Below are 57,671 nucleotides of genomic sequence, written 5' to 3'. Positions count from 1 at the left end.
GCACCAGGGTGAGCAGCAGCTGCACCTTGGTGTCCGTCAGCGCGTCGCCGACGGACCGGACGATCTCCGAGAAGAACGGCTCACCGAACTGCCGCCAGTCCGGCTCCGTCATGACCAGCGCGACGGCGTCGGCACGCCGGCCCGCCAGCGAACGGGCCGCCAGATTGGGGACGTACCCCAGCTCGGCGATGGCGCGCTGCACGGCGCGGCGCGTCGAATCCTTCACGCCCGCCGCGTCGTTGATGACGCGGGAGACGGTGCCCCGCCCCACACCGGCGAGCGCGGCCACCTCCTCCAGCGTCGGTGTGCCGGGACGCTGCCTGCCCATGACCACCCCCCACGAGATCACTAGATCCTACGGCCACCGGGTGCCGGAACGGCCGTTCTCGGCACACGCTTCGTACCTGGACGGCCCGACCGGCGCCGGACAGCGGCAGCTGCCTCCCGACCGCCGGGGAAGAGGAGCAGGCGCCACCGGGTCCGGTGTTCCCGGTGCCGCTCCGTCCTCCCTACGGCGCGGGTGGAGGGGAGAGTCGTTCGCGGACCCGTGCGGGATCCGGGTCGACGTGCGGCCGGCCCCCGACGACGACCGTCGGCACGGTCTCGTTCCCGTCGTCGGCCGCCCTCACCACTGCCGCTCCGTCCGGGTCACGCCGGATGCCGGCCCAGGGCGACCGCCCGACGGGCCGCCCACCCGCAGGAGCGGCCAGTCCGCGAGGTCCCGCAGGAGCTGGCGGTCGTGGGTCGCGACGACGACGCCGGCGCCGGTGCCGCGGAGCGCCCCGGTCAGCTCGTCGACCAGCGGCGCCGACAGGTGGTTGGTCGGTTCGTCGAGCAGGATCAGCGTGGGCCGCCCGGACAGCGCCAGCGCCAGGTCGAGACGCCGCTGCTGCCCGAGGGACATCCGCCCGACCGGCGTCCCCGTCGTACCGGAGTCCAGCAGCCCGAGGGACCCCAGCGCGACGGCGTCGCCGTCCCGGAGCACCCCGCCGGCCACCAGCCGTCCGACGTGCCGGTCGTACACCTCGCGGGCGGTGAGCCGGGGGTCCTGTCCGGCGGTCTCCTGGGTGACCCGGACCACCCGTGCCCCGCTCGCCGTCCACACGTGCCCGTCGGTGGGCCGGAGGGCGCCGGCCAGCACCGCGAGCAGCGTGGACTTCCCGGCGCCGTTGGGCCCGGTGACGAGCAGCCGTTCGCCGCCGTCGAGGGCGAGGTCGACCGGACCGGCCAGCCGCCCGTCGACGGCGACACCGTGCGCCCGCAGCTGCGGAGCGCCCGGCCGGACACCCAGCCGGGGCCACCGCAGGGCGGACGGCGGCTCCGGCAGGTCGATCCGGTGCGCGTCCAGTGCCTCCTGCTGCCGGTTCAGGGCCTGTACGACGCCCGGCGCGCGGGACTGGCGCCGGTGCTTGCCGGTGCCCTTCTCCGGCCGCCAGCCGGTGGAGAGCCGGTCGCGGGCCCGCGACACCGCGTCCTGCAGCCGCCGGTGCTCGGTCTGCTGCTGCTCGTAGTCCTGCTCCCAGCGTTCACGCTCACGGCGCCGGGCCTCCTCCCACGCGTCGTAGCCGCCGGCGTACAGGCGCGGCTTCCCGTCGCGGGCCGGGTCGAGGTCGAGGAACCGGTCCGCGACGTCCCGCAGCAGCGCCCGGTCGTGGCTGACGACGGCGAGTCCGCCGTCGTGTTCGCGGAGCCTGCGGGTCAGGAAGTCCAGGCCGTCGGCGTCGAGGTGGTTGGTCGGCTCGTCGAGCAGCAGGACGTCGTGCCGCGCACCGAGCAGGCACGCCAGCCGGACGCGGTAGCGCTGCCCGACCGACAGGGCCGACAGCGGCCGCTCCCGGTCGGTGCAGGCACCGAGGGCCTCCAGGGCGACGTCGACGCGGCGCTCGGCGTCCCAGGCGTCGAGACGGGTGGCGGCGTCGAGCGCGGCGGCGTAGCGGTCGTCGGCGGCGGACTCGCCCCCGGCCATGGCGAGGGCCGCCTCGTCCAGCGCGGCGAGGGCCGCCAGGGACGGGGCCAGCGCCGCGGACGTGAGGGTGCCGACGGTCTCACCGTCACGCGCGGACAGCTCCTGGCGGGCCAGACCGAGCGTGCCCGTCCGGTGCACGGTGCCCTCGTCGGGTGCGACCAGTCCGGCGAGGACGTGCAGCAGGGTCGTCTTGCCACGGCCGTTCTCGCCGACGACGGCGATCCGCGACCGGGCGGAGACGGTGACCGAGACGTCGTACAGGACGCGCCGGGACCCACGGGTGACGGTGACACCGTCGGCGCGGACGTGGGCGCCGGCGCCCGCCTCGGCGGGCAGGGACATGGCTTCGGGGGTCGGGGTGGGGTTCAACGGATGCTCCGCAGCTCGCAGTGGAGCCGGGCAGCACGAAACAGCCGCCCGGCGGGGACCGGAACGGCGTGCGCTGATTCAGGGAGAAGGCGCCGCCGTCAGCGGGCGGATCGAACCTTCTGCGACCAGATACCTCGTGCCATACCCAGCAGCCTAACAAGGGCGGCGCCCCTGGTTCCTCCGGTTTTCGACGAGCGGGGCCGGGCCGTGCCCGGACCGAGGCTGAGGGATCATGACGACCATGGCACTCTTCCTCAGAACCCGCCCCGGCGGTGACACGGCACGGACCCGTGCCGCGGCAGCCGTGGCCGCGCTGGTGACCGTCGGCGCCGGACTGGGCCTCAGGGCCGTGGCGACGGGGGACGTGGCCAAGTACGGTGGGGACGCCCTCTACACCCTCCTGATCTTCGCCCTGGTGGTCCTGGCGGTGCCGCGGGTGACACCGCCGAGGGCCGCCGCGGTCGCGCTCGCCGTCAGCTGGGGAGTCGAGTTCCTGCAGCTCACCGGGGTGCCGGCGGAACTCTCCCGGCACAGCACCGTGGCCCGTCTGGTCCTCGGGTCCACCTTCAACGCGCCGGACCTGTTCTGGTACGCGATCGGCGCGATCGCGGGCCTGCTCGTCGCACGGGGGCGTGCGGTGCCGGCCGGAGAGCCGTAGCACGCGGTACCGGTTTCACCGGGCGGCACGGTGATACCCGGCCCTCCGACCTGTTCCCACGTGTGCGGGAGGACTCATGGCGACCGGCGAGACGGGCTTCAGCGATGTCGTGTACGACCTGATCTCCGTGCAGTACCACTCGCTGAAGGCGGGCCACGACTACGGCCAGTACGTCCGCGACGCGGAGAACGCGGGCGAGAAGGAGATCGCCGACTTCTTCAGGGAGGTCATGGCACAGGACGCGGAACGCGCGGCCCGCTGCCACCGGCACCTCGCCCGGCTGTCCGGCACCGAGAAGGCCGGCCCCGCCGTCGACTGACCGCACAGGCGCGTCGCGGCTCCGCCCGGCCGGTACCCGGGTGTCCGGCCGGACGCCCGGCATGCGGGCGGACGCCGCGCACCGCACGCTGGTGCCATGGCGAACGACCGGCCCATCGTGATCTACCCGCCCGGCGAGGACGGCGGCCGGCGCGTCCGCGGCGGCGCGCGGTTCCTCGGGATGGCGTACGGGCTGCTGGACGTGGTGGAGTTCCTGCGCCTCGCGGGGCTGGAGAGCGTCGACGACGACTGGCTGCGCCGGTCCGCGACGGTGGAGTGGCGCGGCGGCGGCCCGGACGTGTGGGGTGCTCACAACTGATCGGTACGCTGGGGAGGTCGCAGCGGAACGGGAGGGACGGGGGCAGGATGACGGTCGACGATGCTTGGGTGGGGCTCGCCGAGGCCGTGCGCGCGGTGCGCAGGGAACTCGCCGAGGCCGTCGCCGACGGGGACGGGACCGACGTGCGCTTCGACGTCGGCCCGGTCGAGCTGGAGTTCACCGTGGACGTCCGCAAGGAACAGGGCGCGGACGGCGGGGTGCGGGTCTGGGTGCTCTCGGCGGGCGGAAAGGGCACGAAGACCTCCGGTACGACCCACCGGATGCTCGTGTCCCTCACCCCGGTCACCGGAGACGGGCAGCCCTTGCGCATCACCTCACAGGAGGCGGCCGTCACTCCACGCGGTGAGTGAGAGGTGGCCCCGGACGCGCGTGTGGTGGAGGTCTGGGCCCGCGGACCGGACGGCGGCTGGTCGTTCGGATCCGGATACCGGGTGGGCCCCGCTCTCGTACTGACCGCGGCCCATGTGATCCGGCCGGAAACCGGCACGCCCGGCACGGAGTTGTTCGTCCGCCGGCTCACCGGGGACCGCCGGTGGCAGGTGCGGACCGTCTGGTGCCGGCTGGACCGGCGGATGGACGCCGCGCTGCTGGAGATCAGCGACCCGGAGTGGGAACCCCCGCCCGGTGAGCCCGGGGTGCGGTGGGGCGTGCTCAGCGGCTCCGCACCCGGAGTGCCGTGCGCGGCGTCCGGGTTCCCGATGTCCCAGCGGCAGGACAACGGCCTGCGCGACACCGACCAGCTCTCCGGCAGCATCAATCCGGGCACGGGCGTACTGCGGCACCGCTACGAGGTGGAGGTGCACGGCACGGTCCGGGCGCGGCACGTCGCCCCCTCACCCTGGTCGGGCATGTCGGGTGCCGTCGTCCTGTCGGGCGGGCTGGTGACGGGCCTGATCGTCGAGGACCCACGAGCCTTCCGCAGTGCCCGCGTCGATGCCGTGAGGGCCGTCGACCTGCTGGCCGTCGACGCCTTCCGCCAGGCGGTGGAAGCGGACACCGGGCGGCCGCCCGTCCTGGAATCCGTCGAACTCGCTCACCTGTCGGCTCCCGCCGACCACCCCACCGAGGTGCGGTCGCCTTCGTTCCTGCTGCGGGCCGACTCCGAGGTCGTGCCCTTCCACGGACGCGAGAGGGAACGCGCCGCACTCGACGCCTGGTGCCGCGAACCCGGGTTCGGGGTGCGGATCCTCACCGGTCCGGCGGGGCAGGGCAAGACCCGCCTGGCCCGCGAGATCGTGGCCGGGCTCCACCGGGAGCGGCGGCTGGCCGCATGGGTCACGTACGACGGTCCGTCCGCCACCGCACCCGACCACACCGTGCTGCACACGCTGTCCACGCCGGCGGTGCTCGTCGTCGACTACGCGGAGACGCGCGGCGACCAGGTGCGCTCCCTGATCGAACACGCGCTGGCCAATCGTCACGGCACCGCCGTCCGCCTGCTGTTGCTGGCACGGACGTGCGGCGACTGGTGGTCCCGGATCGCCAAGGGCACCTCGGCCCTGCTGGAGGACGCCCTGCGCGACGTGCGGACCGACGAACTCGGACCGCTGGAGACGACAGCGAAGGGCCGGTCGGCGGCGTACCGCCGGGCGCTCGACGCCTACGCCACCGCCCTGAGCCGCATCCCTCCCCACGACGGCACCCCCTGGCACCGCCACGTCACCCGGCTCGTGCGGACCGGGCCCGGAGCCACCGGACCGGACGGCACGACGGAGGCGGTGCTCGCCCTGCACACCCGGGCCCTGACCGACCTCCTCCAGGCCGGACCCGCGCCGGTTCCGCGCCGGCCGGGCGACTCCCCGGAGGACGTACTCCTGCACCACGAATGGCGCTACTGGTCACGCCACGCCGAAGCGTGCGGGCTGCGCCTGCCCGACCGAGTGCTGGACCGGGCCGTCGCCGCGGCCGCGCTCTGCGCGGTGGACACCGACGCGAAGGCCGAACAGGTCCTGCGCACCGTGCTTCCGACGGCCTTCGCCGGGCAGGCCGCCACCGTGACGGCGGCCGGCCGCTGGCTGCGCGCCCTCTACCCTCCGGCAGGCGGAACCGTCTGGGGCTCCCTGCAGCCCGACCGGATCGCCGAGCACCTCGTCGGCCGGCAGATCACCGGCGCCGACGACCCGTTGTTCGATCTTCTCCCCGCACTGGGCGAGACCTCCCTGGAGGCCGCCCTGACCGTGCTGACCCGGGCCATGGCCCACCAGCCGCGCCTCGCCACGGTGCTGCCGGCCCTGGTGCTCACCCGCGCCGAACAGTACGCGCCGGGCGCCCTGTCCGTGGCCGGCCGGACCGACCCGCCGGAGCCGCTGCGCAGGGCACTCACCGCCGTACTCGAGAACGGCCGCATCCCGACCGCACTCGCCCTCACCCTCTTCGACCGGCTCCCCCTGACGCCAGGGCCCTTCCGCCGGGCGTCGGACCTCCTGAGCGCCCGGCTGACCCGGTCCCTGGTACGGGTCGAACAGCAGCACGGACACGCGCCGCTCGCCGCCACCGCCCGGACCATCGACGCCGTCGCCACCCGCGCGGCACTCGCCGGTGACTACGAGAAGGCCGTCAGCACCGGGGACACGGCCCTGGAGTACTGGCGGGCCGTCGTCGCCGCGGAGGACGGCCGGCGCTACGTGCCCGAACTGGCCGACGCCTGCGCCAACCAGGCCGTTCACCTGGGCCAGGTCCTCCTCCACCCGGACGCCCTCCGCCTCGCCGAGGAGGCCGTGGACCTGTGGCACACGGCCGTGGACAGCGGACAGGCGACCCCGCCGGAGACGACCCCCGCCCTTCTCACCCTCGCCGACGCGCAGTCCCGCGCCGGCAGGTTGAGCGACGCGATCGAGTCCGTCGAACGGGCCGTCCGCATCCGGCGGGACGCCGCCGGGAACGGCTCCGCCCAGGACCGCCACGCGCTCGCCGTCGCCCTGGCCGCGCTCGCCGCCACCCTGCTCGAAGCGGGTGACCCCGAGCGGGCCGTCGACACCGTCGACGAGGCGCTGCTCACCTGGGAGACGATGCCCGGCGCCCCCGCGGACCGGTACGCCGCCGCGCTGCTGACCCGTGCCGGGGCACTCACCGACCTGGCACGGCACGCCGAGGCACTGCGGACGGCCGAGCGGGCGGTCGCGCTCTTCGCCGACGACGCGACGGATCCCGCCGACCGGTCCCGACGGGAGACCCTCGCCAAGGTCTGGAACGCGCTGTCCGTCTGCCTCAGCGAACTGGGCCGCGACGACGAGGCCGTCGCGGCCGGCCGCACGAGCGTCGCGCACCTCTACGAGCTGGTGCGGCGCAACCCCCGCGCGCATCTCGTGAACACCGTGAGCGTCATGGCCAACCTCTCCCACGCGCTCAGCGAGGCGGGGGACGCCCAGGAGGCCCTGGACATGGCCGAGAAGGCGCTCCGCCTCTACGACGAGCACCTCCACTCCGGGGCGGGGCACACGGCGGAGATCTCCGCCCGGCTGCTCGACACCCTCGCCCTGAGGCTCAACAGCGCCGGACGCCACGAGGAGGCCCTGGAGAGATCAGCGCAGGCGGTCGAGCACGGGCGCGGGCTCCTGGAGGCGGATCCCGGCCGCCACCGCCCCCAGCTGTCGCGGCTGCTGACGAACCAGGCCCTGATCCTCGTCGAACTGGGCCGCCTCGACGACGCGGTGCGAGCCACCCTCGAATCCGTCGCCCTCGCCCGTACGGCCGCCTTGCACCAGGACGACGACGCCACCCTGGCGGATCTGGCGCTGTGCGTCTACAACGCGGCCATCGACCTGGGCGAGTTCGGTCGCCTCGACGAAGCCGCGGCGCTGGCGGAAGAGGCCGTCGGACACCACCGGGCGCTCGCCGGACGCCACCCCGAGGCTTTCGCGGCGGACCTGGGCGACAGTCTCGTGGTGTGGGGCCGACTGCTGCGCGATCTGGGCAGGGTGGAGGCGGGACGGGTCCGCCTGCGTGAGGCGCTCGAGCTCTTCGAGTCCGGAGCCCGTCCCGAGAGCGTCGGGGAAACCCGCGCTCTCCTCGACTCCCTCACCGGGCACGGGGATCCCGCCTGAGACGGAGAGGGTCCGTCACCCTTCGGGAAGACCGCGCACCGGCGTCGTGGTGTGCCGGTGGGTCCGTGAGCGGAAGGTGCGGCGGTAGGTGTCGGGAGGCACGCCGACGGTGCGGTTGAAGTGCCGGCGCAGCGTCGTGGCGGTGCCCATGCCGGTGGCCGCCGCGATGCTGTCGATGCCGTCGTCAGTGGTCTCCAGCAACTCCTGTGCGTGCCGGATCCGTTGGGTCAGCAGCCATTGCAGCGGCGTGGTGCCGGTGACCGACCGGAAGTGGCGGCCCAGGTTGCGCGAGCTCATGCGCGCCTCGCGGGCCAGATCCTGGACGGTGAGGGGCTGGTCCAGCCTTTCGAGCACCCAGGGCAGCAACGCGGCGAGGGGGTGGTTGCCCGGGGCCGGCACCGGGGTCGCGACGAACTGCGCCTGGCCGCCGTGGCGGTGCGGCGGCACGACCAGGCGGCGCGCGAGGGTGTTGGTGACCGACGCGCCGTGGTCGAGGCGTACGAGGTGCAGGCACAGGTCCAGCGCGGCGGCTTTCCCGGCGGAGGTCAGCACGCTGCCGTTGTCCACGTACAGGACGTCCGGGTCCACCGTCACCCGGGGATGGCGCTCGGCCAGGACCCGGGTGTGCGCCCAGTGCGTGGTCGCGCGCCGTCCGTCGAGCAGGCCCGCGGCGGCCAGCACGAACGCGCCCGTGCAGAGGGAGGCCACGCGGGCACCGGCCTCGTGGGCGGCGCGCACCGCGTCGAGCAGATCGGCGGGCGGTTCCTCGTCGACGTCGGCCCATCCGGGGACGATCACGGTGTCGGCGTGCGGGAGCCGGTCGAGGCCGTGGTCGGGCTCCAGCAGGAACCGTCCGGCCCGCACGGCGCCCGGCCCGCAGACGACGAGGTCGTACCAGGGGCCCGGCACCCCCGCCGGGGCGGTGCCGAAGACCTCGTGGGCGACGGACAGTTCGAAGTGCAGCATTCCGTCGGTGACGGCCAGCGCGACAGTGGTCACGTCCGGAATTGTACGGGCCGTGGCGTTCCGGACACTCGCGCGGGAGTGCCCGCCCTCGACAGGATGTCCACGACGGATCACGACAGGTCGTTCGAGGACGGGGAAGAGTTCATGGAGTCGCAGCGCACGGTAGTGGTGTTCGGCGCGTACGGGCACACCGGGCGGTTCGTGGTGGCGCGGTTGCAAGGCCGCGGGTTCGTCCCGGTCCTCTCCGGCCGCGACGCCGGGAAACTGGAGGCGCTGGCCGCGTCCCACCCCGGCATGGAGGTCCGTCCGGCGTCGGTCGACGACCCGGTCTCGCTCGACCGCGCACTGGCCGGCGCGGCGGCCGTGGTCAACTGCGCCGGGCCCTTCGCCACGACGGCGGCACCGGTGATCGAGGCGGCGCTGCGCGCCGGAATCCCGTACGTGGACGTGGCGGCCGAGATCGAGGCCAACGCCGACACGTTCGCGTACTTCGGCGACCGCGCCCGCGCGGCGGGAGCGGTGATCGTCCCCGCGATGGCCTTCTACGGCGGTCTCGGCGATCTGCTGGTCACCGCGGCCATGGGCGACTGGACGGCGGCCGACGAGGCGCACATCGCCTACGGACTCAGCGACTGGCACCCCACCGCCGGAACACGTGCGGCGGGCGCGGTGTCCCGGCAGCGGCGGGACGGCCGACGCGTCCGGTACACCAACGGGCGGCTGGAGTACCACCGTGACGACGCGTCGACGCTGGAGTGGCCCTTCCCCCACCCGATGGGCCCCCGGACCGTCATCGGGGAGTTCACGATGGCGGACGCCGTCACCGTGCCCAGCCACCTGTCCGTCCCGGAGGTGCGCACCTACATGACGGTCGAGGCGGCCAGGGACCTGTCGGATCCGGACACCCCGGCACCGGCCGCGGCCGACGAACTCGGGCGGTCCGCGCAGACCTTCCTCGTCGACGTCGTCGTGCGCTCCGGCGGCGGCGAACGGCGCGCCGTGGCCCGGGGCCGGGACATCTACGCCGTCACCGCGCCCCTCGTGGTGGAAGCGGTGGACCGCATCCTCACGGGGCGGACCAGGACGGCCGGTGTCGCATCCGCCGGCGCGATCTTCGACGCGCCCGACTTCCTCGGTGCCCTGTCCTCGCACCTGTCCCTGGAACTGCGTCCGTGAGACGCCGGGTGACGCGCCGGAGCCCTGTCGGGGCCTTGCGGCCCCGATAGGGCGAAGCGGTCCGCCGGGAGGCGCGGGTCAGCGGGTGAAGGTGACCCGGTGCTCCTTCAGGGCACCGCAGTTGGAGCCGTACACCTGTACGTACACGTTGTTGATGCCGCCGCCCCAGTCCACGCAGTGGCCCTTGCCGTAGACGTAGGTCGGCCCCGCGTACGACGTGAACCGTCCGTCGTCCTGGTCACCCTCCTCGGTGTCGGGGACGTAGATCCACGCGGACATGTCCAGGGCGGTGCCGGGGTTGTTGCGGATGGTCGCGACGCAGTTTTGGCCGTTGGCCGAGTTGTACGTCAGGTAGACGGTGCCCAGTGAGCCGACGGCTGCCGAGTTCACGGTCTTGTAGCCGCTTCCGCAGACCTTCTGCGGTGTGGTGTTGGGTGCGGCCGAGGCCGGTGACGCCAGGGCGGTCGTGGCTCCCACCGACAGGGCGGCCAGCGCGGAGGCGGCCAGGACGGAACGGGTGAATCTCATATTTCCCCCTTGCGGCTCTTGGAGCGGTTGCTCCTGTCTGGTGTGACCCGCGGGCCGGGCGAAGGGTTGTGCCGTGTTCGACGGCGGATGCCGGCGCCCGGTCCCCGGGCTCGCGGCGGGAGATCCGTCAGCGGCGCCGCAGCGACGCGTCGAGCAGCGCGGGCGGGGTGTCGTACTTCTCGTGTGCGGCCAGATCGGTGCCCGGGGCGACGACGGAGTCGATCGCGTCGAGTACGTCGGCGGGGAGCACGGTGTCGGCGGCGGCGAGCTGGGAGTGGAGGTGGTCCAGGGTGCGTGGTCCGACGAGGGCACTGGTCACGGCCGGATGCGCGGTGGCGAAACCGAGCGCGAGCTGGATCATCGTCAGGCCGGCCGCGTCGGCGATCCCGGCCAGCCGCTCGACGGCGTCGAGCCGGGCCCGGTTGGCGGGGAGGGCGGTGTCGAAGCGTTCCGGCATGAACGCCGAGCGGTGGGTGGTGACGTCCCGGCCCCTGCGGACGGCGCCGGACAGCCAGCCCGAGGCCAGCGGGCTCCACACCAGCACTCCCATCCCGTACTCCTCCGTCACGGGCAGGACGTCGGATTCGATCCCGCGCTGCAGTACGGAGTAGCTGGGCTGTTCGGTGACGTAGCGGCCCAGGCGGTGTTCGCGGGCGGCCCACTGCGCCTGCACGATGCGGTACGCGGGGAACGTCGAGGAGCCGAAGTAGCGGATCTTCCCCGCGCGCTGCAGATCGGTCAGGGCGGACAGGGTCTCCTCGTCGCTGGTGGCCGGGTCCCACCGGTGGATCTGGTAGAGATCCACATGGTCGACGCCGAGCCGGCGCAGGCTGTCGTCCAGTGCGGTGACCAGCCAGCGGCGCGAGCTCCCCCGGTGGTTCCGCTCGTCGCCCATGGGCATGACGGCCTTGGTGGCCAGCACGATGTCGTCGCGGCGGCCGGCGACGGCCTTGCCGACCATCTCCTCCGACTCGCCGTCGCCGTACATGTCGGCGGTGTCGATGAGATTGACGCCGGCCTCCAGGGCGGCGTCGACGATGGCGGTGGCCTCCTCCTGGGTGGTGCGTCCGATCCTGCCGAAATTCATCGCGCCGAGCGCGAGGGTGCTGACCTGGACACCGGTGCGGCCCAAGGTGCGGTACTGCATGTTCGTGTCTCCTCGGTGCGGGAAATGCGTGAGGGCATGGCGGGGGCACGGCTTGGTGGCCGGGCGTCCGCTCTGGCATCATGAGTAAACGGAACGACGTTCCGGAACGATACGGAACGCCGTTCCGTTTTGGCAAGCGGTGGTGGACGGAAGGAGCGGCGCGGTGAGCGACAGTGACGAGGGCGCCGGACGTGCGGCTCCGTCCCGGCGCAAGGACGCCCGGCGCAACAAGGAGGCCCTGCTCGACGCCGCCGCCGCGGTCTTCGTCGCGTCGGGCGTGGACGCGCCGGTCCGCGACATCGCGGCCAGGGCCGGAGTCGGGCTGGGCACGATCTACCGTCACTTCCCGACGCGGGCGGACCTCATCATCGCCGTCTACCGGCACCAGGTCGACGCCTGTGCCGAGGCCGGCCCGGCCCTGCTGGCCACCCGTGCGACTCCGCACGCGGCACTGGGGGAGTGGATCGGCCTCTTCGTCGACTTCCTGGTCACCAAGCACGGTCTCGCCGCCGTGCTGCACTCCGACGAGGCCGGTTTCGACGCCCTGCACGCCTACTTCCTCGACCGTCTCGTGCCGGTCTGCACCCAGTTGCTCGAGGCCGCCGCGGCGGCCGGGGAGATCCGCTCCGACATCGACGCCTACGCACTCATGCGCGGCGTCGGGAACCTGTGCATCGGCGCGGAGAGCGACCCCCGCTACGACGCGCGCCGGCTGGTCGAGCTCCTCGTCGCGGGACTGCGGTCACCTCGGCCCGCCTTCCCTGCCGGTGAATGACACGGGGCACACCATGTCACACCTTTGACCGGTCTCCTGTCCTACCGGTGGGAAGGCGGCGCACGGTGACTGCCGAAGTGAACCGGCCCTCGTCAGAACGGCAGCCGCCCGCGGGCACGCCGCCCCGCGGAACCGCTGCGGCCGACCGCGCGGGAGCTCGAACGGAAGGGCTTGCCGAGGAGCCGCCCGAGCCGGCCCGGAGCCTTGGCCCCGGCCCGGGAGCCGACGCCGAGGGCGCGTTGTGCTCCGTTCTGCGGGTGCCGGGAGAGACGTGGGACGAGGAAGGCGAGGACAGCGATCACCACGCAGACGGCAACGATGCCAACGACCATCATGGAGGCCTCCGGAGTCGGGAACGTGGACGCCGGACCGGTTGGTCCGCGAGGACCGCGTGCCCCGTTCCCGCGTGAACACGCCCCGGAACCGGTACGGTCCGCCGTCGTGACGTCCGAGCGGGGGGAGGCGTCCCGGCACCGAGCCGCCGCTGAGGTCCGACGGTGAGGCGGAGCGCGGTGCCACCGGATCCGCGAGCGCGCCGGTCCGTGGCCTTACCGTCGACGCATGAGCGAAGACTCCACGCGTTCCGTCGTCGTCGAACGGACCGGCACGGGCCACTTCGTGGCCACCAACACCCGTGGCGGCACGATCCGGTTCGGCACCGCCTCCGAGGACGGCCGGAACACCGATTTCACCCCGGTCGAGCTGCTGCTCGCCGCGATCGGGGGCTGCACGGCCGCGGACGTCGACGTCGCCACCGGCCGCCACGCCGAGCCCGACGCGTTCTCGGTCACGGTGACGGGAGACAAGATCAGCGACGAGCTGGGCAACCGCATGACCGACCTCGTGGTCACCTTCCGGGTCGCCTTCCCGGACGGCGAGGGCGCCGATCGCGCCCGCGCGATCCTTCCCCGCGCGGTCAGAACGTCACACGACCGTCTCTGCACGGTCAGCCGCACCATCGAGACCGGCACGCCCGTCACCGTCACCGTCGAGGACGCCTGACGGGGCTTTGCCTTCTCTTTACAACCTGTGCCGCCGCTGTCCCGTCTCTCCGCACGATCCATGACCCAGCCCGCCGGGCCATCGTGCGGGCGGAGCGACGAAAGAGAGCGATCCATGCGCCGAACTGCCCTCAGTGTCACGGCACTCGCCTGCACCGCCGTGCTGGCGAGCCCGGTACCCGCGTTCGCCGACGGGCCGTCCCCGGTCCCCGCGGCCACCGTGACACCCAGCGAGTCGCCGGCCCCGGCCGACGCCACGGACCCGAGCCCCGTACCGGCCGAGAGCGACGCACCGGACCGGTCGGCGGTCCCCGGCGGGGTCACCGTCGTACCGAGCGGTGCGCCCGACACCGGCGTCGGGTCCGCGTCCGCGGAGTCCGGGGCCGACGGCGCGCTGATCGGCGGGAGTGCCGCCGCGGTGCTCGCCGCCGGCGGCGCGGCGGTCCTCCTCGTACGCCGCCGGCGGGCGACCACGGCATGACGCCGCTCTCCAGGCGTGCCTTCGCCACCGCGGCGACGGCCGCGCTCCTCGGCGGCTGCGGCGGCGGTCACCGGACCGGCCGGTCCACGGCCGGACACCCCGCGCGTACGACACCGTCCGCGCGGCCCTCCGCGGAACCGGCGCGCCCCCTCGGGCGTTCGGTCCCGGTCGGACTGGAGATACCGGCCATCGGGGTCGACACCCCGGTCATCCGGCTGGGGCTGGCCCCGGACCACACCGTCCAGGTGCCTCCGGTCACGGCCCATGACCGCGCGGGCTGGTACCGGCACTCGCCGACGCCGGGCCAGACCGGCCCGTCGGTGATCCTCGGTCACGTCACGGTCGGCGCCCACGGGGACGGCGTCTTCCGCCACCTCGCGCGCCTGCGCCGGGGGGACGGGATCGTGGCACGCCTGGAGAACGGCACGGCGGCGGTGTTCGCCGTCGACTCGGTCCGGACGGTCGCCAAGGCGGACTTCCCGACGGACGCGGTCTACGGTGACGTCGGCCGGCCGGAGCTGCGGCTCATCACCTGCGGCGGCCCGCGCACCGGCGACGAGTACCGCGACAACGTGATCGTGTTCGCCGCCCTGACCTCCGCCGGCCCTTGATCCGCCGCCGCGTTCCCGGGCCGGCGGGCCGTGCGCCCGCGGCCCGGGAACGCGGCGGGCCCCACGACACCAGTACCGCCACGACCATGGAGAGCGTTGAAACGGTCCCGAGAGCAGGCAGCGTCCGAGCTCTTCGCCGCCCTCTACCCGCGCCTCGCCGGCTGGTGCCGCCGACTGGTCGACGACGACGGGACGGCCCACGAGATCGCCTCGGAGGCGTTCACCCGGCTGTGGGCCCGCTGGACGTCGGTGGCGGAGCCCCGGGGCTTCCTCTACGTCACCGCGGCCAACCTCGTCCGGGACCACTGGCGCACGCTCGAACGCGAGCGCAAGGCCGTGCACCGCGTCACCACCGAAACCGCCGTCCGCCCGCACACCGAACAGTCCGACCCGTCCGTACGTCTGCTCGTGCAGTCGCTGCCGGAACGGCTGCGCGTCCCGATCCTGCTGCACTACTACGCTGACATGCCGATCCGGGAGGTGTCCGCGGTGACCGGACGCAAGGAAGGAACCATCAAGGCCGACCTCCACGCGGCCCGCGAACTGCTCCGCGCCCATCTGAGGAGAAGCCTTGATCACACACTCTGACGACGGTCCGGAGTTCGAACCCGACGACCCCCTCGCCGTCATCCTGCGGCCCGCCTCCGACCACCTCGGCCCGCCCCCCGGCCGATTCGAGGAGATCCGCCGCGGCGCGGCGCGGCGCCGGCTGGTCCGCACCGCCGTCGGGGCCGGACTGACGTGCGCCGTCGCCGCCCTCGTCGTACTGCCGCTGCAGTCGTCGGCCCCCGACCGTCCGGTGTCCCCGACGGTCCCTCTCGCCCCGCCTCCCGTGAGCAGCCCTTCCGTCACGCCCGCTCCGTCGGCGTCACCGGGGCCCGCCGAAGCCCGCCCCACCCCGCTGGCCCCGACCGACGGCTCCGAAACCCCGGTGAGCGAGGTCGCCCCCGCTCCCGGCCCGCGGTGAGTCCGTGCGGCCCGCCCGGACTCCGTCACCCCGGCTCCACACTCGACCTGCTGGGCGGCGCCGACGTACGCGCCCGCGTCGGCCGGGCCGCCCGGGAACACCTCGGCACACGGCGGGAGGAACACCCGGAGCGGGCCGCGGACATCGTCGGCCGGATCGTGAAGCGCCGGTGAAAACCCTGTGGAAGCGGTGTCGGTGGGGTCGCTTATGCTGCACCGGATGATCATGCGGGACCAGGGGAGGGCGCGGGATGTTCGGCAAGTTGTTCGGCAGGGACGCGGAGAGACCGGCGGCGGATCCGCACGTCCTTCCCGTCCCGCGCAGACGGCGGGACGGGACGTACACGCTGCGCGCGCTCGGGGACACACGGGTGCTCGCGCTGGTGGAGGCGGCCGACGCGGGTGACTGGGCGGCGGTCAAGGAGGCGCTGGCCCCCTTCGACCTCGGCCGCGACCACCGGGTCCTCGGCGAACTGGCCGAACTGGACGGTGTGCAGGACTGGATCGGCCGGGCCGTCGAGGAGGACGAGGAACACCGGGCGACGGCCCTGCTGATATCCGGGGCGCGCCACATCAGCTGGGGCTGGGAGGCGCGCACCGCCGCGCGTGCCGTGCACGTCACGCAGGAGCAGTGGAGGGTCTTCCACGAGCGGCTCCACATCGCCGAGGAGCACCTGCTGGAGGCCGCCGAGCTGCGGCCGGAATGGGTCACGCCGTGGCGCCGGCTCCTCACCTCCGGGCGCGGCATGTCGCTGGGCGCCGCCGTCAACGAGACCCGGTTCGACGCCGGCCTGCGCCGCGACCCGCTGGACCTGGACATCCACACCGAGTGGCTGTCGCAGTTGCAGCCCCGCTGGGGCGGTGAGCCGGGGCAGGCCCTGGAGTTCGCCCGCAAGGCCTTCGCCGCCGCGCCCGACGGCCACCGGCTCGGCTGCGTCGTCGCCATGGCGTACGTCGAGGAATGGGTGGAGTCGGACGACAGCGACTGCCTGCAGCAACCCAGGATCCGAACCGAGCTGAGGGAGGCGGCGGAGCGCAGCATCCTGCACCACGCGTACGAGCGCGGCCTGGGCTGGCAGGGCGACTACAACATGTTCGCCATGGCCCTCTCACTGGCCGGCAGCAGCAAGGCCTCGAACGTCTTCCGCGAGCTGGACGGCGCGTTCACCGAGTGGCCGTGGACGTTCATGGCGGACCCGCAGAAGGCGTACGCGCGCTTCCGCAAGGCCTTCTGAGCCTTCCGGTTCTCCGTCTCCCGTCGCCGCCCCACCCCTTCACCCACCCGGACCGCCGATGACCCTGCCCGAGAACACCGCCGCCGACCGCACCTTCCAGGTGGACCTGCGCGGCCTCGTCGACCTCCTCTCCCACCACCTCTACTCCAGCCCTCGCGTCTACCTGCGCGAACTCCTGCAGAACGCGGTGGACGCGCTGACCGCCCGGCACGCCCTCGAACCGGCCGCCCCCGCCGACGCCTTCGGCATCCGTCTGTACGCCGACGGCGCGGTGGTGCGCGTCGAGGACGACGGCGTCGGCCTCACCGAGGCCGACGTGCACACCTTCCTCGCCACGATCGGCCGCAGCAGCAAGCGCGCCGAGAAGATCGCCGAGCAACGCGGCGACTTCATCGGCCAGTTCGGCATCGGACTGCTCTCCTGCTTCCTGGTCGCGGACGAGATCCACGTCCTGAGCCGCTCCGCCCGCACCCCCGACGCGCCCGCCGTGGAGTGGCGGGGACGCGGCGACGGCAGTTACACCGTCCACGTCCTGCCCGCCTCCGCCCGCCCCCGGCCCGGCACCACCGTCACCCTGACGCCCCGCGCCGACGCGGGCGAGTGGACCCGCCCGGCCCAGGTGCACGCGCTGGCCCGGCACTTCGGCTCGCTGCTGCGCCACCCGGTGACCTTCGACGACGGCACCGGCGGTCCGGGCGCGCCGGTCAACCCGGAGGCCGCGCCCTGGGCCCGTACGTACCCCACCCCCGGAGCCCGCTCCCGCGCGCTGGCCGCGTACGGCGAGGAGGTCTTCGGGTTCCGGCCGCTGGACACCATCGAGCTGGACCTGCCGGCCGTGGGCCTCAAGGGCATCGCGTGCGTGCTGCCCGAGACGGTGCCGGCCGGCCGCAGCCACGGCCACCGCGTGCACGTCAAGGGCATGCTCCTGTCCGAGCAGGCCGAGGAGATCCTGCCCGAGTGGGCGTTCTTCGTCCGCTGCGTCGTCGACGCCGAGAGCCTGCGCCCGACCGCGTCCCGCGAGTCCCTGTACGAGGACGACACCCTCGCCGCCGTCCGCGACGCCCTCGCCGAGCGGCTGCGCGCGTGGATCGCCCGGGCCGCCGCCAGCGACCCGGACCTGCTCAACCGCTTCCTCCAGGCCCACCACCTGGCCGTGAAGTCGCTCGCGGTGCACGACGACGAGATCCTGCGGATGCTGCTGCCCTGGCTGCCGTTCGAAACCACCGACGGGCACACCACCCTCGACGAGTTCGCGCGCACCCACCGCACCGTGCTCGTGACCTCGAGCGTGGAGGAGTTCCGGCAGGTCGCGGCGATCGCCTCGGCCGCCGGGCTCGGCGTCGTCAACGGCGGCTACACCTACGACCGCGAACTGGTCCACCGGCTGCCCGAGATCAGGTCCGAGGTCACCGTCGCCGACCTCGACCCGGCGACCCTCACGGCCCACCTCGACCCCGTCGACCGGGAGACGGAACTCGCCGCCGCGGCCTACCTCGCCCAGGCCCGCGACGCCCTCGCCGTCTTCGACTGCGACGTCGCGCTGCGCACCTTCCAGCCCGCCTCCGCCCCCGCCCTCCTCGTCGACAGCCGCGAGGCCCGGCACGAACGCACCCGCTCCCAGCTCGCCCGCGAGCAGGAGGGCGGCCTGTGGGGCGACATCCTCGGCGCCCTGCGCCAGGAGGCACCGCGGGCCCAGCTGATCCTCAACCAGCTCAACCCGCTGGTGCGCACCGCCGTCGCCATCGACGAACCCGAGCTGGCCCGCACCAGCGCCGAAGCCCTCTACGGGCAGGCCGCGCTGCTGTCCCGGCGACCGCTCAGACCCGCCGAGTCGAGCCTCATCAACCGCTCCTTCCTCGACCTCCTCGCCCACGCCCTCCGCAAGGACAGCTGACGATGCCCACCGCACCCCACCCCCAGAGCACCGACGAGCTGTACCAGGCGCTCCAGGAGAACCGCCGGCGCCCCTACGGCCGCCCCCGCACCGTCACCGCCGAGGAACTCGTCGACGTCGCCGAGCAGTTCGCGGAGCCCGTCCCGCTCGTCCGCGCGCTCCTCGAACTCCAGGAGGCGTACACCTACGGTTCCGAACCCCGGAAGTCGCCCGTCGTCTTCGCCCGTCTGCTCACCCTCTTCGACGAGCAGCCCGACGTCTTCGACGACCGCCTGCGCCACACGCTGTTCTGGCGGTTCAAGTGGGTGGCGAACGCCCTGCGCGCGCTGCCCGAGATCCCGCTGGCCAGCCTGCGCCAGTGGCTGACGGAGATGCGCGACCGGTACGAGAAGGCCGGCCTCGGCCTCCAGCCCTACTACGGACAGGCGTACCAGCTCGCCGCCCACACCGGCGAGGACACCACCCTCGCCTACGAGCTGTGGGCCGGCCGCACCCGCACCCGGCTCAGCGACTGCGAGGCCTGCGAGATCTGCGAGCGCGCCCTGTACCACCTGGCGGCGGGCGACGACGAACGGGCGCTGCGCGCCTGGGAGCCCGTCCTGGCCGGGAAGGAATCCTGCCAGGAGGAGCCGGCCCGCTCCTTCTCGTACGCGCTGCTCCCCCTGCTGCGGGCCGGCCGCACCGACCAGGCCCGCGAACTGCACCTCGCCGGCTACCGCGGCTGCCGCCGCAACCCCTCGATGTCCGGGGAGGTCGGGCGGCACCTGGAGTTCTGCGCGCTGACCGGCAACGAGGCACGCGGCCTGGAACTCCTCGCCGAGAACCGGAACCTGTTCGACGAGGTGGACTCGCCGCGGGAGCTGTTCGACTTCCTCACCGGAGTGGAGGTCCTCCTCCAGCGCGTCGAGCACCTCGGCCACGGCGAACTGCCCACCGCGGGGTTCGCGGGCCGCACCTGGACGGTGACCGGCCTGCGCGCCGAGGTCCGCGAGCGCGCCGACGACCTCGCCGCCCGCTTCGACGCCCGCAACGGCACCACCGCCCACACCGACCGCCGCGGAGCCCGCCTCGAACGCGCCCCCCTCCTGGACGCGCTGGAACTGACCCTGCGTACCCGCACCCTCGACGACGCGGCCCCGGCGGCCCCGGCCGCCGCGCCCACCACGCGTACGGCCCCCGCCGTCCCCGAGTCGCTGCCCGAACTCATCCTGCGGGCACGGGAACTGGACGAACAGGGGCACCCGGACGCGCGGGCCTGCTGGGCACGGCTGCGCACGCTCGTCGCCGCCCGCGGCTACACCCACCCGGACGACCCGGCCGTGGGGTCGCTCGTCCACCTGCACGCGGACCTGCTGGACGACGAGGCGGGCCGGGCCCGCGAGAAGGACGAGTTCGCCGACGCCGCCGCCCTCCACGAGGAGGCCGCCGGCCTGTACGACGACGCCGGACAGCCGGGTTGTGCGGCAGTCGCCCGCGCCTGCGCCCTGCTCGCCGCCGCGGAGACTCCCGCGGAACCCCCCGCGGAGGACGCCGGCGGAACCGAGGCGCGGATCGCCGCACTGACCGCCGCCCACGCGTCCATGGTCCGCCTGCACGAGGAGACGCCCGGCCTCACCCCGCACCAGGAGGCGCGCCTGCTGCGGCTGCGGGCCACCGTGCTCGGCATGCGCCTGCAGACGTCGGGAAGCGAGGAGCACATCGCGCCGCTCCTCGCCGAGGTGGACCTGCTGCACACCTTCGCCACCCGGCACGACATCGACGCGCAGATCGCCGGGGCCCTGCTGCTGCGGGCCACCACGCACGCCATGACCGGTGACCTGCCCGCCGCGCTCACCGGCACCGACGGTGCCCTCGACCGGCTCAAGGCGCACGGCCCGGCCTGGCACCTGCCCCGCGCCCTCGCCCTGCGCGGCCGGCTCCAGCTCGGCCTGCGGAACGCGCAGGCCGCGTACACGGACCTGACCGAGGGCCTGCGGCTGGCCGCCGACTGGCCGGCCGACACGGTCGACACCTCCCGCCTCCACAGTGATCTGGCCGGGGCCTGCCTGCACCTGGGCCGCCCCGACGAGGCGCTGCGGCACCTGACCCGCTCCGCGGAGCTGGACCTCCGCCACGGCAGCCGGTTCGACGCGTACTGCACCTACAGCAACGCCGCCCAGCTCAGCCTCGACCTCGGCCGCGTCGAGGACTGCATCGCGCTGCTCGACTCCGTGCTCGCCGAACCGGCCGTCACCGCCGGGGAGCTGGACGACCGGCTCGTCGCCCAACTGCGTCTGACCCGCGCCCGCGCGCTGCACGCGGGGGACGACCTCAAGGCCGCCACGGCGGAGTTCGTCGCCCTCGCGGCCGAGTCGGCCGGCTGGGACGACGATCCGGGCAGCCACGCCATGATCGCCGCCGAGACCGCCGTACTCCTCGGCGAGTCCGGCGAGTTCGGCCGCGCCCGCGAGGCCGCGGACCAGGCACTCGCCGCCCACGCCAAGGATCCGCGCCACGAGCAGCTCAGCAACTGTCTGCGCGAACTCGCCCGCCTCCAGGCCCAGCAGGAGGGCCCGGACGGCCTGGCCGGCGCCCGCGCCTTCCTCGCCGACGCCGGCCGGATCGCCGACGAGGCCCGCGCCGCCGGGTACGAGGCCCACGGCCGCCCCCTGGACGCCGCCCTGGCCTACGAACACGGGCGCGTCAACGCGTACGCCGGTGAGCACGAGGACGCCCTGACCGCCCTGGAGAAGGCCCTCACCCTGCTCGGCGAGCCGGGGCAGGACCAGGAGCACGCCGGCGAGTGGGCCGAGTGCGTCCGCCTCGCGGGTGCCATGGAGGGCATCTACCTGGAACGTTCCGCCCCGGCCCTCACCCGTCTCGACGCCGCGGTCTCCCGTCTCACCGCACTGGGCCACACCGAGGCGGCCGAGCCGCTGGCCTCCCTGGCGGCCCGGCTGCGCGACGAGGAGTGACACGGCGGGCGGGGCCCGGGGGCCGTGGACGGAGGCAGCCGTTCAGGCCGCCGTCCGCCCGTCCACCGGGATGCCCAGCCGGTCGGCCACGGTGGTGAGGGCCGTTCCCAGGGGGAGCGCGACCCGGGTGACGGCGTGCCGGTCGCCCCGGGTCGGGTCCCGGTTGACGATCAGTACCGGTGTACCGGCCCGGGCGGCCTGGCGGACGAACCGCAGCCCGGACATCACCGTCAGCGACGATCCCAGGACGAGCAGCGAGGCCGCCTCACGGACCAGCGCGCGACAGTGCTCGACCCGCTGCGGCGGCACGTTCTCGCCGAAGAACACCACGTCCGGCTTGAGGACGCCGCCGCAGACCGCGCAGGGCACCACGTGGAAGTCCCCGACCTGTTCGTCGGTGAGGTCGGCGTCACCGTCGGGGTTGATTCCCGCGGCCACCGGCGCGAAGCCCGGGTTGGCCTCCTCCAGCCGCCGGGCGAGTTCCCGGCGCGGGCTGAGGGCGCCGCAGGAGAGGCAGACGACCCGGTCCAGGCCGCCGTGGAGTTCCACGACGCCCTCGCTGCCGGCGGCCTGGTGCAGGCCGTCGACGTTCTGCGTGATCACACCCGAGAGCAGGCCGTGCCGCCCGAACGCGGCCACGGCCCGGTGCCCGGCGTTGGGCAGGGCGCGGCGGAAGGTGCGCCAGCCGAGGTGGCTGCGTGCCCAGTACCGGCGCCGTGCCCGCTCGCTGCCGGTGAAGTCCTGGTAGGTCATCGGCGTGTGGCGGCTCAGGCTCCCGCCCTCGCCCCGGTAGTCGGGGATGCCCGACTCGGTGGAGATGCCCGCCCCGCTGAGCACCACCACACCGCCGGTGCCCAGCGCGTCGGCGACCGGCCCCGGGTCCGTGGAGCCCGGCGGCAGGTCTTCTTCGGGGGTCCAGCTCAGAGTGGGGCGCATCCGCATGCCGCCAGGGTACGGAACGCGGCCCGTACCGTGCCGGTGCGGCGGCCCGCCGAGGGGCGCCCCTCGGCGGCACGGCACCCGGGGCGGGTCAGCGTCCGGTCGCCCCGTCGATCAGTTCACGGAGGATGTCCGCGTGGCCGGCGTGGCGGCCGGTCTCCTCGATCATGTGGGTGAGCGCCCAGCGGACGCTCGGAGCGGGGCCGTTCGACCGGGGACGGGGGACCGGTGCGCCGAGGTCGGCGCACGCGTCGAGCACGTCGTTCGCCCGGGCCACCGCCTCCCGGTAGCGGGTGACGACATCGGCCACGCTGTCCGTGGGCGCTGCGTGGAAGGTGGCCTGCCAGTCGCCGACCCGCTCCCCGAGGAACGTGGCCCGCTCGACGGAGGTGAGGTGGCCGAGCAGCCCGAGCAGGTTCGTGCCCGAGGGCACCGAGGCAGTCCGGACCTGCGGTTCGGGGGCGTCCTCGACCTTCGCGGCGACGGAGTTCCGCAGATAGTCGAGGAAGCCGCGCAGCACCTCGGTCTCGCTGCTTCCGGTGCGGGGCGGCGGGGTGTCGCCCCGGCTCCCGTGACGCATGGTGCCTCCTCGTGCGGAGCGGGGCCGGGTCAGGCCGTGCGGCGGACGATCAGGACGTGGTCGGTGACCTCGGCGGTCCGCCCGTCCGGTCCGGTCGCGACCCGGCGGGGCGAGTCGGCCCGCTCGACCGTCCAGGCCGCCGGGTCCAGACCGATGTCCGCGGCGACCTCCCGCGGGGCCGGGTACCGGACGTCGGGGTCCTGGTTCCACGACCACGGGGCGGTCGATCCGTGGTCGACGACCAGCAGTCGCCCGCCCGGCCGCAGGGCGTGCGCGGCCCTCCGCAGCACGGCCGCCCGGTCCAGGTCGAGGGGGGTGTGCAGATAGTGGGCGCAGACGACGTCGAACTCGCCCTCCGGGAACGACTCCCGCAGGTCGTGCCGCCGGGCGGTGATCCGGTCGGCCAGGCCGTGCGAGACGGCGAGTGAGGTGAGGCGCTCGACCGCCACGGACGAGACGTCGACGGCGGTGACGCGCCACCCCCGGCGGGCCAGCCACAGCGCGTCGCCACCGGCACCGCATCCGAGGTCCAGCACGTCGCCGGGCGGCAGATCCGCGAGGGTCTCGGTGAGGCGTGCGTTCGGCCGCGGATCGGTGGCCGCCGGGCGGGCCGCGTAGACGTCGTCCCAGAACCTGACCGCTTCGTCGGTACTCATACAGGGCTCCTTCTCCTGGGGGAACGCGTCCGAGCCTTGCCCGGCCCACGGCGAACCGCCAAGAGATGTTGCCGTTCCGGCAAGGCACCCGTGGAGACCTTCATCCGAGGGCCCGGTAGGCGGACGGCGGATGGACGAGTCCGGGGTGTTCCACCGGGTACCGGCTACCGTGGATCGTCAGCATCGCCCAGTGCCAGGCCTCGTCGTGGAAGACCAGGCCGCGGTGGGCACGGTCCTCCGGCTCGTACGGTTGACTTGCTCCTTGGGCTGAAGCCCGAGGATTCCGGCCTTCCCGACCGGGCCCCGTGCCGCTATGTGGCACGGGGCCCGGTCGGGAATCCGTGGCTTCCTGTTTCTTCGCGCTGCGCCAGGATCGCTCCTGGTCTTACCGGCGCTCCGCAGGCGGATGCCGCCAGTCCGGCGGCCGTCTCGATGTTGATCGCGGCGTTGTGGTCCCGGTCGTGGACGGTGCCGCAGGCGCTACAGGTCCACTCCCGCACGTGCAGGGGTTTGGGTCCGTCCTTGGCGCCGCAGATGGAACAGGTCTGGGAGGTCGGTGTGAACCGGCCGATCCTGACGAAGGTGCGGCCGTACCGTGCTGCCTTGTACTCCAGCATGCCGAGGAACGCCGACCATCCAGCGTCGTGCACGCTCTTGGCCAGCCTGGTGCGGGCCAGTCCCGCCACTGACAGGTCCTCCACGGCGATCCCTTGGCTCTCGGAGATCAGCTTCGTGGAGAGCTGGTGGTGGAACTCCCGGCGCGCGTCGGCGACCTTCGCATGGGCGCGGGCGACCTTCAATCGGGCCTTGGCCCGGTTCTTCGATCCCTTCTGTTTGCGGGACAGTTCCCGCTGGGCCTTCTTCAGCTTCTTCTCCGCGCGCCGCAGGAAGCGCGGAGAGTCGATCTTCGTACCGTCGGACAGGACCGCGAAGTGGGTCAGGCCGAGGTCGATGCCGATGGTGCGGTCGGTGTCGGGCATCCGCGCCCGGTCGGCGGCGGGGTCGGTGTCGACGACGAAGGAGGCGAAGTACCTGCCGGCCGCGTCCTTGATCACGGTGACCGACGACGGGGTGGCGGGCAGGGTACGGGACCACTTCACCTTCACCGCGCCGATCTTCGGTAGATTCAGCCGTCCGCTGCCGGTGATGCTCCAGCGGGCGTTGGCGGTGAACCGGATCGACTGCCGGGCGTCCTTGCGGGACTTGAAACGGGGCGGGCCCGGCTTCGGTCCCTTGCGGGTGCCCTTGAGGGAGGCGAAGAAGTTGCGGTAGGCGCTCTCGGCGTCCCGCAGCGACTGCTGGAGCACCACCGCGGAGACCTCACCCAGCCAGCACCGCTCCACCGTCCGCTTCGCCCGGGTGATCAATCGCGTGGACAGCTCCCCGGCCGTCGGGAACGGCTGCCGGGCCTCGCGGGCGTCCTCACGGGCGCGGACCGCGTCGTTGAACACGACGCGGGCGCACTCGAACGCCCTCGCCAACGCCATCTGCTGGCCGGTGTCCGGGTACAGGCGGAAGCTGTACCGAAGCTGCATGCGAGGATCGTACGAACGAGCCTCATCGCCTGTCGCCGGGAACATCCGTTCCCTGCCTCACCCCAGGCGACCGCCCCGTCCCCTCTGGCTCCGCCGGAACGACGTCGTGGCGCTCCGCTCCGCATTCACGGGATTCGCTTCACCACCGGGCTGAAGCCCGATGCGCTACGAATGGGATTCGTCAGCACTTCAGGGCCGCTTCCGTGGCTTCCGCCGACGTCAGACCGCCATAATGCCGTATCACCCGTGCGTAGGCACGCTGTTCGGCGTGCGGGTAGTCCAGGTGCTCCGCCTCGCTCCATGTCATGGCCAAAACTCTAGGGGCGGGCTCGGCAGGCCGCGGCACGGTGGCGGGGCGCTCACCTGGGTGGCGGCCCGGCACCAGGCCGACGTGGTCCGGGCCGCGGGAAGAAGCCGAGAAGGGCGGCGGCCGCTGTCGCGGCCTCGACGGCCCCGGCACGGCCTGCGTGACGTGCGGCCTGCCCGTGGCGAGCCGGATCGATGACTGCTTGTTCCAAACGCGGTGCCCCGCCGTCGCGTCGGTGACGCCGACGCGCCATTTAGCCAGGCGAGTCGATGGCGGAAGTGAAGGGGACGCTCTTGTTCGAGCCGATCGCCACGCGGGGTCCGTTACCAGGGCCGAACCGCTTCTGGTCATGAAGCCTGCAGTGGGAGGCGGCCGCCAGCCGGGCCGGGACTGTCCGCCCCGACGTGGATGCACCAAAATCGCCCTCGCGCCGGTGCATTCGCAAACGAGGGAGAGGGGGAGTGCGACCAGCCTCTCCCGAGTCGCGCCCGCCCGTTCCTGTCCCGGGTGGCACGCCCGACGGCGTCCATCGCGACGAACCGCCTTCTGGCCGGCCGGCAGAAGGCGCCGGCGGTCACGCCCGTGAGTCGTGGACCCCGTCGATCTCACCCGCGTGCGTCACCGGTTCCGGAGAACACCTCGCGTCCCACACCTTGACCCCTCCGAACCGCGCGGTTTAGCGTTCCCGCGTTCGATAGCGATTGAAACGATTCAATTCGTGTGAACTTCTCTGGGGTGCACTCATGTACGACGAATCCGTCCCGCAGCGTGGCGGGATGTCCAGGCGCACGGTCCTGACCGCGGCGGTGACCGCAGGGGCCGCGGCCGCCCTCGGCGCGGCCTCACCCGGCGCCGCCGCGACTCCCGCTGCCGGCGCCGCCGCAAATCCCGCTGCCGGAGGCGCCGGACCGACCGCCGACTGGTTCGCCGCCCCCGCCCGGTCGGTGCGTCCGAAGTTCCGGTGGTGGTGGCCGGACGGTCTCGTGGACCCGGACGAGATAGCCCGCGAGATCGACCAGATCGCGGACGCGGGCTTCGGCGGAGCCGAGATCGCCGCCGTGCACCACAGCATCAAGGACAAGTCGCTGCTCGACACCGCCCGTCACGGCTGGGGCAGCAGACCCTGGCGGGACGGCGTCGAGGCGGCCCTGCGCCGGGCGGCGAGACGCGGCCTCACCGTGGACATCACCCTCGGCCCGAGCTGGCCCGCGGCCGTCCCCGGTCTCACCCCCGACGACGAGGCCGCGACCCAGGAACTCGTCCACGGCCGGGTCCCGCTGACCGGCGGCGCCACCTACCGCGGACCGGTGCCCCCGCCCGCGCACAAGGCCGCCCCCGGCGTCACCCGTGAGCACCTCGTCGCCGTCCAGGCGGCCCGGGTGGACACCGCCCACTCCACCCGCAAGGAGACCGGGCTCGCCCCCGACAGCGTCCGCGACCTGACCGGCACCGTCACCGACGGCACCCTGACGTGGACGGCGCCCGCCGAGGGCGACTGGGTGCTGATCTCGTACTGGCGGCGCGGCTCGGGACAGCAGCCCGAATCCGGACCCCACACCGCCCCCGCCGCCTACGTGGTCGACCACCTCGGCGAGGCCGGCACCGCCGCCGTCACCGACTTCTGGGACCGCCACATCCTGACCGACTCCCTGCGGCGCCTGCTCGAAGCCGCGGGCGGTGCCTTCTTCGAGGACTCCGTGGAACTGGAGACCGACGGACTGGTCTGGACGCGGCGGCTGCCGGAGGAGTTCGAGAAGCGCACGGGCCGCCCCCTGCTGCCCCACCTGCCCGCCGTCGTCCTCGACAACAGCAACCAGGTGTTCGCCTTCGACGCCCAGCTGACCCGGCAGATCCGGCACGACTTCTGGGCCACCGTGTCCGACCTGTTCAACCGCCACCACGTGCGCGCCCTCAGGGACTGGGCGCACGGCCTCGGCATGACCCTGCGCGCCCAGCCCTACGGCCTGCAGACCGACTCCATCGCGTCCGCCGCGATCCTCGACATCGCCGAGGGCGAGTCCCTCGGCTTCAAGAACCTCGACGACTACCGCTGCCTGGCAGGCGGCCGGGACATGGCGGGGCACACCGTGCTCTCCTGCGAGTCGGGCGCCTACAACGGCTCCGCCTACAGCACCACCTGGGACCGCGTGCTGCGCACCATGGGCGGCGCCTACGCGGCCGGCGTCAACCAGACCGTCCTGCACGGCTTCTCCTACGCGAAGGCCCCGGAGTCGCAGTGGCCGGGCTTCGCCGCCTTCAGCCCCTACAACGGCACCGCCGGCTACAGCGAGTCCTGGGGTCCCCGCCAGCCCACCTGGCGGCACGCCGAGGACGTCTCCGGCTACCTCGGCCGCGTCCACCAGGTCCTCCAGGCCGGCACGGTCCGCGCGGACGTCGCCGTCTTCCGGCAGACCGGTTACTCCGCCACCGGCATCGGCGCGTCCTGGTTCACCTCGACCGGCGTCCCGCTCGGATGGACCCACCAGTTCCTCAGCGGCCCGTTGCTCGACCTGCCGAACGCCAGGGTCTCCGGCGGCCGGCTCGCCCCGGACGGCCCGGCCTACAAGGCCCTGTTCGTCGAGGGCGACTTCTTCCACGGCTCCACCCCGACCCTCGCTCTGGCCGACGCCCGCAAGCTGCTCCGCTTCGCCGAGGCCGGGCTGCCCACGGTGTTCCTCGGCGCCTTCGACCAGGCGCTCACGCCGGGCGTGCCGGAGCCGGGCGAGACGGAGCGGCTGCGGGACGTGCTGGCCCGCCTGCTCGCCCTGCCCAACGTGGCCCGGGTCACCGACAAGACGGCGGTCGGCGACGCGCTCACGTCCCTCGGCGTCACCCCCGACGCCCGCTACTCCACCCCCTCCACGCTCCTCAACGCCCACCGGGTGACGGACCAGGTGGACTTCTACTACCTGTGCAACGGCAAGCACGCCGAGACCGTCAAGCCGCCCGTCGCCGCAATCGACCACGAGGTCACCCTGCGCTGCACCCGCGGCCGCGCGTTCGTGCCCTACCTCCTCGACCCCTGGACGGGCAGGGCCGAACGCGCCGCGCGGTACACGCGGCAGGGCGACGAGGTCACCCTGCGCGTCGCGCTGCGGCCCGGCCAGACCACGATCGTGGCGCTGGGACGGCCGGGGCTCTTCGGGGACCGGAACGGCAACCGTCCGCACGCCGTCTCCTCGGACGCCGACGAGGTGCTGTTCACCCGTGGCGGGCTCACCGTGCGGGCCGGCGCCGGGGGCACGTACCGGACCCGGCTGTCGCAGGGCCGCACGGTCACCACCACCCTCCCGTCCGTGCCCGCGGCGATCGAGCCGGACCGGTGGCACCTCGACGTGGACGACTGGTTCCCCGGCGCCGACGCGACCCGGACCGAGACCGTGCGCCGCAGCGTCGTCCTCGACACCCTGCTGCCCTGGTCGCGCATCCCCGAACTGGCGGACTCGGCCGGCGTCGGCACGTACCGCACCACCGTCGTGCTCCCGGACGACTGGACCTCCTCCCACGGCGCCGTGCTGGACCTGGGACAGGTCAGCGACACCTTCCGGGTGACGGTCAACGGACGGGACCCGGGCCCCGCCGACCGCCTGTGCCCCGTCATCGACGTCGGTCCGCTGCTGCGGCGGGGCGAGAACACCCTCGAGATCGAGGTGGCGACACCGCTCGTGAACCGCCTGCGGACGACCCGTCCGGAGGTCTTCGGCGGAGTCGCCCGCCAGGACCACGGACTCGTGGGACCGGTCCGCCTGGTGCCGTACGCCCAGACCACCCTCTGATTGAACGTTTCAATCCTCCCGATTCCCGCCGGGGCTGCCCGGCCGTGAGACAGCCGCTGCGCGGACGGTGCCCACGCCCGTCCGCGCGGCGGCATGCTCGCGTGCGCTCAACTCCCGCACGTCACAGGGATACTTGCCGCCCCGCGCGCATCCTGTGAGAACTCTTGACGCTCGCCACGGCGGCGCTTAGCGTCTGCGCCGAGTCGAGTAAAACGATTCAACTCCCCTTGGTCTCCCCGTTCCTGACCCACCCGCCGTCGTTGCCAGTGAAGGGAGCCCCGTGCCATGCCCGCATCTTCCGGCAGGCCCACCCCGTCCAGACGCCAGGTCCTGTTCACCGCGTCCGTCGCGGCCGCCGCGGCGGTGACGACACCCACGTCCCCGGCCGCCGCGGCACCCGCACCGGCGTCCGTGCCCGCCGGACGGTCCGGCGCGACCGGCCCGGAGCCGGCGCTGGACGAGTTCGCGCTCTCCGAAGTCCGGCTGCTCGAGGGCCCGTTCCTCGCCAACATGCGCCGCACCTGTGCCTATCTGCTCTTCGTCGACACCGACCGGCTGCTGCACACCTTCCGTCTGAACGTCGGCCTGCCGTCGTCGGCGGAACCCTGTGGCGGCTGGGAGGCCCCCACCGTCCAGCTGCGCGGCCACACCACCGGGCACCTGCTCAGCGCCCTGGCCCAGGCCCACGCGGGCACCGGCGACCGCGCCTACGCGGACAAGGCCCGCGCGCTCGTCTCGGCGCTGGCCGAGTGCCAGCGGGCGGCACCGTCGGCCGGCTTCCACCGGGGCTACCTCTCCGCGTTCCCGGAGACGGTCTTCGACCAGCTGGAGGCCGGCGGGAAGCCGTGGGCGCCCTACTACACACTGCACAAGATCATGGCCGGCCTGCTGGACCAGTACCGACTGGCCGGTGACGCACAGGCCCTGGACGTCCTGCTGGAGATGGCCGCCTGGGCCGAGGCCCGCACCGCGCCGCTGTCCCGCGAGCGGATGCAGAGCGTGCTGAAGGTCGAGTTCGGCGGCATGAACGACGTCCTCACCCGGCTCCACCTGGTGACCGGCGACCCGGTGCACCTGCGCACCGCCCGGCGCTTCGACCACGACGAGCTGTATGCGCCGCTGGCCGCCGGCCGCGACGAACTCGCCGGCCGCCACGCCAACACGGAGATCGCCAAGGTGGTCGGCGCCGTGCCGGGCTACGAGGCCACCGGCGAACGACGGTACCTGGACATCGCGGACACCTTCTGGACCACCGTCGTACGCGACCACTCGTACGCCATCGGAGGCAACTCCGACAAGGAACTCTTCGGTCCTCCCGGCGAGATCGTCAGCCGGCTCTCGACGGTCACCTGCGAGAACTGCAACAGCTACAACATGCTCAAGCTCGGCCGCCACCTCTTCCGCCACCGTCCCGAGCGCGCCGACTACCTGGACCACTACGAGTGGACCCTCTACAACCAGATGCTCGCCGAGCAGGACCCCGACTCCGAGCACGGCTTCGTCACCTACTACACGGGGCTGTGGGCCGGGTCGCGGCGCGAGCCCAAGGGCGGACTGGGCGCCGCCCCCGGCAGCTACAGCGGGGACTACGACAACTTCTCCTGCGACCACGGCACCGGTCTGGAGACGCACACCAAGTTCGCCGACACCATCTACTTCCGCTCCCGCGGCACCCGCCGGCCCGAGCTGTACGTCAACCTGTTCATCCCCTCCGAAGTGCGCTGGAGGCAGGCGGGGGTGACGCTGCGCCAGAAGACGGAGTACCCCGCGGGCGACCGCACCCGCCTCACCGTCACCGCCGGACAGGCGCGTTTCACCCTGCGGATCCGCGTCCCCGCGTGGGTCGCCGACGGCGACGGGCGGCGGGCCGTGCTGAAGGTCAACGGCCGGACCGCCGGGGCACCGCCCGAACCGGGCGGCTACGCCGCCGTCACCCGCCACTGGCGCACCGGGGACACCGTGGAACTCGTCCTGCCGCGCGTCCCCGTCTGGCGCCCGGCACCCGACAATCCGCAGGTGGCATCGTTGTCATACGGTCCGCTGGTGCTGGCCGGCGCATACGGCGGCACCGGCCTCGCGACCCTCCCCGTCATCCGCCCCGACACCCTGCGCCGCACCCCCGGTGAGAAGACCGCGTTCACCGCGGTCGCGGACGGCGGCCGCGTCGCCCTGCGCCCCTTCCACGAGGTCCACCACCAGCACTACAACGTGTACTGGGCGGTCGCACCGCGCCGCACGGCCGCACGGGACGTCGCCCACTACCCCCTCGACGAGGGCAACGGCACCTCGGCCGCGGACCGCACCGGAACCTTCGCCGACGCCGCCCTCGCCGGCGGCGCCGCATGGAGCGCCGACGGCGGCGTGCCCGCGGTGACCCTCGACGGACGCGACGGCCACATCGCGCTGCCCGCCGGACTGCCCAGCGGCCTCGACGAGTTGACCGTGGCGGTACGCGTCCGGGTGGACGCCCTCGCGCCCTCCGCACGCGTCTTCGACCTCGGTTACCACAAGGACACCTACCTCTTCCTCGCCGCGACCACGGGCGCCGGCCGCGCCCGCGCGGCCCTGAAGATCTCCGGCATGGAGCGGGAGGACGTCGTCGACGCCACCGGCCCGCTGCCGACCGGCCGGTGGGTCCACGTGGCACTCACCCTCGGCGACGGCACCGGAGTGCTCTACATCGACGGAGCCGAAGCGGGCCGCAACTCGGCCATGGTGGCCGGACCCCTCCTCCTCGGCCGCACCAGCCGCAACTTCCTCGGCCGCTCGCAGAACGGCACCCACCCCTACCTGAGCGGGGCGTTCCGCGACTTCCGGCTGCGCAACCGGGCCCTGACCGCCGACGAGGTGCGGCGGCTCGCCCAGGGCTGAGCGGCGCATCCGCGTCCACGGTCCCGCCCGCCCCGCCGACCACCCACCCCAGGAGCTCCGCCATGCCCGAAGACGCGACACCCGAACGCCCCGACGGCCCCGAAAGCGCCCTCTCCAGACGCCGGTTCGTGGCCGCCGCCGGCGCCACCGGCGCCCTGGCCGCCGTCGGCTTCCCCGAGACCGCGTCCGCCGCCCCCGCCACCGGAGCGGCGGAGGCGGCCGCGGGACCCGGCCGGGACGCCTTCTCGCCCCGGCACTTCGCCGACCCGCGCCGCGACAGCCGCCCCACCGTCTACTGGTACTGGAACGGCCCCGTCACCCCCGAACTCGTGGACCGCCAGATGGCGGACCTCCGGGACAAGGGCATGTACGAGGTCATCCTCTTCTCCTTCGACAACGCCGAGATGCGCCCGGTGTTCTTCACCGAGGAGTGGTTCGACATCGTGGGCCACGTCCTGCGCACCGCCGAACGCACCGGCATGCGCGTGTGGCTGTTCAACGACGACCACTTCCCCAGCGGACGCGCCGGGGAGTTCATCGTCAAGGGCGGACAGGTCGGCAGCCGCACCTACGCCCCCCGGCCCGACCTGCGCCTGAAGGCACTGGCCCGCTCGACCACCGTGGTACGCGGCCCGGCCGCCGTCGACCTGCGCCGCAGCACCGGGGTCGGGGTCGAGGCGGGACGCCTGGTGGCCGACGCCGCCGTGCTCCACGGCGCCACCGTCCTGCGCGACAGCGCCGGCTGGGCCGACTACACCGTCACCGGCAGCGCCAAGGCCGAGCACGGCGCGGCCGGTCTCGTCGTGCGCGGCTCGGCCGACGGGCACTCCGGGTACGCCGTCACCTTCGACCAGACCGGCGTGACCACCGTCCACCGGCTGGCCCCCGGCACGGAACCCGCCGAACTGCTGCGCAGCACCCGCACCGACGGCTTCAACAAGACCAGGTTCCACACCCTGCGGGTCACCGTCCGCGCGGACACGGTGTCCGTCACCCTCGACGGCCGGGACAAGGGCACCGTCCGGGACTCCGCCCACGCCACGGGCGGCGCCGGCGTGCGCGCCGTCGACGACCAGCGCGCCCTCTGGGAGAACCTCACCGTCGAGGGTGCCGACGGCGCCGTCCTGTACGACTCGGCCTTCGACGACTCCTCCGCCGCCCGGGCCTTCCCCGAAAAGGAGCTGCCTGCCGGGGACTTCACGGTCGCCGCCGCTGCCGCACGCCCCGTCGGACCGGCCGGCGCGGCCGACGTCACCGACCTCACCGGCCGGCTGACCGGCGACCACACCTGGCAGGCGCCGGCGGGGGAGTGGCAGGTGGACCTCTTCGGCGGGGTCCTCCTCGTCGACGACTCCCAGGGATACAGCCGCAGTTACGTCGACCTGCTCGACGACGAACCGGTCGAGCTGTTCCTGGACATCGTCCCCGCCGAGTACCACCGCCGCTTCGGACGGTACTTCGGCACGGTCGTCCCCGGCTTCTGGGACGACGAGCCCTTCTTCGCCTCCGCCGAGGCCCACTTCAAGCGCCTGCCGTGGTCACCCTCCCTCGAAGGGGCCCTGCGCGCCGTCGGAGTCACCCCCGGCGCCGCCTACGCCGCCGCCTTCGACGACCTCGGCCGCGCGGGCCGCACCGTCCGCGGCCGCTACTGGCAGGCCGTCTCCGACCGCTTCGCCAAGGCCTTCGAGAAGCAGGCGCGGTTGTACGACGAGTGGGGCGTCGCCCTCATCACCAACCCGCTCTACGACGAGACCGCCCCCGCCAAGCGCATCGTCACCACCGGCGACCTGCACAAGGTCAACCAGTGGGCGCAGGTGCCCGGCGGCGACATCATCACCGCCGAGTACGTGGCCGGCGAGCCCACCATGATCCCCCGCAACCCGGTCTCCGTCGCCCACCAGATGGGCCGCGAACGGGCCCTGCTGGAGATGTTCGGCAACATGGGCTGGCAGGTCACCCCCGCCTTCGTGCGCGCGACCGTGGGCGCGCAGGCGGCCCGCGGCGTCAACCTGACGGTGCTGCACGCGCTGTGGACCGACGAGACCCGCGTGTACTTCCCGCCGCCGTTCGGCCCGCGCGCGCCCTGGTGGTGGGCGATGCGCCCGCTCGCCGAGTGGATCGGACGGCTCATGGAGGCCGGCCGCGGCACCTCCGCCGCCCGCACCGCGCTGCTGCAACCGCAGCGCGCCGCCGAGCAGTCGACCGGCACCGACCGGCAGGGCGACGTCGACGGCCCGCTCGCCGACGCCGCCTACGCCCTGGAACGGTCCCAGGTCGACTTCGACCTGCTGCACGAGGGAGCCCTCACCGGCGACCCGGCCCTGCGGGCCCACGCCGGCGTCCGGGGAGGCCGGCTCGTGGTCGGCCACGCCGCCTACGACCTGGTGGTCGTTCCCGAGACGCCGACCCTGGACGCGGACGGACTGCGGGTGCTGCGCGCGTTCGTCCGCGCGGGCGGCACCGTGATCGCGGTGGGCGCCCTGGACACCGACGAGGCCGACGGCAACGACCGCACCCTCGCCCACGGTCTGCGCGACCTCTTCGGCGACCGCGTTCCCGGCAGCCGGACCCTCGGGCGCGGACAGGCCGTACGCGTCGCGGACACCGGCGCGCTGGGCGCCGCCGCGACCGGCGCCGGGGCGGCCGCCGCCGTCCTCGACCCGCCCCGGGACGCCGTCCGGGTGCTGCGCGTGCGGCAGGGCGCGGACACCGTCTTCCTGATCAACAACGAGAGCGGCGAACGGGTCCGGACCGTCGCCGCCCTGCCCGCCGCCGGCGTGCCCCGGATCTGGGACCCGGAGACCGGCACCGGCGGCCCGGCACCGCTGCACCGGAGCACCAAGGACGGCGTGCGGCTCCCGCTGGACCTGGAGCCGTACCGGAGCCTGGTCGTCGTGGTGCGCCCCGGTGTCCGGCACGAGCCCCACCTCACGGACTCACCCCTGCCGGTCCTGGCCGTGGAACGCCGCGGAACGGTGCTCAGGGCCACCGTGGAGGCCGCCGCGCCCGGCACCCACACCCTCACCGGCACCGACGGCGGCCACCCGTACCGCGGCACCGTGCGCGTCGACGACCCGCTCGAGCCGGTTCCGGTGACCGGCGACTGGACGTTCGCCTTCGCACGCGACGGCGCCACCCCCGTCACCGCGCCGCTGGGCAGTTGGACCGCGCACGACCCGCTGTTCTCCGGCAGCGGCACGTACACCACCACCGTCGACGTCGACACCGCCGAACTGCGCGACCGCCGGGTCCTGCTGGACCTCGGTGACGTGCGCGACGTCGCGGAGGTTACCGTCAACGGCATCGTGCTGCCGCCGCTGTTGTGGGCCCCGTTCGTCGCCGACGTCACCGAGCGGCTGCGCCCCGGCCGCAACACCCTGAGCGTGCGCGTCTCCAACACGCTGTCCAACGAACGCAGGAAGCCGCTGCCGTCCGGCCTGCTCGGCCCCGTGACCCTCCGGTTCCGGCGCCGCGCCACGGTCGAACTCCGGCGCGTCTGAGCACCGTTCCGGGACCGCGAAGCCCACCGGCCCCGGAACCGCGTACGACCCCCGCCCCCGGTCCCTCCCACACCCGGCAGGAAGCCACATGTCCACACCGCACCCGCACCGCAGACCCGGGTGGTCCGCCGCCCTGGCCGCGGCCACCGCCTTCGCGACCGTGCTGGCCGGCGCGGTCGCCGCCGACGCCGCCACCGGCGACGTCTCCCCGACCCGGCTGCGCACCCAGCACCTCACGCAGGCCCTCGGCATCGACGACACCACCCCCGAACTCAGCTGGGAGATCGACGCCGACCACCCCGGCGCCCGGCAGTCCGCCTACCGGGTGCAGGCCGCCACCTCGCCCCGGCTGCTCAACTCCTCCCGCCCCGACCTGTGGGACTCCGGCCGCGTCGACTCGGCCGTGCCCGCGACCACGTACGACGGGAAGGAGCTGGGGTCCCGCACCCGCGTCCACTGGCGCGTCATGCTCTGGTCCGGGCCCGGACACAGGGACGGCGGCTGGAGCCGCACCGCCGTCTTCGAGACCGGCCTGACGAAACGGTCCGACTGGGGAGCCGACTGGATCACCCACCCCGACTGGCAGTTGAGCGGGCGCACGGCCGAACCCGTCGTCGTACGGCTCCCCAGGACCACCGCCCGCTACGTCCGCCTGGACGTCACCCGGCTCGGCCTGCCGCTCGCCGAGTCCTTCCCCGACCGCACCTGGCGGCTCCAGCTCGGTGAGATCGACCTCCGCGACTCCACCACCTCCACCACCGGCCTCGCCCGCGGCGCCGCGGTCACCGCGTCCGAGAGCAACACGCTGCGCAAGACCTGGGAACCCGCGCTGGCGGTGGACGGCCTGCCCAACAGCGCCCTGCAGACCGCGGCCGGCTACGCGAGCGCCCCGCACACCGGCCCGGACGTCTCCGCCGCCCCGGTCACCCTCACGCTCGACCTGAAGTCGGTGAAGACCTTCGACGAACTGGCGTTGTACCCGCGCGCCGACGTCCTCACCGACGACGGACGCGTCCCCAACTTCCCCGTCGACTACGCCGTTTCCTCCGCCGACGGCGCGACCGGCCCGTTCACCGAGCTCACCCGGGTCACCGGCCGGCGGCCGCCCACCCCGTACCTGCCGGCCGGACTGCCCCTGCTCGCCGACGACTTCACCCTCCCCAAGGCGGTGCGCAGCGCCCGCCTCTACATCGCCGGCCTCGGCGTCCACGACGCCAGCATCAACGGCGAGCCCGTGGGCGACGCGGTCCTCGAACCGGCCAACACCGACTTCGCCGAGCGCGTCCAGTACGTCACCTACGACGTCACCGACCGGCTGCGGCCCGGCGCCAACACCATCGGCGTGGCCCTCGGCAACGGCATGTCCAACGTCGTCAGCACCGCCGACCGCTACCGCAAGCTCTACGGCAACCTCAGTGACCCCAAGCTGATCGCCCGGCTGGACGTCACCCTGGCCGACGGCCGGGTCCGCACCCTGACCAGCGGGGACGACTGGCGCACCACCCTCGGCCCCACCACCTCCTCGAACTGGTACGGCGGCGAGGACTACGACGCCCGCCGGGAGATCCCCCACTGGGACGAGCCCGCCGGCGACCACTCGGACTGGCGGCGGGCGACCGTGGTGGCGGGCCCCGGCACCACCGAACGGCCTGCCGCGCTCAGCGCCCGGGAGACCGAACCCATCCGGATCGTCGAGACCCTGGAGGGCCGGGAGGTCGACGGCGCCGACGGCAGCCGCGTCTTCGACCTCGGACGCAACATCGCCGGCTGGCCGGAGATCACCGTTCGGGCACCGGAGGGCACCGCGATCCGCGTCTACCCGGCGGAGAGCCTGAAGGACGGCCGCGCCTTCCAGTCCATCAGCAACGTCGGAGCCCCCCTGTGGGACTCCTACACCGCCCGGGGCCGCGGCGACGAGACCTGGCACCCGCGCTTCAGCTACCACGGATTCCGCTACCTCGACCTGAGGGGTGTGCCCGAGGGGGCGACGGTGAGCGTGCGCGGACACGTCCTGCACACCGACAACACCTCCGCCGGTGACTTCACCAGCTCCGACCCGCTGATCAACGACATCCACGCGCTGATCCGCCGCTCCATCGAGGGCAACATGATGAGCGTCCTCACCGACTGTCCGAGCCGCGAGAAGCTGGGCTGGCTGGAACAGAACCAGCTGGTCTTCCCGGCCCTCGCCGGCAACTACGACATGCAGTCCTACCTGCGCAAGATCGTCCGGGACATGGCGGACGCGCAGACCACCGAGGGCCTGATCCCGAGCACGGTCCCGGAGTACACGAGCCTGCCCGGCGGTTACCGCAACGACTCCAACTGGGGCGGCGCCTTCGTCCTCGTCCCCTGGCAGCTCTACACCACCTACGGCGACAAGCAGACCCTCGAGACGTACTACCCGCGCATGCGGCAGTACGCGGCCTTCCTGGAGACCCAGGTCAAGGACGGCATCCTCGACTACGGCCTCGGCGACTGGTTCACGCCCGACCGGACCTTCCCGCGCGCCGTGGCCGGCACCTACGGCTACTGGCGGGTCGCCGACGCCCTCAGCCGCATCGCCACCGTCCTCGGCGACCAGGGGGCCGCGGACGAGTACCGCGCCAAGGCCGACGCGAGCGCGAAGGCCCTGTCCGCGAAGTACTACGACACCACCGCCGGCACCTTCGGCGGCGGCGGTCACGGGGCCGAGGCGCTCGCCCTCGACATGGGCGCCCACCCGGCGGGGGAGCGGGACCGCCTGCTCACCCACTTCACCACCGCGGTCAAGGACGCGGGCAACCACCTGATCCTGGGCGAGATCTCCCTGCCCGCCGCCTTCCGGGTCCTCAGCGGGGCGGGGCGCGACGACCTCGTGCACGCCATCGCCACGCAGACCACCAGTCCCAGCTACGGCTACCAGGTACGCGCCGGCAACACCACCCTGGGCGAGTCCTGGGACGGCGGCCCCGGCCAGTCGCAGAACCACTTCATGCTCGGCGCCATCGACTCCTGGTTCACCACCCGGGTCGCCGGCATCGCCCAGACCGCCGACTCCGTCGGCTACGCCGAGCTGCTGATCGACCCGGCCGTCGAGGGCGACATGACCTCGGCGTCGGGCTCCTACCGGACGCCGTACGGCATCGCCCGCAGCGACTGGGAACGGACGGACGGCCGCTTCCGGCTGACCGTGGACGTCCCCGCCGGCAGCACCGCCGAGGTGCACGTCCCCGCGGCCGGCGGACGGGCCGAGGCACCGAGGGGAGCGCGCCTGCTGCGCACGTCCGGGGAGGAGGCCGTGTACCAGGTGGGTTCGGGACACTGGACCTTCCGCTCGGCCCCGCCGCGGTCCTGAGCGAACTCCTCCCGCCGGGCGGCGACGACAGCGCGTCGCCGTCCGGCGGGCCGGTCGGCCGCGCGTGCACGGCGGTTCGGCTGAACGGGCGGACCGGCGCGCACGTTGAAGAAGAGCAGACGGCCTCGCGCGCGTGACCCCCGGCGCCGGCCCTCTACGTTCCACCGGCCGACGCAAGGAGTACGCGATGATGAGCACCGCCCGCCTGAGCGACCGGCTGGCCGGTCACCAACCGCTCGTGCTGGGCCTGTTCCGCATCGTCCTCGGCCTGCTGTTCACCAGCGAGGGCGTCGCCACGGTGTTCGGCGTACTGGACAGGAAGGCCGCCCCGACCGGTGACTGGCCGTTCTGGTACGCGGGCGTGATCGAGCTCGTCTGCGGTGCCCTCGTCCTCCTCGGAGCCGCGACCCGCAGCGCGGCGTTCCTCAGCTCGGGAGCCATGGCCTTCGCCTACTTCACCGAGCACCAGAAGGACGGTCTGTTCCCTCTCCAGAACGGCGGCCTGGCACCGGCGTTGTTCTGCTGGGGTTTTCTGCTCCTGGTCTTCTCCGGGCCGGGCGCCCTGTCCCTGACGGGCCTGCTCCGCCCCGGCGGCACCGCACCCGCCCCGTCCGGGGACACGGTGGTGGAACCCGCGTCGAGGTAGTGCGTGACCCGGCCGGACCGACGTGGTCGAGGCGGACGACCACGTACCCCGTCCGGGGCAAGGAGGGGATCGTCGGCGTGCCATCGTGCGGTGGCACGGTGTAACAGTTCTTTATGATCTGTAGACGAAACACCTCGACGGGTTCGGTGCGGAACGCGCGTATGGGCCGCATCAGGACCGCCGTGATCGTCACGACCGCCGCGATCGCCCTCGGTACGACCGCCGAGGCGACGGCGTCCCCGTCGGCTCCCCGGGGGACCGACTGGGACGCCATCGCCGCGTGCGAGTCCAGCGGCGACTGGCAGGCGAACACCGGCAACGGCCACTACGGCGGCCTGCAGTTCGCGCAGTCGAGCTGGGTCGCGGCCGGCGGACTCAAGTACGCCCCGCGTGCGGACCTGGCGACCCGTGAGGAACAGATCGCCGTGGCCAGACGCCTGGCCCGGCTCCAGGGAATGTCGGCCTGGTCCTGCGCCTGACTCCCCGCCCCGCGGCGGCGAGCGACGACCGGGCCGGGGACGCCCCCGGGCGGGGCGGGCCGCGTAACGTCCACCCTCATGGAACACCTGGCTCATCCACCGTCCGCGCCGGGCACCCGGCGCCGGGCCCGTGACCTCGGCATCGTCATCGGACGCGCCGCCACCGGGCCCTTGAACGCGATCACCGACGTGCCGGGCGTCCGCGTCGGCCACACCACCGTCCGCCGACTCCCCGGCGTGCACAGCGGGGTCACCGCCGTCGTGCCCGATGCCGTCGGCCCCCGCACACCGCTGCCCGCGGGGGTGTTCACCGGCAACGGTTACGGCAAACTCATCGGCACCACCCAACTCGCCGAACTCGGCACGCTGGAGACGCCGGTGCTGCTCACCTCCACGCTGTCGGCCTTCCGCGTCGCCGACGCCCTCGTCGGCTGGATGCTCGAACGGCCCGGATGCGAGCAGGCGCAGAGCCTCAATCCCGTCGTGGGGGAGTGCAACGACGGCCTCCTGTCCGACATCCGCGCACGGCCCGTCCACGAGGAGCACGTCCGGGCCGCCCTCGACGCGGCGTCCGACGGGCCGGTCGCCGAGGGCTGCGTCGGCGCGGGAACCGGCACGGTCGCCCTGGGCTTCAAGGCCGGCATCGGGACCGCCTCACGCACGCCGGACCTGGGAGGACGGCGTTTCACGGCGGGCGTCCTGGCGCAGACGAACTTCGGCGGCACCCTGCGCGTCCTGGGTCGCACCGTCACACCCGAGTCCGTGGGCCTCGGAGCCGACGGTCCGGCACCGGAAGGAGAGACCGGCTCCTGCATGATCGTGGTGGCCACGGACGCCCCTCTCGACGCCCGGCAGCTCACCCGCGTGGCCCGCCGCGCGGTGTTCGCCCTCGCCCGCTCGGGCGCGGCCTACAGCCACGGCAGCGGCGACTACGCCGTGGCCTTCGGCACGCGACCGGGAACCGGCGGGCCCGTGGCCGATGCCGAACTGGGGCCGCTGTTCGAAGCGGTCCTCGACGGCGTCGAAGAGGCGGTGCTCAACTCCCTGCTCGCCGCGCGGACGACCACCGGCTTCAACGGCCACACGGCCCGGGCCCTGCCGGCGGACCGTCTCCTCTCCGTCCTCACGGACGGTCGGTCCGGGCTCGACGAGCCAGGGTCCCGTGGGGTGCCACGCCTTTGAGGACGCCGGGTCGCCCGGCCTGGTCCGTCGCCGTGTCACGCCCGATCGAGGCACCCCGCCACCCACGTGAGCCCGATCCGCGGGCTCCGCGCCTTCGTCGACGAGTGCGCCGGGCGCCGGGCCGCGGGTCATCGGGATGACCGCAGCGAGCGCACGACTGCCTCCAGGACCTCGTGGACGGTCTTCGCCGGGTGGCCGATGACGGTCTCCAGCGTCGGGTCGACGACGTCGAACTCGCCCTTGCGCGATGCGGTGAACATCGTCAGGGCGAACTCCGCGGCCGACCGGGGCATCCCGCCGGCGACTGCCGCGGATATCCACTCGTGGTCGTCCATGACGACCCGGGTGACGGTCCGGCCGGTGATGCGGCCGAGGATCCCGGCGACGTCGGCGAAGTCCAGCGTGTGCGGGGCTGTCAGCGGCGGTGTGATCCCTTCGAGCGCCCCGTCCTCGGTCAGGGCGACGGCCGCGGCTTCCGCCAGGTCCTCGTGGGCCGTCCAGGACACCGGGCCGTCCTGCGGCACGGCGAGTGTGCCGGTCTCCAGCGCGGCGTCGATGTAGTGGCTCAAGGTGGCGGCGTAGAAGCCGTTGCGAAGGGCGGTGCAGGGGACGTGCTGCTGCTCGAGGTACTCCTCGGTGGCCGCGTGGACCCGTTGCGGCGGGAAGAGCGACGCGGGCGAGGCGGCCTGGTGGCTGGTGTAGAGGATGCGTCGGGCGCCCGCTTCCCGCGCTGCGTCGACGGCGGCGCTGTTGGCGGCCGACGCGCCGTCACCCCGGATGGCCGCGGAGACGATCAGGACGCGCTCGGCCCCCTCGAAGGCGTGCTTCAGGCCGCCGGGTTCGGTGAAGTCCCCCGCCCGGACTCGGACGCCGCGCTCGGCGAGGCCGGCGGCCTTGCGCACGTCGCGCACACTGACGCCGATCCTGTCGGCCGGTGTCCGCTCCAGCAGGCGGTCGACGATCAGTGTCCCGAGGCGGCCGGTGGCCCCTGTGACGATCAGCATGGCTGACTCCCATCCAGTGATGCTTCCAATGGAACGGAAGTAACGTTAACACTGATACTTCCATTGGAAGCAAGCGTGTGCGCGCATCGGGGAAACGGCCGGCCCGCCGCAGCTGGAAGCGGGCGCATGGCGGTTCGGTCGGTGTTATCGTTGATAACATCGCCTGTCACGCACGGGCGATACCATCGTCTCCATGGCACCGAACACGCAGCGGCGAGACATCACACGGGACCGCATCGTGAAGGCCGCGGCCGGCCTGCTGCGCGACCAGGGACCCGCCGCGGTGACCACGCGCCGCGTGGCCCAGGAGGCCGGGCTGCAGCCTCCCGCGCTCTACCGCTTCTTCCAGGGCAAGGACGACCTGCTGGTCGCCGCCGTGGAACAGGTCTTCGCCGACCATGTGGCGGGCAAACAGGCCACCGCGCCTTCGGACGACCCGGTGGAGGACCTCCGCGCCGGATGGAACACGCAGATCAGCTTCGGCCTCGCCCACCCGTACGTCTACGGCCTGCTGCTCGACCCGGCCCGCGCGCGCGACACCCCGGCGCAGGTCAAGGGTGTGCTGGTCCTCGCCGAACGGGTGCGCAGAATCGCCGCCGCCGGGCGGCTGCGGGTGAGCGAGGAACGCGCCGTCAACCTCATCCGCTCGGCGGGGGTCGGAACCGTCCACACCCTGCTGACCCTGCCCCCGGAGCAACGCGACCCGCACCTGGCCGACGCCGCCTTCGACGCGATCACCCGCGCCGTCCTCGTGGACGAACCCGCTGTCCCCGCCCGGGACCAGGCGGCCGTCGTCGCGGCCTTCCGCACCCTCCTGCCCGAACTGCCCCATCTCAGCAAGGCCGAAGCCGCGCTCCTCGACGAATGGCTGCGACGCTGATCCCGCTTCGACAGGCGCCTGCTCCCCACGGAGGCGGGCGAGGTGCCCCTCCCTCCCCGTGAGCGCGCTCTGCTGGGGCCGCCCTTCGCGGGACAGTCCACGGATCGCTGCCCGCGGGCGGCGCCGACCGTTCCGACCGAGGTGAGGAGACCGGCCGCCTCTTCGCCGCGTCATCCACCGGGACTGATGAGGAGCAGGGCGATGTCGTCGCCGGGAGTGGGGGCGTGGCGGATGAGGGTGTCGGCCATGGCGTCGAGGTCGGTCGGGTCCGCGCGTTCGAGGAGCCCGGCGAGGGCCGCGGTGGCGTCGTCGAGGTCCACTCCGGGGGCCTCGACGAGCCCGTCGGTGTAGAGGGCGAGCACACAGCCGGGCGGCAGGGGGACCTCCAGGGCCGGGTAGCGGGAGTCCGGCTCGATGCCGAGGAGGAGGCCGGGCGGGACCGGGACGAGTTCGGTGTGTCCGTCGGCATGACGGAGCAAGGGCGGTGGGTGGCCGGCGGTGGCCACGCACGCGAGGTGGGTGGCGAGGCCGAGGTGGACGTAGAGGCAACTGGTGAACAGGCCCGGCTCGAGGTCGGTGAGCAGGCGGTTGGTGCCGGCCAGGACCTGGTCGGGGGCCGAGCCCACGGTGGCGTGGGCGTGGACGGCGGTGCGGACCTGCCCCATGAGCGCCGCGGCGTCCACGTTGTGGCCCTGCACGTCGCCGATGGCGGCGCCGGCGGTGTGCTCGTCGAGGCGGATGAGGTCGTAGAAGTCGCCGCCGATGCCCAGGCCCCGGGCTGCCGGGAGGTAGCGTGCGGCGACCTTCAGGCCGGGGACGTGGGGAAGGGTGTGCGGCAGCAGGGCGGACTGCAGGCGGTGGGCGAGGTCGTGTTTGGTGTCGTAGAGGCGGGCGCGGTCCAGGGCCTGCCCGACCAGGCCGGCCAGGGAGGTGAGTACGGAGCGTTCGCCGGGCGGGAAGACGCGGGGTCTCCGGTAGGCGAGGAGGACGGAGCCGATGGGGCGGCCGGAGGCGATCATCGGCAGGAAGGCCCATGCCTCCATCCCGTCCTCGTGCACGGTCGCCGGGTAGGCGCGGTGGAGGTCGGCGAAGGTCGTGAAGAAGTCCGGGACGCCGGAGGTCAGGACCCTCGTGGCGGGGATGTCCAGACTCAGGGGGACGGCGTCGAAGCGGTCCATGACCTCGGCGCGGTAGCCGCGGTAACCGAGGATCTTCAGACGGCCGTCCTCGGAGGTCATCAGCACCATGCCCTGTGCGCCGAGGGCGGGCATGAGCTGGTCGGCGGCCTGGTCGACCACGTCCTGCACGCCGACGGCCTCGGTCAGGGTGGCGGCCAGATGCATCAGGTGGTACAGCAGGGTGGCGCGGCTGGGACCCGCGGCCGGCACGGAGGGCGGCGGGGGAGCGCCCTCGGACGGGTCGGTGCCGGTGATGCGGACGCTGATGCCGGAGGGGTCCGGGTACAGCTCGAAGGACAGCCCCACGTCCGGGGGACGCAGGACGGTGAACGCCTGCGGCCGACGGCTGACCAGCGCGGCCCGGTAGCGGTCCTCGACCTGGGGGACGTCCATCCACGGCAGCGCCTCCCACGGCAGGGCACCCACCAGGTCGTCCGGATCGCGGCCGAGGAGGTCGGCGGCGGCGGGCGTGACGAAGGTGAGGCGTCCGTTCATGTCCAGCGCGCAGGACCCGCCGGGCAGGCGGTCGATGAACGCCGTGTGCGCCGCCGCCTCACCGGGCGGGACGGTGCGCCCGGCCGGCTGCGGCAGGGTCCGCGGCCGGTCGGCGGGCAGCAGCGGGTCGCCGCGGTCCGTGGACTGCTGGAGGAGACCGCCCAGGCGGTGGCAGCCCGACTCGATGGCATCGCGCTCGGCGTGGCTCAGCCACGACGGACGGTCCCCGGGCCACAGCAGCACCAGCCCGCCCCGGACCCCGTCGCCCGAAGTGACCGGGGCGGCCGACAGCGCGAAGTCGTACGGCAGCACGAGGGCCGGCCTCGGGTACCGGCGCGCCATCTCCTCCTGCCCGCAGACCCACACCAGGCGCCGCTCGCGCACGGCGTCCGCCACCGGCATCGGATCGTTCAGCGCGACCCGCCGCCACGGAGTCGCGAGCTCGTGCGGGGCCCCTGCCACCATGACCAGCCACAGAGCGTCCTCGCCCGGCGGCAGCACGTACAGCAGTCCGCCGTACGCGCCGCTCTCGCGCACCACGGCAGCCATCGCGGTTTCCATCAGCCGCCCACCCGAACCTCGCGGACTTCCCAGCCGGCTGCCGGTGCGCCGGACACGCGGTACCGGATGCCGTGCACCACCGGCCCCGGCAAGGGTGCGTCACACCGGCCGCACCGGACATCGCCCATATGCGGACACTACGCCCAATGTGTCGCAAGGGCATCCAGATACGGGAGCGGCACGAGACATGACCGCCGGGCCAGGAACTCGTCGACGGCGCGGCGTGCGCGTTCCGGAGGGGCCGGCGCCCCGCGTCGCCCACGCGGTCGGCCCACCGCGACCTGCCCGGCACGGGAGGCTGCCGCCCGGGTGGCTCAGCGCGGGAGTATCCCGTGTCCGGAGAGCGTGCCGACCGACAGGCCCGCCTCCCGGCAGCCGTTCACGATGCCGGGCAGGGCGCCCAGCGCGGCCCGCCAGCAGTCCGGGGCCGACATCCGGTCCGAGTCGTGCAGGAGGACGGTGCCGCCCCCGCGCAGCCCGGCCGCGACGGCCGACCGCACCGATGCCGAGGTGGCCCCGGCCGTCCAGTCCCTGCCCCAGGCGGTCCACAGCACCGGCCGCAGGCCCGCCGTACGGGCGGCCGCCCAGCGCCCGGAGGTGAGGATGCCGTAGGGCGGGCGGTACCAGCGGGGGCGCCGGCCCGTCAGCTCCCGCACCGCGTCGGCCGCCCGCAGCAGAGCGCGCGCCTCGTCCGCCGGGGCCGGCAGCCAGGGACGGTCGTGGCTCCAGCCGTGCACGGCCAGTTCGTGCCCGCGGCGGACGGTCTCGCGCACCACGGAGGGATGCCGTACGGCGGCGTCGCCCAGCACGAAGAAGGTCGCCCGGACCCCGAGTTCCTCCAGGGCGTCGAGGAAGCACGGGGTGGACCCGGGGTCGGGCCCGTCGTCGAAGGTCAGGGCGACATGGGCGGGGTGCCCGACACCGGCGAGGCGCGGGAGACGACGGCGCACCACGGGCAGCCAGGTCGCGGCCGGGGCGATGTGCGCCGCGGCGACGGCGGCGACGGGAGCCAGCGCCACCGCCGCGCGCCGGGCGGGGGAGTGGGCGGGAGGCGTGGACATCGGCTTCCGGCTCCTTTCCGCACGAGGCGGCCGCGACGGCTACGACACCGGCCGGGGCACGTCGTCGCCCGGGTTCCGCGACGCCGCGTCCCAGTGTCCGGAGACCGACGGGGCGCGGGCCAGCCCCGCCGTCCCCGCCCCCATGAGCGCCACGCCGATCACCGCGGGCACCACCCGCACACCGAGCGTGATCTGCTCTCCGAACAGCGCCCACCCCAGCGCCACGCTCGTCAGCGCGTCACCGAGGGTCAGGGCGGGCTGGGACGCCGCCAGCGTCCCGGCCCGGAACGCGCCCTGGAGCAACAGGAAGGCGACGGCTCCGGCGGCGGCGGTGGCGTACACGGGCCACGTCCCCAGCACGGCGCCCACCCCGTCCGGAATCCTGCCGGTCACTTCCTTGAGCAACGCCGCCGTCAGGGAGAACGACACGGCGGACGCCAGCCCCAGCAACCCCGCGCGCGGTGCGCCCCGCACCGCGCGGGCCGTCACCACCAGCGCCACCACGGCACCCAGCACCGCCCCCGCGGCCACGGTCCACCGCTCCGCGGAGGCCGTGGACCGGCCGGCGGCCGGAGCGACCGAGGTCAGGAACGCCGCCAGCCCGGTGGCCAGGGCGACGAACGCCAGCCAGGTCCTGTGGTCCGGACGACGGTGGAAGACCACGCTGCCGACGACGAGGGTGAACAGCAGCTCGGCGGCCATCAGCGGCTGGACCAGCGCGAGACTGCCCACGCCCAGAGCCGCCGCCTGCAGAACGGTCGACAGCGCCAGCATCCCGGCACCCGCGACCCAGTAGGGCCGCCGCAGCACACGCCCGAGCCAGCGGACGGCCTGGCGCACGCCCGCGCCGCCCTCCGGTTCGTCCGCCGCGGCCCGCCGCTGCAGTACCGAGGCCGCGGCGTTGGACAGCGCCGCCAGCAGGGCCAGGACGACGACCAGCACGACGCGACGCCGTTCAGCCGAACACGGCGGCGAGCCGCCGGTAGGGGCCCGGCACCGCGTCGGCCGGGCCGGTGGGGGAAGCGTGGGACATGGGCCTGCACCTCGGCTGCGAGGGTGAACGCCCGGGAGACCGCCGTCCGCGGCCGCTCCCGGCGTCCGGCGGGGAGGGGGACCCCGGAGTATCCCCGGCCCGGCCGCCGAAACGCGGGAAAGCGTGTTTCACCGGCGCGGTGGAAGGAGACACACCACCCCGTGCACTCACCGTCTCCGTGGCCCCGCCGGAACGTGCCGGCGGACGGCAGGCCGCGACTGCTGATCGTCAGCGCGAGCATGGGGGCCGGCCACGACACGGTGGCCCGCGAACTCGCTCGCCGCGCCCGGGAACAGGGCCACGACGCGCAGGTCGTGGACTTCCTGCGGCTGCTTCCGTACGGTCTCGGGACCGGGCTGCGCCTCTTCTACCAGGCGTCGGTACGACACTTCCCCTGGGCGTACGCGGGCCTCTACCGCGCGCTGCTGCGCCCCGGTCCGCGGCACCGTCCCAGCGGCATCCCCCTCGCCCGGCTGGCGGGCCGCCGTCTGACGGATCTCGCGGAGCGCACGGGCGCCGACGTGGTGGTCCCCGTCTTCCATCTGGCCGCTCAGCTGACCGGTCATCTGAGGGCCCACGGGCGACTGCGGTCCCCGAGCGCCGTCTTCATGACCGACTTCGCCGTCCACCGGCAGTGGCTCCATCCCGGCAACGACCTGTACCTCTGCCTCACCGACGACGCCGCGCGGGACGTGGGCCGGCGCGTCACGACGCCCGTCGAGACGACCGGACCGGTCGTGGCGCCAGGCTTCTTCGCGCCGGCCGCCGGAGCCGCGGAATGGCGGCGGCGCTTCGAGCGGTGCGCCCCCGGACGCCCGCCCGTCGTGCTGTCCGCCGGCGCCTGGGGCGCGGCTTCGGAGCTGGACGGGACCGCCCGGCTGCTCGCCGCCGCCGGTTTCCTCCCGATCGTGCTGTGCGGCCGGAACGAACGCCTGCGGGCCCGCCTGGCCGGGCTGCCGGGCACGCTCGTACCGGACTGGGTCACCGACATGCCCGGCCTGCTGCGCGCGGCCCGTGTCCTGGTCGACAACGCCGCCGGCCAGACCGCCGTACAGGCCCTGGCCTCCGGGCTGCCCGTGGTGGGCTACCGGCCGCTGCCCGGCCACGGCGCGGAGGGCGTACGCCGGATGGCGGCGCTCGGCGTCTCGGAGATCGCCGTGGACGCCGACACGCTGCTGTGCGCACTGCGGCGGCTGTCGGCGGACGGCGCCCACCGGGACCGCCGGATCGCCCGCGGGCGGGAGCTGTTCCGGGGGGACGTACTGGCCCGGGTGGCCGCACTCGCCCGCATGTCGCCCGTGTGACCCGGCGGATCCGCCGGAAGCACCTTCGCGGCCGCCGCGAGAGCGGCTGTCCGCAGGGAGGGCGTCCGCGCGTACGGTGCCGTCCTCGGCGGCGACCCGGGTCCGCCGCACGGACTCCGGGCCGCAGGGCGGTCGCGAGGTCCCCGACGGCGGCCCTCGCCGGGAACGTCGTCGAGTGCGGTCCGTGCGGCCGCGGCGACCGGTCCCGCCCCTCCGCAGGGAGGACGATCCGCCTGCGCGGGCGCGCGTCGCCCGCGTCAGCCGTCGCCGGCCGGTTCCGTCCCGGGCGGCGGGGGCAGGCCCGCGGTGAACCGGTGCCCGTGGTGGTGGAGGAGCCAGCGGCCGAACAGGGCGCCGCCGAAGATGACGAACCCCACGCCGATGAGCCAGGACTCGACGATGAGGACGACACCGACGGTGCCGTAGCTGATCGCGTTGTCGATGATCAGCGGGGTGAAGACGAAGTAGGAGAAGCCCCGCAGGCCGATCAGGCCCGCCATGGTGGCGAGCGCGCCCGGCAGCAGGTGCCACCAGCCGATCTGGCCGCCCAGCAGGAAGCGCTGCCCCCACCAGAAGAACAGCACGCCGGTCGCCAGCGAGAGGGTGATCCGCTCCGGCCCGTGCAGGGCGTCGCGGGTCAGCACCTCCTGGTAGAGGTACGCGGTCAGGACGCACAGCCAGGTCGCCTGGCGCCAGATCCGGTGCCACGGCCCCGGCGGCAGGTTCCACGTCCGCTCGTAGCCGTTCTGGACGCTCCCGCCGAACGGGATGCCGAACGCGGCGAGTGCCAGCACACCCCACAGACTGGTGGTGCCGATCACCTCGCGCGGCGGGCTGATGATCTCCGTGAGGAGGCGCGCGGACCGGCCGGACAGTCCCATGCCGTCCGCCAGCCAGGCCGCGAAGCCGCCCCGCCCGAGCGGATCGGCGGCGGCGATCACGATGAGCAGGGGCGCCAGCGTGACCAGCGCCAGCGTGGCGAATCCCATGGCCCTGTGCATCAATTCGATGTCGCGGCCGCGCCGCGTCAGGGTGTGGGCGCCCAGCCACTCCCATCCGTGCCGGAGCGCGCGCAGGCCACGCCTCACGGTGCGCTCCTTCGTCGGCTCGCGTCCACGCACCCGTGCCACCCGTCGGCAGGCGGGACACACCTGGGCGGGAAAGGTGCTCTCTCCTCGTGCGCGCGGCGGGCGGGAGGGGGCCGCGCGGCCCGGCAGGGGAGCCCGGCGCGTCGGGCGGCGGCCGGCCGCGCCCTCGCGGTCCGCGCCACGGCCCCGGCACACGTCCGGCACCGGGCGCCGAACGGGACGGACCACCGCGCACCGAACGGGACGGGCCACCGCGCACAGAACGGGACGGGCCACCGCGCGCCTGTGGATCGCCACCGGGCCGGGTGCCCATGACCGAGCCGGTGCCGGCTTCCCGCACCGACCGCGGCGCGCGGAGCCGGGCCGGCCGGATGCGGGTGAGCCGCGGGGCCGGGCGCGGGGCGTGCCGGGCCGGTGGACCGCACGGGACGTACCGGCTTCTCCGTGCCACGGCGGCCGCACGAGGCGCGCGCCGGCCGGGCCGCCCGGCCGGCGACCGGGGCCCGCGTCTCCGCGGCGGCTCCCGCGCCCGGCTCGCCCGCCAGGAGCGCCTCACGGAGCCGGTCGAAGCACCGCCGCAGGATGCGCGACACCTGCATCTGGGAGACGCCGATGGCGTCCGCGATCTGCTGCTGGGTGCGCTCCCGGTAGAAGCGCAGGTAGAGCACTTGGCGGTCGCGCTCCGGCAGTCGCTTCACCAGGGCGGCCAGGGACACGGTGTCGACCACCCGGCCGAGCGCCGGGTCCTCGGCGCCGACCAGATGGGCGAGCGGTCCCTCCCGGCCGTGCCCGGTGGGCTCGTCGAGGGAACGCGGACGGCATGCGTGCACCGCCCGCAGCGTGGACAGCACGCGGTCCTGTCCGAGCCCGGTGTGCTCGGCGATCTGCTCAGAGGTGGGCGAGCGGCCGCCGAGCCGCTGTTCGAGCTCCTCGACGGCCTGGAAGATCCGACCGCTCGCCTCCTGCAGGGGCCGGGGCAGCCGTACGGTGGTCGTGCGGTCGCGCAGATGCCGCCGGAGTTCACCGGTGACCTTGGGAAGCGCGTACGCCAGGAAGGCGTGGCCCCGGGCAGGGTCGTAGCCGTCGACGGCCTTGATCAGCCCCAGGGACGCGACCTGCACGAGATCGTCGGACTCCTCCCCCTGGCACTGGAAGCGGCGCGTGACCCGCCGGGCCATCGGCAGCAGCAGGCGGATGACGCGGTCCCGGAGGGCGGCCCGCCGCAGTCCCGGTGGGTGCTCCGAGAGCTCGCGCAGCAGCGCGTCGAGTTGCTCCGAGGAGGGTTCCGGTACGGCTGCGTCGCGGGTCCGGATCACGTCGGCGGCTGAGGTGGACATGGGCCTCCGGGGGTGTCGGCCTGGTGGGACACGTACGGCGTGACGTTGCCGCGGTCGGCCTGTGCGGGGAGCGGTGGCCACGCCATTCTCGGAGTCACCCTGCGGCCGGGCCCCGAAACCCGGCCTGAGCCGCGCGCGGGAACCCCGTCCGTCCCACGAGTGACGTCAGGCGCCGGCCGGTTGCGCACCGGACCGCTCCCGGTTCCGGCCGGTCTCCGGACCGGGGCACCGTCGCCGCTCTTGACCGCCCCTGCCGTTTGACAAAACGGAACGCCGCTCCGGATGATAAGCGGAGCAGCGTTCCGTTTCATGTCGGCGCGCCTGAACACCCGCCTGCCGCCGCCCCGTTGGGCCGTCGGCGGGCGGGCCACAGAAGGGACCATTCGCCATGAGCCCCACCATCGACACGGGCACCGCCACCGCCTTCGGCACGTCCGCCCCCGTCCTGTCGTACGGTCCGGTCGTCCTGTCCGTGCCCGGACGGCCCGTGGACCTCCAGATCCGGGTGTCCGCGCCCGCGACCGGCGCGGGCCTGCCCGTCGTCCTGTTCTCCCACGGCCACGGAGCGTCGAACAACCTCTCCTCGCTGAACGGGTACGCCCCCCTCGTCAACCTCTGGGCGGCAGCCGGGTTCGTCGTCATCCAGCCCACCCACCTCTCCTCCCGCACGTTGAGCCACCGACTCGCCGGTGCTCCCGGGGCCCCGCTCTTCTGGCGCTCACGCGCGGAGGACATGAGCCACATCCTCGACCGGCTCGACGAGATCGAGAGCGCCGTGCCGCGTCTCGCCGGACGCGTCGACCGGGACAAGGTCGCGGTGGCCGGGCACTCCCTCGGCGGCCACACCGCCGGTCTCCTGCTGGGCGCCCGGATCACCGACCCCGACACCGGGGACGAGGTGGACCTGGCCGAGCCGCGGATCAGGACAGGCGTGCTGCTGGCCGCACCGGGCAGGGGCGGCGACGTCCTGAACGGACCGATGGCCGAACAGGTGCCGTTCCTCCACACCACCGACTTCTCCACGATGACCCCGCCCGTCCTGGTCGTCACCGGCGACAAGGACGACTCCCGGCACTTCACCGACGTCGGCCCCGACTGGCACGCCGACCCCTACCGCCTCGCCCCCGCACCCAAGACCCTCCTCACCCTGTTCGACGCGGGGCACCTGCTCGGTGGGATCTCCGGGTACGACGCCGCGGAGACCACCGACGAGGACCCCGGGCGCGTCGCCGCGCTCGGAAGCCTCACCTCGGCCTACCTGTGCGCCCAGTTCGGGTGCGGCGCCCATGAATGGCGGGAGGTGTGCGAGGCGCTGACGGCCGGTCCCGCCCCGGTCGGTCGGGTCGAGTTCAGGTAGGGCCGGCCCCCGACGGGCACCTCGCCGCACTCCGGGCGGGCGTGGGGAGCCCGCTCTGGACAACCCCCGGGTGACCGGTTCTCAATGGGGGAGAGCCAGGGGGGTGAAGCGGTGCGCAGGGGGAGAGGCCGGGGGAAGACGACGCCCGCGACCGCTGAGGTCTGGACGAGCCCCGGGGCGTTCGCCGCCAACGCCGTCGGCGAAGTGACCGACGGGCAGCGGAGGTTGGTCGCCGGGCGGAGGGTACGGCCGCCGCTGTCGGCCTGGGCCGCCCTGCTGTGCACGGGAGCCGTGGTCGTCGGCTCCGGAGTGCTGGTGGCGGTCTCACCGGACCCGAACTCCGACCTGCCGGAAGGGCGGATGGCCGGGCCGTTGGCGGCGATGGGGGTGATCGCCCTGCTCCTCGGCGTGCACACCGTGCCGTTCGCGCTGTTCGCCGGGCTGCCCCGGTGGAGGGCCCGGCGCCGCCGTCGTCGTCGCGTCGAGGCCCTGAAGGCGTGCCGGGTCGTGGGCGCGCCGGGCGTGATCGGGGCCACCGGCGTGTCGGTGGACGGACGCACCCTCGTCGTACCGGACGGCGCCCCGCCGCTGCCGGCACCGGGAACCTACTGGCTGTACTGGCTCGAACCGGCCCACGACAACGGCGAGTCGCTGCTGTTGTCGGCCGAACCGGTCGACGCCCGGGAGGCCGCGGGCCGCCGTGCGCACGCCGCTTCCGCGCCCGTTCTTCCCACGCCGGACGCACCACCCGATCCGCCGCGTCGTACGGGCTGATGCGCGATCCCGCGCCGATGGCGGCTCCCTGCGGTCCGCCCGCTCGCACCTCGTCCCCGATGGGGCCGGACCCGACGCTTCCGTACGGGCCGCCGCCACGGGTCAGGCGGAGGAACCGCCGGCGCCGGTGGCCTCGCCGCCGTCACGCTGGTGGCCGCGCCGGGCGTCGCGGTCGAAGATGCCCAGGATCTCGCAGGGGCCGCCCTCGGCGCCGAGGGCGTGCGGAAGCATGGTGGGGAACTCGGCGGCCTGGTTGGTCTCGACGCGGAAGCGACGGTGCCCCAGCATGAGGATCGCGGTTCCGGACAGGACGACGAGCCATTCGCGGCCGGGGTGGGCGCGCATGCGGGCGGGGTTGTCCGGCGGCGGTCCGGTCATGCGCTGACGTACGACGGTCATGCCCGGGTCGCCCTTCACCGGCCAACGCATCAGCCCGTGGGCGCCGTCGATCATCGGGCTGGTGACGACGTCGTCGGTGGCGGTCTCCACCAGCTGGTCCAACGACGTGTCCAGGGCGCGGGCGAGCGTGACCAGCTGATCCAGCGCGAGGCGCCGCTGCCCGTTCTCGATGCGGCTCAGCGTGGACTGGCTGACATGGGCGCGGGTGGCCAGCTCCTCCAGGGACCAGCCCTGTGCGACCCGCAGGGCGCGGATGCGTTTGCGTACGAGGCCGTCCAGTTCGCCGTCATCTTGCGTCATGGGCAACATCGTATGCCTGTTCCGCAAGGTGTGCTTACGGTCGCTCGTGAGTGGCCCGCAGCGGCTGGGCCACACCCGAGCGAGACCGGGCTCCACGAGGAGACCCGGGCGCGCTGCACCGCGACACCCCCGGCGCCCGGCTCGCCCCTGCCCTTCCGAGGAGATCCCCATGAGCACCGACCAGCCCTCACCGGCGGCCCCCGCCCGTGACGAGGGCGCGCCGGACGCGCGCCGGCTGCGCACCATCCTGATCGCGGTCTCGGTGGCCCTGATGGCGGTCATCGCGTCGGTGTCCGGGCTGAGCGTCGCCCAGACCCAGATGGCCGTCGAGTTCGACGCCTCACAGAGCACAGTCCTGTGGATCATCAACATCTACACCCTGACCCTGGCGGCGCTGCTGCTGCCGCTCGGCGCGATCGGCGACCGGCGGGGCCGCAAGCCCATGCTCGTCGCCGGTCTCACCGTCTTCGGCGTCGCCGGCGTCGCGGCCGGCCTCGCCCCGAACACCGAGGTGATGTTGATCGCGCGCGTGGTCGGCGGCATCGGCGCTGCGACGATCATGCCGATCACCCTGGCCGTCATCACCTCCACCTTCCCCGAGGAACAGCGCGGCAAGGCGATCGGGGTGTGGACCGGTGTCGCCGGTGGCGGCGGCATCCTGGGGATGTTCCTGTCCGCCCTCCTGGTCGATGTCGCGGACTGGCGCCTGCTGTTCGTGCTGCCCGTGGTCCTGGTCGTCGTGGCCCTGGCCATGACGCTGAAGTCGGTCCCCGACTCGCGTGAGCGGTCGGCCCATTCCTTCGACACCGTCGGCGCCCTGCTCTCCGCCGTCGCCGTGGCCGGCCTCGTCTTCGTCCTGCAGGAGGGCCCGGAGAACGGCTGGACCGCTCCCGTGACACTGATCGCCCTGGCCCTCGGCCTGGCCGCCGCCGTCGGCTTCGTGGCCTGGGAACTGCACCGCCGTGACGCGTCCCTGCTGGACGTGCGCCTGTTCCGGGAGCGCGGGCCGGCCGACGGTTCGCTCACCCTCCTGGTGGTCTTCGGTGTCCAGGCGGGCATCGCCGTGGTCATGTTCCCCTTCTTCCAGGCGGTGCTCGGCTGGTCCGGGCTGCTGGCCACGCTGGCCCTGATGCCCATGGCCGTGACGATGATGGCGGCCTCCGGTCTGGCCCCCAGGGCGGCCGCGCGCATCGGCTCCCGCCCGACCATGATGGCGGGCGTCGCGCTCGGGGCCGCCGGTCTCGCGCTCATGGCCCTGCTCGTCTCCGTGGACGGCGGCTACCTGACGGTTCTGCCCGGCATGCTCGCCATGGGCGTCGGCATGGGCCTGTCGATGACCCCTTCCACCGAGGCCATCACCGGATCCCTGCCGGGCGAGAAGCAGGGCGTCGCCTCCGCGCTCAACGACGTCACCCGCGAGTTCGGCACCGCGCTCGGAGTCGCCCTGCTGGGCGCCCTGCTGTCCGCCGGCTACCGCAGCTCCGTCGACGGCAGGCTCGACGGCATCCCCGAGAGCGCCGCGGACAGCGCACGGGAAGGCATCGCCAACGCCGTCGAGGCGGCACCCCGCAGCGGCTCGCACGCGCAGGACCTGGTCCACGCCGCCCAGCAGTCCTTCGTCGACGGCTGGCAGCAGGCCATGTGGGCGGGCGTCGCCGTCATGGGCGCCCTGTTCGTCCACATCGCCCTGCGGGGGCCGGGGAACGCCACCCCCGTGGCGGACGACGGCAGCACCGGGACCGTCGGGACCGCCGCCGCCCGACGGCTGCCCACGCGCTGAGGCCGTACGGGCTCGTCTCCGCCCCACCGGCTGCGGCGGTGACGGTGGCGACGACTGCCACCGCGTCCCGGTGGCCGGCGCGCGTTCGCCTTGCTCGTCGCACGCCCTTCCCCTTGCCGGACAGACCGATCTGCCCGGCAAGGGGCGGGCCGACGGCCCACGCCGCGCCGCCGTCCGTGTCGGCGGGACGCTCCCCGCCTACCGGGACCACGGTCAGGGCACACCCGTGATCCTCATCCACGGCACGCCCTCGCACGCGTACGAACGGCGTGACGTCGTCCCGCACATCGAGGCGGACGGCTTCCGGACCGTCACCTACGACCTGCTGGGACGCGGCCGTTCCGAGCGGCCGGCGGACCGTGACACATCGGTCGCCGCCCGGACCGACCTCCCGGGGCGCCTTCTCGACGCGCTGGACATCGATCAGGCGGACGTCGTCGCGCACGACATCGGCGGAGCCGTCGGCCCGCGCTTCGCCGTCGACCGTCCCGGGCGCGTGCGACGGCCGTCGACCACCGACTCGGTCAGCCACGACTCGTGGCCCTCCCCGACCTGGCGGCAGATCACCGACGAGCCCCCGGACGACCTCACGAACATGTCGTGGCACGCGTTCGACCACGCGAAGCGACTCAGCACGGTGACCGCACCCGGCAGTCCGGGCGGAAGACGCCCGGCACGTCGTCGAGGACGCCGGGCACCGGACCGGTCGCGGCGACGGTGCGTCCCCCAGCGGAGTGCTTCCCCGGGCCGGGCGGATCCGAGATCATGAAACATGCTTCCGGACGACTGGCAACTCACCGAAGACGTGGACGACTTCCTCGCTCGTGCCGGAGAATTCCTGCGCTCGCGGCCCGCCCTGCACAACACGCCGTTGACGGACATCGAGAAACTGCGGACACGCGGGGCGGACGCACGCGGTGCCGAAGCCACCGTCCTCGGCCGACTGGAGTCGGGAGGCGAGGTCCGCGCGATCTTCTATCGCACTCCGCGCGGCCGCCTGGGCCTCACGCCCCTGTCCGCCGAGCAGACCGACGCCCTCGCCGCTCACCTGGCCGGCCTCGGCCACTCGCCCTCCGACGTCATCGCGGACCGCGACACCGCCGGCGCTTTCGCCGAGTCATGGCAGCGGCACACCGGTGCGGTGCCGGTCCCCTTCTGGCGGACTCACCTCTACCGTCTCGGCACGCTCACCCCACCGCAGCCGTGCCCGGAGGGCCGGGGGCGCATCGTGGGCGGAAAGGACCGTGAGCAAGTCGTGCGGTGGTGCCGTGAGTTCTGCGTCGACGTCGGGGAGCAGCCCTCCATCGACCTGATCGACGCCGGCTCCTGGGACGACTCGCGCTTCGGCGACAGGCACTTCACGTTCTGGGAGACCCCGGACGGCACCCCCGTCTCCATGGCGGCCGCCACCTCGATCGTCGGTGGCATGATCCGGGTGGACCCCGTCTACACCCCGGCCCGTCTCCGGGGCCGCGGCTACGCGGGCGCCGTGACGGCCGAGGTGAGCCGTGCCGCGCTGGCCGCGGGCGCGACGGACGTCGTCCTGTTCACGGACCCGGCCAACCCCACCAGCAACGCCCTTTACCAGCGCATCGGATACGTCCACGTCGCCGACTTCGCCGGGTACAGGTTCTCCCACGGCGCACCGTAAGACGGTGGGGCACCTTGCCTCTCTCCCTCGCACCGGTCAGGACGACAGCCTCGACCTGACATGCGGGACAGCTCTCAGCCCGGGCTCGGGGCGGCCGGACCTGTCCGGCCGCCCCGAGCGGTGTCCGGGGTCAGGACGCCGTGTCCGGGTTCTTCCCGCGGCGCAGCGCACGGGCGCACCAGCCGATGATCATGGCGTTGGCGAGTGCTCCGAGAACCATGGAGAGCAGGAAT

47 protein-coding genes and 2 pseudogenes (1 of these 49 running past the window's edge) are annotated in these 57,671 nt (G+C 73.9%); 30 read left to right on the top strand and 19 right to left on the bottom strand.

Going from position 1 to position 57,671, the window contains the following annotated elements:
- From KUM38_RS25980 to KUM38_RS25975, 3 genes and pseudogenes are all read right to left on the bottom strand, one after another.
- Window positions 1-328, bottom strand: the start of a protein-coding gene (locus KUM38_RS25980) for a LacI family DNA-binding transcriptional regulator (protein ID WP_217132320.1). 695 nt of this gene lie to the left of the window's left edge; 328 of the gene's 1,023 nt are visible here — the first part of the coding sequence; the start codon lies at window positions 326-328; the stop codon falls past the left edge of the window.
- A 181-nt stretch (window positions 329-509) separates the two neighbouring features.
- Window positions 510-692 (bottom strand): annotated as a pseudogene (locus tag KUM38_RS43680) (hypothetical protein); the annotation flags it as partial.
- Window positions 626-2,335, bottom strand: a complete 1,710-nt coding sequence (locus tag KUM38_RS25975) for an ATP-binding cassette domain-containing protein (RefSeq protein WP_217132318.1) — start codon at window positions 2,333-2,335, stop codon at window positions 626-628. The gene KUM38_RS25975 and the pseudogene KUM38_RS43680, both read right to left, overlap by 67 nt.
- A gap of 232 nt (window positions 2,336-2,567) precedes the next feature.
- Here KUM38_RS25975 and KUM38_RS25970 point away from each other — a divergent pair, with 232 nt between their 5' ends.
- The 5 genes from KUM38_RS25970 to KUM38_RS43350 all read left to right on the top strand — a co-directional run bounded on the left by KUM38_RS25970 (window position 2,568) and on the right by KUM38_RS43350 (window position 7,694).
- The gene (locus tag KUM38_RS25970) at window positions 2,568-2,993 is read left to right on the top strand and encodes a DUF2809 domain-containing protein (protein ID WP_374227080.1); all 426 of its coding nucleotides are present in this window, start codon (window positions 2,568-2,570) and stop codon (window positions 2,991-2,993) included.
- A gap of 76 nt (window positions 2,994-3,069) precedes the next feature.
- On the top strand, window positions 3,070-3,312 hold the full coding sequence (locus tag KUM38_RS25965; RefSeq protein ID WP_217132316.1) for an acyl carrier protein: 243 nt from the start codon (window positions 3,070-3,072) through the stop codon (window positions 3,310-3,312).
- Between the two features lie 96 nt (window positions 3,313-3,408).
- A complete protein-coding gene (locus KUM38_RS25960; protein WP_217132314.1) occupies window positions 3,409-3,630 on the top strand; it encodes a hypothetical protein in 222 nt (73 codons plus the stop codon).
- 47 nt (window positions 3,631-3,677) lie between these two features.
- Window positions 3,678-4,001, top strand: a complete 324-nt coding sequence (locus KUM38_RS25955) for a trypco2 family protein (protein WP_217132312.1) — start codon at window positions 3,678-3,680, stop codon at window positions 3,999-4,001.
- A 3-nt stretch (window positions 4,002-4,004) separates the two neighbouring features.
- Window positions 4,005-7,694, top strand: coding sequence for a trypsin-like peptidase domain-containing protein (locus tag KUM38_RS43350; protein WP_217132309.1), 3,690 nt, complete (start codon window positions 4,005-4,007; stop codon window positions 7,692-7,694).
- Between the two features lie 15 nt (window positions 7,695-7,709).
- On the opposite strand, the gene KUM38_RS25945 is transcribed toward KUM38_RS43350, so the two are convergent.
- Window positions 7,710-8,693, bottom strand: coding sequence for a helix-turn-helix domain-containing protein (locus tag KUM38_RS25945; protein WP_217132307.1), 984 nt, complete (start codon window positions 8,691-8,693; stop codon window positions 7,710-7,712).
- Window positions 8,694-8,804: 111 nt separating this feature from the next.
- On the opposite strand from KUM38_RS25945, the gene KUM38_RS25940 reads away from it, so the two are divergent.
- On the top strand, window positions 8,805-9,836 hold the full coding sequence (locus KUM38_RS25940) for a trans-acting enoyl reductase family protein (protein ID WP_217132798.1): 1,032 nt from the start codon (window positions 8,805-8,807) through the stop codon (window positions 9,834-9,836).
- A gap of 78 nt (window positions 9,837-9,914) precedes the next feature.
- Here the strand turns inward: KUM38_RS25940 and KUM38_RS25935 are convergent, their stop codons facing one another.
- Both KUM38_RS25935 and KUM38_RS25930 read right to left on the bottom strand, forming a co-directional pair.
- Window positions 9,915-10,364, bottom strand: a complete 450-nt coding sequence (locus KUM38_RS25935; RefSeq protein WP_217132305.1) for a spore-associated protein — start codon at window positions 10,362-10,364, stop codon at window positions 9,915-9,917.
- 127 nt (window positions 10,365-10,491) lie between these two features.
- Window positions 10,492-11,511 carry an aldo/keto reductase gene (locus tag KUM38_RS25930; RefSeq protein ID WP_217132303.1) on the bottom strand — a complete coding sequence of 340 codons (1,020 nt, stop codon included), beginning with the start codon at window positions 11,509-11,511 and terminating at the stop codon, window positions 10,492-10,494.
- A gap of 163 nt (window positions 11,512-11,674) precedes the next feature.
- Between KUM38_RS25930 and KUM38_RS25925 the strand changes: the two genes are divergently transcribed.
- On the top strand, window positions 11,675-12,286 hold the full coding sequence (locus KUM38_RS25925; RefSeq protein ID WP_217132301.1) for a TetR/AcrR family transcriptional regulator: 612 nt from the start codon (window positions 11,675-11,677) through the stop codon (window positions 12,284-12,286).
- 92 nt (window positions 12,287-12,378) lie between these two features.
- Here the strand turns inward: KUM38_RS25925 and KUM38_RS25920 are convergent, their stop codons facing one another.
- Complete coding sequence (locus KUM38_RS25920) at window positions 12,379-12,621, bottom strand: DUF6411 family protein (RefSeq protein ID WP_217132299.1); 243 nt, start codon at window positions 12,619-12,621, stop codon at window positions 12,379-12,381.
- Window positions 12,622-12,847: 226 nt separating this feature from the next.
- On the opposite strand from KUM38_RS25920, the gene KUM38_RS25915 reads away from it, so the two are divergent.
- From KUM38_RS25915 to KUM38_RS25875, 9 genes are all read left to right on the top strand, one after another.
- Entirely contained in the window at window positions 12,848-13,288 is a 441-nt protein-coding gene (locus KUM38_RS25915) for an OsmC family protein (RefSeq protein ID WP_217132297.1), read from the top strand.
- A gap of 114 nt (window positions 13,289-13,402) precedes the next feature.
- Window positions 13,403-13,768: a hypothetical protein gene (locus KUM38_RS25910; RefSeq protein WP_217132295.1), complete on the top strand. Its 366-nt coding sequence runs from the start codon at window positions 13,403-13,405 to the stop codon at window positions 13,766-13,768.
- Window positions 13,765-14,379 carry a class F sortase gene (locus tag KUM38_RS25905; RefSeq protein ID WP_217132294.1) on the top strand — a complete coding sequence of 205 codons (615 nt, stop codon included), beginning with the start codon at window positions 13,765-13,767 and terminating at the stop codon, window positions 14,377-14,379. Before KUM38_RS25910 ends, KUM38_RS25905 begins: the two co-directional genes overlap by 4 nt.
- Window positions 14,380-14,475: 96 nt before the next feature.
- A complete protein-coding gene (locus KUM38_RS25900) occupies window positions 14,476-14,967 on the top strand; it encodes an RNA polymerase sigma factor (RefSeq protein WP_217132289.1) in 492 nt (163 codons plus the stop codon).
- On the top strand, window positions 14,951-15,346 hold the full coding sequence (locus KUM38_RS25895; protein WP_254397727.1) for a hypothetical protein: 396 nt from the start codon (window positions 14,951-14,953) through the stop codon (window positions 15,344-15,346). The genes KUM38_RS25900 and KUM38_RS25895 overlap by 17 nt, the downstream gene beginning before the upstream one ends.
- A complete protein-coding gene (locus tag KUM38_RS25890) occupies window positions 15,343-15,519 on the top strand; it encodes a hypothetical protein (RefSeq protein WP_217132287.1) in 177 nt (58 codons plus the stop codon). Before KUM38_RS25895 ends, KUM38_RS25890 begins: the two co-directional genes overlap by 4 nt.
- A gap of 77 nt (window positions 15,520-15,596) precedes the next feature.
- Window positions 15,597-16,580: a hypothetical protein gene (locus tag KUM38_RS25885; RefSeq protein ID WP_217132285.1), complete on the top strand. Its 984-nt coding sequence runs from the start codon at window positions 15,597-15,599 to the stop codon at window positions 16,578-16,580.
- 58 nt (window positions 16,581-16,638) lie between these two features.
- A complete protein-coding gene (locus KUM38_RS25880; RefSeq protein WP_217132283.1) occupies window positions 16,639-18,474 on the top strand; it encodes an HSP90 family protein in 1,836 nt (611 codons plus the stop codon).
- Between the two features lie 2 nt (window positions 18,475-18,476).
- A complete protein-coding gene (locus KUM38_RS25875; protein ID WP_217132281.1) occupies window positions 18,477-21,428 on the top strand; it encodes a hypothetical protein in 2,952 nt (983 codons plus the stop codon).
- A gap of 42 nt (window positions 21,429-21,470) precedes the next feature.
- On the opposite strand, the gene KUM38_RS25870 is transcribed toward KUM38_RS25875, so the two are convergent.
- The 4 genes from KUM38_RS25870 to KUM38_RS25855 all read right to left on the bottom strand — a co-directional run bounded on the left by KUM38_RS25870 (window position 21,471) and on the right by KUM38_RS25855 (window position 25,138).
- Window positions 21,471-22,370 (bottom strand): NAD-dependent protein deacetylase, encoded by a 900-nt coding sequence (locus KUM38_RS25870; RefSeq protein ID WP_217132278.1) that lies wholly within the window; start codon window positions 22,368-22,370, stop codon window positions 21,471-21,473.
- An 88-nt stretch (window positions 22,371-22,458) separates the two neighbouring features.
- The gene (locus KUM38_RS25865; RefSeq protein ID WP_217132274.1) at window positions 22,459-22,947 is read right to left on the bottom strand and encodes a DinB family protein; all 489 of its coding nucleotides are present in this window, start codon (window positions 22,945-22,947) and stop codon (window positions 22,459-22,461) included.
- A gap of 29 nt (window positions 22,948-22,976) precedes the next feature.
- A complete protein-coding gene (locus KUM38_RS25860; RefSeq protein ID WP_217132271.1) occupies window positions 22,977-23,603 on the bottom strand; it encodes a cyclopropane-fatty-acyl-phospholipid synthase family protein in 627 nt (208 codons plus the stop codon).
- 311 nt (window positions 23,604-23,914) lie between these two features.
- Window positions 23,915-25,138: an RNA-guided endonuclease TnpB family protein gene (locus tag KUM38_RS25855; protein ID WP_217132269.1), complete on the bottom strand. Its 1,224-nt coding sequence runs from the start codon at window positions 25,136-25,138 to the stop codon at window positions 23,915-23,917.
- Between the two features lie 1,083 nt (window positions 25,139-26,221).
- On the opposite strand from KUM38_RS25855, the gene KUM38_RS25850 reads away from it, so the two are divergent.
- The 7 genes from KUM38_RS25850 to KUM38_RS25820 all read left to right on the top strand — a co-directional run bounded on the left by KUM38_RS25850 (window position 26,222) and on the right by KUM38_RS25820 (window position 41,236).
- On the top strand, window positions 26,222-29,221 hold the full coding sequence (locus tag KUM38_RS25850) for a glycosyl hydrolase (RefSeq protein ID WP_374227079.1): 3,000 nt from the start codon (window positions 26,222-26,224) through the stop codon (window positions 29,219-29,221).
- 285 nt (window positions 29,222-29,506) lie between these two features.
- Window positions 29,507-32,092 (top strand): beta-L-arabinofuranosidase domain-containing protein, encoded by a 2,586-nt coding sequence (locus KUM38_RS25845; RefSeq protein ID WP_217132265.1) that lies wholly within the window; start codon window positions 29,507-29,509, stop codon window positions 32,090-32,092.
- A gap of 62 nt (window positions 32,093-32,154) precedes the next feature.
- On the top strand, window positions 32,155-35,592 hold the full coding sequence (locus KUM38_RS25840) for a glycosylhydrolase-like jelly roll fold domain-containing protein (protein WP_217132263.1): 3,438 nt from the start codon (window positions 32,155-32,157) through the stop codon (window positions 35,590-35,592).
- 88 nt (window positions 35,593-35,680) lie between these two features.
- Entirely contained in the window at window positions 35,681-38,929 is a 3,249-nt protein-coding gene (locus KUM38_RS25835) for a family 78 glycoside hydrolase catalytic domain (protein WP_217132261.1), read from the top strand.
- Window positions 38,930-39,119: 190 nt separating this feature from the next.
- Window positions 39,120-39,575: a DoxX family protein gene (locus tag KUM38_RS25830; protein WP_217132796.1), complete on the top strand. Its 456-nt coding sequence runs from the start codon at window positions 39,120-39,122 to the stop codon at window positions 39,573-39,575.
- A 161-nt stretch (window positions 39,576-39,736) separates the two neighbouring features.
- Complete coding sequence (locus KUM38_RS25825) at window positions 39,737-40,054, top strand: transglycosylase family protein (RefSeq protein WP_302181271.1); 318 nt, start codon at window positions 39,737-39,739, stop codon at window positions 40,052-40,054.
- Window positions 40,055-40,132: 78 nt separating this feature from the next.
- Window positions 40,133-41,236, top strand: a complete 1,104-nt coding sequence (locus tag KUM38_RS25820; RefSeq protein WP_217132256.1) for a P1 family peptidase — start codon at window positions 40,133-40,135, stop codon at window positions 41,234-41,236.
- A 128-nt stretch (window positions 41,237-41,364) separates the two neighbouring features.
- On the opposite strand, the gene KUM38_RS25815 is transcribed toward KUM38_RS25820, so the two are convergent.
- Window positions 41,365-42,240, bottom strand: coding sequence for an NAD(P)H-binding protein (locus KUM38_RS25815; protein ID WP_217132254.1), 876 nt, complete (start codon window positions 42,238-42,240; stop codon window positions 41,365-41,367).
- A 193-nt stretch (window positions 42,241-42,433) separates the two neighbouring features.
- Between KUM38_RS25815 and KUM38_RS25810 the strand changes: the two genes are divergently transcribed.
- Window positions 42,434-43,120, top strand: coding sequence for a TetR/AcrR family transcriptional regulator (locus tag KUM38_RS25810; protein WP_217132252.1), 687 nt, complete (start codon window positions 42,434-42,436; stop codon window positions 43,118-43,120).
- Between the two features lie 170 nt (window positions 43,121-43,290).
- Here KUM38_RS25810 and KUM38_RS25805 read toward each other — a convergent pair whose 3' ends face one another.
- The 3 genes from KUM38_RS25805 to KUM38_RS25795 form a co-directional block, all read right to left on the bottom strand.
- Complete coding sequence (locus KUM38_RS25805) at window positions 43,291-45,354, bottom strand: SpoIIE family protein phosphatase (protein ID WP_217132250.1); 2,064 nt, start codon at window positions 45,352-45,354, stop codon at window positions 43,291-43,293.
- 314 nt (window positions 45,355-45,668) lie between these two features.
- Entirely contained in the window at window positions 45,669-46,415 is a 747-nt protein-coding gene (locus KUM38_RS25800; RefSeq protein WP_217132248.1) for a polysaccharide deacetylase family protein, read from the bottom strand.
- A gap of 39 nt (window positions 46,416-46,454) precedes the next feature.
- Complete coding sequence (locus KUM38_RS25795; protein ID WP_217132246.1) at window positions 46,455-47,357, bottom strand: DMT family transporter; 903 nt, start codon at window positions 47,355-47,357, stop codon at window positions 46,455-46,457.
- Between the two features lie 330 nt (window positions 47,358-47,687).
- On the opposite strand from KUM38_RS25795, the gene KUM38_RS25790 reads away from it, so the two are divergent.
- Entirely contained in the window at window positions 47,688-48,752 is a 1,065-nt protein-coding gene (locus tag KUM38_RS25790; protein ID WP_217132794.1) for a galactosyldiacylglycerol synthase, read from the top strand.
- A gap of 257 nt (window positions 48,753-49,009) precedes the next feature.
- Here the strand turns inward: KUM38_RS25790 and KUM38_RS25785 are convergent, their stop codons facing one another.
- Together KUM38_RS25785 and KUM38_RS25780 are read right to left on the bottom strand one after the other, a co-directional pair.
- Window positions 49,010-49,840 carry a ribonuclease BN gene (locus KUM38_RS25785; protein ID WP_217132244.1) on the bottom strand — a complete coding sequence of 277 codons (831 nt, stop codon included), beginning with the start codon at window positions 49,838-49,840 and terminating at the stop codon, window positions 49,010-49,012.
- Window positions 49,837-51,177 (bottom strand): SigB/SigF/SigG family RNA polymerase sigma factor, encoded by a 1,341-nt coding sequence (locus KUM38_RS25780; RefSeq protein WP_217132242.1) that lies wholly within the window; start codon window positions 51,175-51,177, stop codon window positions 49,837-49,839. The genes KUM38_RS25785 and KUM38_RS25780 overlap by 4 nt, the downstream gene beginning before the upstream one ends.
- A 388-nt stretch (window positions 51,178-51,565) precedes the next feature.
- On the opposite strand from KUM38_RS25780, the gene KUM38_RS25775 reads away from it, so the two are divergent.
- Window positions 51,566-52,534, top strand: coding sequence for a chlorophyllase (locus KUM38_RS25775; protein ID WP_217132240.1), 969 nt, complete (start codon window positions 51,566-51,568; stop codon window positions 52,532-52,534).
- Window positions 52,535-52,645: 111 nt separating this feature from the next.
- Window positions 52,646-53,308, top strand: coding sequence for a hypothetical protein (locus KUM38_RS25770; protein ID WP_217132238.1), 663 nt, complete (start codon window positions 52,646-52,648; stop codon window positions 53,306-53,308).
- A gap of 102 nt (window positions 53,309-53,410) precedes the next feature.
- On the opposite strand, the gene KUM38_RS25765 is transcribed toward KUM38_RS25770, so the two are convergent.
- Window positions 53,411-54,016, bottom strand: a complete 606-nt coding sequence (locus tag KUM38_RS25765) for a helix-turn-helix domain-containing protein (protein ID WP_217132237.1) — start codon at window positions 54,014-54,016, stop codon at window positions 53,411-53,413.
- Window positions 54,017-54,176: 160 nt separating this feature from the next.
- Between KUM38_RS25765 and KUM38_RS25760 the strand changes: the two genes are divergently transcribed.
- The 3 genes from KUM38_RS25760 (at window position 54,177) to KUM38_RS25750 (ending at window position 57,438) form a co-directional block, all read left to right on the top strand.
- Window positions 54,177-55,787: an MFS transporter gene (locus KUM38_RS25760; protein ID WP_217132235.1), complete on the top strand. Its 1,611-nt coding sequence runs from the start codon at window positions 54,177-54,179 to the stop codon at window positions 55,785-55,787.
- A 70-nt stretch (window positions 55,788-55,857) separates the two neighbouring features.
- Window positions 55,858-56,556 (top strand): alpha/beta fold hydrolase, encoded by a 699-nt coding sequence (locus KUM38_RS25755; protein ID WP_308409046.1) that lies wholly within the window; start codon window positions 55,858-55,860, stop codon window positions 56,554-56,556.
- A 3-nt stretch (window positions 56,557-56,559) separates the two neighbouring features.
- Window positions 56,560-57,438: a GNAT family N-acetyltransferase gene (locus KUM38_RS25750; RefSeq protein ID WP_217132227.1), complete on the top strand. Its 879-nt coding sequence runs from the start codon at window positions 56,560-56,562 to the stop codon at window positions 57,436-57,438.
- 130 nt (window positions 57,439-57,568) lie between these two features.
- Here KUM38_RS25750 and KUM38_RS43675 read toward each other — a convergent pair.
- A pseudogene (locus KUM38_RS43675) lies at window positions 57,569-57,671 on the bottom strand (hypothetical protein); the annotation flags it as partial.

The sequence above is a fragment of the Streptomyces sp. AC558_RSS880 genome, from assembly GCF_019049255.1.
Lineage (GTDB): Bacteria > Actinomycetota > Actinomycetes > Streptomycetales > Streptomycetaceae > Streptomyces.
The sequence above is the reverse complement of the archived record's forward strand: the minus strand, read 5'-3'. Positions and strand labels throughout refer to the sequence as shown.

Coding starts and splice junctions, on each gene's coding strand:
- KUM38_RS25790 (WP_217132794.1), top strand. CDS start 47,688: ATGGGGGCCGGCCACGACACGGTGGCCCGCGAACTCGCTCGCCGCGCC.
- KUM38_RS25940 (WP_217132798.1), top strand. CDS start 8,805: ATGGAGTCGCAGCGCACGGTAGTGGTGTTCGGCGCGTACGGGCACACC.
- KUM38_RS25875 (WP_217132281.1), top strand. CDS start 18,477: ATGCCCACCGCACCCCACCCCCAGAGCACCGACGAGCTGTACCAGGCG.
- KUM38_RS25910 (WP_217132295.1), top strand. CDS start 13,403: ATGCGCCGAACTGCCCTCAGTGTCACGGCACTCGCCTGCACCGCCGTG.
- KUM38_RS25775 (WP_217132240.1), top strand. CDS start 51,566: ATGAGCCCCACCATCGACACGGGCACCGCCACCGCCTTCGGCACGTCC.
- KUM38_RS25970 (WP_374227080.1), top strand. CDS start 2,568: ATGACGACCATGGCACTCTTCCTCAGAACCCGCCCCGGCGGTGACACG.
- KUM38_RS25780 (WP_217132242.1), bottom strand. CDS start 51,177: ATGTCCACCTCAGCCGCCGACGTGATCCGGACCCGCGACGCAGCCGTA.
- KUM38_RS25810 (WP_217132252.1), top strand. CDS start 42,434: ATGGCACCGAACACGCAGCGGCGAGACATCACACGGGACCGCATCGTG.
- KUM38_RS25960 (WP_217132314.1), top strand. CDS start 3,409: ATGGCGAACGACCGGCCCATCGTGATCTACCCGCCCGGCGAGGACGGC.
- KUM38_RS25885 (WP_217132285.1), top strand. CDS start 15,597: ATGTTCGGCAAGTTGTTCGGCAGGGACGCGGAGAGACCGGCGGCGGAT.
- KUM38_RS25920 (WP_217132299.1), bottom strand. CDS start 12,621: ATGATGGTCGTTGGCATCGTTGCCGTCTGCGTGGTGATCGCTGTCCTC.
- KUM38_RS25830 (WP_217132796.1), top strand. CDS start 39,120: ATGAGCACCGCCCGCCTGAGCGACCGGCTGGCCGGTCACCAACCGCTC.
- KUM38_RS25850 (WP_374227079.1), top strand. CDS start 26,222: ATGTCCAGGCGCACGGTCCTGACCGCGGCGGTGACCGCAGGGGCCGCG.
- KUM38_RS25915 (WP_217132297.1), top strand. CDS start 12,848: ATGAGCGAAGACTCCACGCGTTCCGTCGTCGTCGAACGGACCGGCACG.
- KUM38_RS25825 (WP_302181271.1), top strand. CDS start 39,737: ATGGGCCGCATCAGGACCGCCGTGATCGTCACGACCGCCGCGATCGCC.
- KUM38_RS25855 (WP_217132269.1), bottom strand. CDS start 25,138: ATGCAGCTTCGGTACAGCTTCCGCCTGTACCCGGACACCGGCCAGCAG.
- KUM38_RS25760 (WP_217132235.1), top strand. CDS start 54,177: ATGAGCACCGACCAGCCCTCACCGGCGGCCCCCGCCCGTGACGAGGGC.
- KUM38_RS25820 (WP_217132256.1), top strand. CDS start 40,133: ATGGAACACCTGGCTCATCCACCGTCCGCGCCGGGCACCCGGCGCCGG.
- KUM38_RS25800 (WP_217132248.1), bottom strand. CDS start 46,415: ATGTCCACGCCTCCCGCCCACTCCCCCGCCCGGCGCGCGGCGGTGGCG.
- KUM38_RS25880 (WP_217132283.1), top strand. CDS start 16,639: ATGACCCTGCCCGAGAACACCGCCGCCGACCGCACCTTCCAGGTGGAC.
- KUM38_RS25765 (WP_217132237.1), bottom strand. CDS start 54,016: ATGTTGCCCATGACGCAAGATGACGGCGAACTGGACGGCCTCGTACGC.
- KUM38_RS25750 (WP_217132227.1), top strand. CDS start 56,560: ATGCTTCCGGACGACTGGCAACTCACCGAAGACGTGGACGACTTCCTC.
- KUM38_RS25860 (WP_217132271.1), bottom strand. CDS start 23,603: ATGAGTACCGACGAAGCGGTCAGGTTCTGGGACGACGTCTACGCGGCC.
- KUM38_RS25865 (WP_217132274.1), bottom strand. CDS start 22,947: ATGCGTCACGGGAGCCGGGGCGACACCCCGCCGCCCCGCACCGGAAGC.
- KUM38_RS25905 (WP_217132294.1), top strand. CDS start 13,765: ATGACGCCGCTCTCCAGGCGTGCCTTCGCCACCGCGGCGACGGCCGCG.
- KUM38_RS25935 (WP_217132305.1), bottom strand. CDS start 10,364: ATGAGATTCACCCGTTCCGTCCTGGCCGCCTCCGCGCTGGCCGCCCTG.
- KUM38_RS25870 (WP_217132278.1), bottom strand. CDS start 22,370: ATGCGGATGCGCCCCACTCTGAGCTGGACCCCCGAAGAAGACCTGCCG.
- KUM38_RS25930 (WP_217132303.1), bottom strand. CDS start 11,511: ATGCAGTACCGCACCTTGGGCCGCACCGGTGTCCAGGTCAGCACCCTC.
- KUM38_RS25805 (WP_217132250.1), bottom strand. CDS start 45,354: ATGGAAACCGCGATGGCTGCCGTGGTGCGCGAGAGCGGCGCGTACGGC.
- KUM38_RS25815 (WP_217132254.1), bottom strand. CDS start 42,240: ATGCTGATCGTCACAGGGGCCACCGGCCGCCTCGGGACACTGATCGTC.
- KUM38_RS25965 (WP_217132316.1), top strand. CDS start 3,070: ATGGCGACCGGCGAGACGGGCTTCAGCGATGTCGTGTACGACCTGATC.
- KUM38_RS25840 (WP_217132263.1), top strand. CDS start 32,155: ATGCCCGAAGACGCGACACCCGAACGCCCCGACGGCCCCGAAAGCGCC.
- KUM38_RS25845 (WP_217132265.1), top strand. CDS start 29,507: ATGCCCGCATCTTCCGGCAGGCCCACCCCGTCCAGACGCCAGGTCCTG.
- KUM38_RS25835 (WP_217132261.1), top strand. CDS start 35,681: ATGTCCACACCGCACCCGCACCGCAGACCCGGGTGGTCCGCCGCCCTG.
- KUM38_RS25955 (WP_217132312.1), top strand. CDS start 3,678: ATGACGGTCGACGATGCTTGGGTGGGGCTCGCCGAGGCCGTGCGCGCG.